Below are 56,695 nucleotides of genomic sequence, written 5' to 3'. Positions count from 1 at the left end.
GTCGAGGACGCCGATGAACTTTTGGCTTGTGGTTGTGATGTTGTGTTTGCAAATTGTCCGGCGATTCCGGACATGGTAGCTAGGCTACTGTTTTTTCACTTCCTGTACATTTACCCTGTCTGTCCATAGTGATTTTATGCAGCACCGCAAAACTTGCGGTGCTTTTTTTTTGCCTGACGGTTACTGGTTGCTTTCAACCATCTCTTTCACATCGGCGCGGTTGATCTGCTGCTCGACGCCATTGGCGTCTTTATAGCTGATCATGCCGGTATCGTTGTCCACTTTAGGCTTGCCGTCAGCGACAATGGTGCGTCCGTCATTGGTATGCATCACGTAGTTGCTGGAACAGGCGGCCAGGGTGAACGTAAGCATCAGGGCAGAGAGAACTGCGGCTGTTTTCTTCATTGAGGACTCCTTTTTAGTTTTAAATGCTGATAAATACCTTTTATGTGCATAGATGCGATTAATAAGCGCACATTTAATAGCATAACAAACTTTCCCAATTTTGCCAGGCGATAAGTCCTAATAGGCAGGATCGCTTGTCTCCGGCGGCAAAATAGGACAGGATCCCCCATCGACTCAAGCCAGTGACAATCAGGGTATGACGCCTTTTAACCCCAGCCTTTTTCGCCAACAGTTTCCCGCGCTCGCGCAGGACGGCATCTATCTGGACAGCGCCGCCACCGCGTTAAAACCGCAGGCGGTCATCGACGCCACGCAGCAATTTTATCGCGATGACGCCGCCACCGTGCACCGCAGCCAGCACCGGGCGGCGCAGGATCTGACCGCCCGCTTCGAGCAGGCGCGCGGCCAGGTGGCGCAGTTGATCAATGCGCCGTCGGCCGACGACGTCGTCTGGACGCGCGGCACCACCGAAGCGATCAACCTGGTGGCGCAGAGCTACCTGCGTCCGCGTCTGCAGCCGGGCGATGAAATTCTGGTGAGCGAAGCGGAACACCACGCCAACCTGATCCCCTGGCTGATGGTGGCGGAACAAACCGGCGCGCGGGTGGTGAAACTGCCGATCGGCGCCGATCGGTTGCCGGATTTGACGCAGCTGCCCACCCTGCTCAACGACAAAACCCACCTGTTGGCGCTGGGGCAAATGTCCAACGTCACCGGCGGCTGCCCGGATCTGGCGCCGGCGATCGCGATGGCGCATGCCGCCGGCGCACGCGTGATGATCGACGGCGCACAGGGCGTGGTTCACGGCCCGGCCGACGTACGGCTGCTCGACATCGACTTCTACGCCTTTTCCGGCCACAAGCTGTATGGGCCGACCGGCATCGGCGCGCTGTACGGCAAAGCCGAGCTGCTGGCGCAGATGGTACCCTGGCAAGGCGGCGGCAAGATGCTGACCCAGGCATCGTTCGACGGCTTTGCCCCGCAAAAGCCACCGCATCGCTTCGAAGCCGGCACGCCAAATATCGCCGGCGTGCTGGGGTTGGCCGCGGCGCTCACCTGGCTCAGCGAACAGGACATGGCGGCGGCGGAGCGCTACAGCCGCGAGCTGGCGGACCAGGCGGAACAGCGGCTGGCACAGTTGCCGGGCTTTCGCAGCTTCCGCAGCTCGGGCTCCAGCCTGCTGGCGTTCGACATCGCCGGCGTACACCACAGCGACATCGTCACCCTGCTGGCGGAGCAAGGCATTGCGCTGCGCGCCGGCCAACACTGCGCGCAGCCGCTGATGGCGGCGTTGGGCGTCAGCGGCACGCTGCGCGCGTCGTTCGCCCCCTACAATACGCAACAGGACGTCGATACGCTGGTCAGCGCGTTGACTCACGCCCTCGATCTGCTGGCCGACTGACTTGATTCCCGGAGACGCTATGCTCGCCCCCCATCCTTTTGGCCGAGAGGTCACCGCCGAGGCGTTGATCGCCACCTTCAGCACGCTGAAACAGTGGGAAGATCGCTACCGCCAGCTGATTATGCTCGCGAAACGGCTGCCGCCGCTGCCGGAGGCCTTGCGCAGTGAAGAAATGGCGCTGAGCGGGTGTGAAAACCGCGTCTGGTTGGGGCACCAGTTGCTGGAAGACGGCACGCTGCACTTCTATGGCGACAGCGAAGGCCGCATCGTGCGCGGCCTGCTGGCGGTGCTGCTGACCGAAGTGGAAGGGAAAACGCCGCAGCAGATCGCCGCATTGGATCCGCTGGCACTGTTCGACCGGTTAGCGCTGCGCGCCCAGCTGAGCGCCACCCGCGCCGGCGGCCTGGCGGCGTTGGCCGCCGCCGTCAAGGCGATCGCCGCCCGTTACGCCTGACGCGCCGCCTTCGCCACCATCTTTTTCAGCGCGTGCGACACGGCGACGAAGCCGAAAGTAGCGGTGACCATGGTCGCCGCGCCGAACCCCGCGCTGCAATCCATTCTTTTCGGCCCTTCCGCCGTGCTGCGTGAAGCGCACACCGAACCGTCCGGCTGCGGGTAAACCAACGGCTCGCTGGAGAAGACGCAGTCGATGCCCAGCTTGCCCTTGCCGTTTTTCACCACGTTGAAATCGTGCTTCAGCCGCTCGCGCAGCTTGGCGGCCAGCGGATCCTGGATGGTTTTCGCCAGATCGGCCACTTCGATCTTGGTCGGGTCAATCTGCCCGCCGGCGCCGCCGGTGGTCACCACCGGGATCTTGAAGCGGCGGCAGTATGACAGCAACGCCGCCTTCGGCCGCACGCTGTCGATCGCGTCGATGACGTAGCTGAAGTTATGATCCAGCAGCTCGGCGACGTTGTCCGGGGTGATGAAATCGTCGATGCAGGTCACCCGGCATTCCGGGTTAATCGCCAGGATACGCTCCGCCATCACCTCGGTTTTCGATTGCCCGACGTGTTGGCGCAACGCGTGGATTTGGCGGTTGGTATTGGTGACGCAAACATCATCCATGTCGATCAGGGTGATGGCGCCGATGCCGGTGCGCGCCAGCGCCTCAGCCGCCCAGGAACCCACGCCGCCGATGCCGATCACGCAGACGTGCGCCTGCGCGAACACCGCCAGCGCCTGCTGGCCGTACAACCGCGCCGTGCCGCCGAAACGCTGCAGATAGGCTTCCGAATAAGCTGTGCTCATAACGCTTTAATTACCTTCGTAATGCAAATGATAAGGGCCGGAAAATCCGGCCCTTGCGGGTCACTCTTTTCACGCCGTATGCGTTTAGCGGGTGGCCAGCAACGAACCGCCGCCGTTTGACTGATTGGCGCTGAACAGCTGACCGCCGCCGTTGTTCTTCAGCACCCAGACGCGGCCGTAGTGGTTGTAGTACCCCGCCGAGTGGCCGGCTTCCGGTCCGATGCCCTGATACATGTCAAAATGCTGGCCCTTGATGGCGCCGCCCACGTCGAGCGCGACCATCAGGCGCATCTCGTATTTTCCCGTGAATTTACCCTTGTTGTCCAGCAGCGGCACTTCGGCCAGCAGCGTGGTGCCCGCCGGGATCAGCGAACGGTCGGAAGCCACCGAGGCTTTGGCGATCAGCGGCACCGCGCTGGCACCTCTCACCGGCGCAAAAGCTTCCGGGCGGAAGAACACGAACGATGGGTTTTGCTCCAGCAGCTCACGCACCTCTGCGGCGCTGTGAGTATCCGCCCACTGACGGATCGCCTGCATCGACATGTCCGCCTTGGCCACTTCACCACGATCGATCAGCACCTTGCCGATGCTGCGATAGGCGTGGCCGTTCTTGCCGCCGTAGCCGAAGAACACCAGCGGCTGGCCGTTGCCGTAGTCGACATAGCCGCTGCCCTGGACTTCCATCATGAAGTTGTCCATCAGCGAGTTGGTGTAAGCGATGATATAGCGATCGTCGAGCGCGCCGGAATAGATGCCCGCGCGATCCGGCAAGCGGCCCCTGCCCTTCGGCGGCATGCGGTACAGCGGATAGCGGAACTCGCCCTGTTGGGTATAGCGCGCCTGCACCACCGGCGTGTAGTAGCCGGTAAACTGCACGTTGCCGTAATTGTCGACGCCTTCCATCTGGTAAGCGCTGAGGCCGTACTGGCTCAGCATGCGCGTGTCAGCGCCGGACGCCATCCAATTTTGTACCGCCTGATAGGTGCCGTTGTTGCGGTTAAACAGCGAAGGCGACGCGTACTTGATCTCCATCAGCTGATCCGAATAATCCTTGGCGTTGACCGGCGAACCTTTGGCGTTGGGCTGATTGACCAGCTCCAGCGACTGATCCAGACGGCCGTCTTTATATTGCTGACCCCGATCTGTCGGCTTGGACGAACAGCCCGCCAACACCGCCACCATCAACCCGCCAAGCAGGTATTTGCCCCAACGTCCTTTCATCGCGCACACTCTCAAACTGATATGATCTACCGGCTGAACGATAACAAACGCTCATTGATAAAGGAATCGCTGCAAATAAAAAAAGCCGCACGGAGGATGGTGATGAAAAAGAAGGCAAATTGCGGGCAAATTCAGCAGAAAAACGGGTTTAGGCCAATAAAATGCAAAAAGGGTTTGCAACAAAACGCATGGAGAGTATAGTGCGCATCCATCGGACGCGGGGTGGAGCAGCCTGGTAGCTCGTCGGGCTCATAACCCGAAGGTCGTCGGTTCAAATCCGGCCCCCGCAACCAACCGATGCCGCAGCGGCGGTATTTTGCGTTTGGCTTCGATAACAAAGTATTACACGGACGCGGGGTGGAGCAGCCTGGTAGCTCGTCGGGCTCATAACCCGAAGGTCGTCGGTTCAAATCCGGCCCCCGCAACCAACCGAATGTCGTACCAGCGGCATAACATGCACGGTGGTTCGTAGTAATACAGCACCAAGACGGACGCGGGGTGGAGCAGCCTGGTAGCTCGTCGGGCTCATAACCCGAAGGTCGTCGGTTCAAATCCGGCCCCCGCAACCAACTCTTGATGACAACAGACAAGCACCCTGACGGGTGTTTTTTTGTATCTGCAATCCGCGAAACTAGCCGGACTCGCGCCCGGCCCTGCTTCTATCGGCTCGCCAGCGCGCCGCCGTTGGCGAAATAAGCCTTGATGCCCGCCAGAATCGACTCCGCCACCTGCTGCTGGAAATGGCTGGTGCGCAGCTTGCGCTCCTCTTCGATATTGCTGATAAACGCCGTCTCCACCAGGATCGACGGGATATCCGGCGCCTTTAACACCGCAAAACCGGCCTGATCGACGCGATTCTTGTGCAGCCGGTTGATTTTCCCCATCCGATTCAACACTTCCTTGCCGAACTTCAGGCTGTCGTTGATGGTCGCGGTCTGGATCAGATCGAACATGGTGTGGTCGAGATAACGGTCGCCGCTCTTGCTGACGCCGCCGATTTGGTCCGAGGCGTTCTGCGTCTGCGCCAGGAACTTGGCCGCCGAGCTGGTGGCGCCCTTGGTGGACAGCGCGAACACCGACGAACCGCGCGCGGCGCGGCTGGTGAAGGCGTCGGCGTGAATAGAAACGAACAGATCCGCGCGCTGCTTGCGCGCCTTGGCGACGCGCACCTTGAGCGGGATAAACACGTCTTCGTTGCGCGTCATGAACACTTTCATGTTCGGCTCGCGCTTGATCATGGCGCTCAGCTTGCGGGCAATCTGCAACACAATGTCTTTCTCGCGCGTCTTGTACTTGCCGATAGCGCCGGGATCTTCGCCGCCGTGGCCGGGATCCAGCATGATGACGATCGGCCGATCGCGCCCCGCCTTGCCGGCCTGCGGCGCTTCCGGCGGCAGCGTGCGCTCCAGATCGCCCTTGTTGTAATCTTCCAGTAACGCCAGCAGCGGATCATACTCCTCGCCGCCGCTGCTGCCCTTGGTCGGATAGAGATCCATCACCAGGCGATTGCGATACTCCGGCACCGGCGCCAGCGTGAAAATATGCGGGCTAACGCTCTGCTTGAGCTCCAGCACCAGCCGCACGGTATTCTGATCGAACTGGCCGACGCGCGCCTGCTTGAGATACGGATCGTCGGCGCGCACCTGCCCGGCGATACCTTTCAGCACGCTGTTGAGGTGGACGCCTTCGATATCCACCACCACGCGATCGGGATTGGTCAGGGCAAACTGCTTGTATTTCAGCTCGACGTTGGATTCCAGCGTGACGCGGGTATAGGTGGAGGATGGCCAGACGCGCACGGCGATCACGTGCGATGACGCGGCGAAGCCCGTGCGACTCACACTCAGCAACCAGCTGGCGGCAACGCCCTGTAATAAACGACGGCGGCCCAGATTGTGATTAGAGTTTGGCATGCGGCTCCGGCAGTAATAGCTGTTTACAACAGATGAAAAAAACATCAATAAAATGGGGATGCCGAAAACTTTAACCAATCATTCCAGCCCTGTCATCAGAAAATCTTTTTATGGTTTTTCAATTTATTAACGATTTAGCGCCCTTAGCGCACTCTTCATGATGATTTCTCGCTTGCCATCGGCGCCATAAAAGAATAAAAATACAAAAATACCGTATAAATATGCAAAAGAGGTTTGTCGTGAAGGAACGTAGTACAGAGCTGGTGCAAGGATTCCGTCACTCAGTCCCCTATATCAACGCCCACCGCGGCAAAACGTTTGTCATCATGCTCGGCGGGGAAGCCATCGAACACGAGAATTTCTCCAACATCGTCAACGATATCGGGCTGCTGCATAGTCTGGGCATTCGCCTGGTGGTGGTTTACGGCGCGCGGCCGCAGATCGACGCTAACCTGGCGCAGCATAACTTTGAGCCGATCTACCACAAGCACACGCGCGTGACCGACGCCCATACGCTCGAACTGGTCAAGCAAGCCGCCGGTTTGTTGCAGCTCGACATCACCGCCCGGCTGTCGATGAGCCTCAACAATACGCCGCTGCAGGGCGCGCATATCAACGTGGTCAGCGGCAACTTCATCATCGCGCAACCGCTGGGCATCGATGACGGTATCGACTACTGTCACAGCGGCCGCATTCGCCGCATCGATGAAGACGCGATCCACCGCCAGCTCGACAGCAACGCCATCGTGCTGATCGGCCCGGTCGCGGTTTCCGTTACCGGCGAGAGCTTCAACCTGACCTCGGAAGAAGTGGCCACCCAGCTGGCAATCAAGCTGAAAGCGGAAAAAATGATCGGCTTCTGCTCCTCGCAGGGCGTAACCGATGCGGAAGGCAACATCCTTTCCGAGCTGTTCCCCAACGACGCGCAAAAGCGCCTTGAAGAGCTGGAAGAAGGCGGCGATTACCATTCCGGCACCGTGCGCTTCCTGCGCGGCGCGGTGAAAGGCTGCCGCAGCGGCGTGCGCCGCAGCCACCTGATCAGCTATCAAGAGGACGGCGCGCTGGTGCAGGAGCTGTTCTCGCGCGACGGCATCGGCACCCAAATCGTGATGGAGAGTGCCGAACAGGTGCGTCGGGCGACGATCAACGACATCGGCGGCATCCTGGAGCTGATTCGGCCACTCGAGCAGCAGGGTATTCTGGTGCGCCGTTCGCGTGAACAGCTGGAGATGGAAATCGACAAGTTCACCATTATCGAACGCGACAACCTGACCATCGCCTGCGCGGCGCTGTACCCGTTCTTGGAGGAAAAAATCGGTGAGATGGCCTGTGTGGCGGTACACCCCGATTACCGCAGCTCATCGCGCGGCGAGATGCTGCTGCAGCGGGTAGAAAATCAGGCGCGGCAGATGGGGCTGAAGAAGCTGTTCGTGCTGACCACCCGCAGCATCCACTGGTTCCAGGAGCGTGGCTTTACCCCGGCGGAGGTCGACGTGCTGCCGATGCAGAAACAGGCGTTGTACAACTACCAGCGCCGCTCCAAAATTCTGCTGGCGGATCTGTAATCCCTGCGGGCGCGGCCGTTGCCGCGCCCCTCAGCGCTTATTCCGTCGCCTGCAGCCGTTCAGCCAATCCGCTGCGGCGCTGGGTCGGCGTGCGAATGGCCCGCAGCAGCACCGCCTCCGTAGCGTACAGCGAAAGCAGCTTACGCGCGCGAGTGATCGCGGTATAGACCAGCTCACGCGTCAACACCGGCAGGAAGTGATTCGGCAACACCAGCACCGTATGGTCAAACTCCGATCCTTGAGATTTGTGCACCGTCATCGCATAAGCGGTTTCATGCGCCGGCAAACGGCTTGGCTGTACCGACTTGATGCTGCCGTCGGGCAGTTGGAAATGCACGCGCAGATCGCCGTGCTCATCCGGCAGCGTAATGCCGATATCCCCATTGAACAGCCCCAGCGCGCTGTCATTGCGGCCGATCATCACCGGCCGCCCCCGGTACCAGCGGCCGAGCACGCCCGGCTTGCGGTCAATTAAACCGGCACGCTGCAGCCCGAGCTCAATGCGCTCGTTCAGGCCGGCGACGCCGAACGGCCCTTCACGCAGCGCGCATAGAACCTGGAAACGGCCAAAGGCCGCCAGCACCGTCGCCGCGTCCGCCCCTTCTGCGGTCAGCCGCAAATAGTCGCGGTAGCCCGCCACGCAGGCATCCAACAGCGCCTGATACTCTTCGCTCGTCGCCAGCGCATAGCCCGCAACATCACTGAAACTGCCGTTTAATGCCGCCAGCGCGCGATCCCCCGCTCCGGCGTTGACCGCCAACGCCAGCTGACCGATGCCGGAACGGGCGTCGAAGCGATAGCTCTTGCGCAGCAGGCACAGGCTGTCGCGCACCGCCGCTTCCGCGTCGGCCTGCTGCCCCGTGAGCGAACAACCGGTCAGGCGGCTCAGCTCAGCGGCGCGCGCATCGCTGTATCCCTGCTCGGCAAAACGGCAAATATCGCCCAGCACCGCGCCGGCCTCCACCGAAGCCAGCTGATCGCGGTCGCCGAGGAAAATCACCCGCGCCCGATCGGGCAGTGCGGCAATCAGGCGCGCCATCATCGGCAGATCGACCATCGAGGCCTCATCCACCACCAGCACATCCAAATGCAGCCGGTTGCCACGGTGATAACGCATGCGCTGACTGCTCGGTTGCGCCCCCAACAGACGGTGCAACGTCGCCGCCTCCGTCGGGAACAGCGCCTGCTGCACCGGGGTCAACGCCAGCTGGCGGCTGGCGCTGCCAAGCGACTCCGTCAGGCGCGCCGCCGCCTTGCCGGTCGGCGCCGCCAGCTGGATGCGCAAGCGCGCGCTTTCATCCAACTGCACCAGCGCCGCCAACAGTTTGGCGACGGTGGTGGTTTTACCGGTGCCCGGCCCGCCGGAAATGACCGCAATGCGCCGCGTGGCGGCCACCGCGGCGGCGATTTTCTGCCAGTCGGGCTCGTCGCTCGCGGCGCCGAACAAGCGGTCGAGAATGGTGCGCAGCTCAGCCTCCGGCACCGCCAGCGACTCGCCTTCGCCGCCGATAAACGCCGCCACTTCGCCTTCGTTTTGCCACATGCGCTGCAGATACAGGCGCGGCCCGCGCAGCACCAGCGGCGTAGCGCCGCTGCCGTCCCCAACCGCCGCGCTGGCCGCCAAACGCTGCTGCCAACGCGCGCTATCCGGCCGCCCGGCCGCCTCCCACACCGCCAGCGCCAACGCCGGCTGGCGCCCTTCAAACAGCGTGTCCGCCTGCAGCTGCTCCAGCATCAGGCAGACGTGACCGGCCCCCGCCTCTGCGCTCAGGCAGGCGGCTGCCAGCAAAATATCGGGCTCGTCTTCGCTCGCCACCACGCGGGCGAACTGCACGTCCAGCGGGCGCAGCACGCCAAGCGCCACCGCCTGCTCCAGCAGTGCGATCATGATCCTTCCTCCGTCGCCGCAGCTTCGCCGCTGAACAAGCGATCCATCCCCTCCACCAGCTCAAGCTCGGGGAGACAAGTGAAAATGCCGTTGCCCGGGTGCGCCGCATCCACGCCGCGCAGAAACAGATAAATCACCCCGCCAAAATGGCGCCGATAATCGTAATCCGTCAACCGATGACGCAGATAACGATGCAGCGCCAGCGTATACAGCTGGTATTGCAGATCGTAACGATGCTCCGCCATCGCCTGCTCCATCGCCGGCCGGGTATAGGCGCTACTGTCTTCCCCCAGCCAGTTGGACTTGTAGTCCAGCAGGTAGTATTTGCCCTGCCAGCAGAACACCAGGTCGATAAAGCCTTTCAGCATGCCCTGCACCTGATGAAAATCTAGCGCCGGGCAGCGGGCGGAAAGCGGATCGTAACGCTTCACCAGGGCATCGAGCGCCTTCGCCTGCAACAACCGGTTAATCGGCAAATAGAACTGCAGCTCGGCCTGCTTGTGCTGCGGCGTCAGCGCCGACAACGTCACGCCGCTGGCGGCGAGCGGCGTGTTGAGCAACACCTGCATCCACGCCAGCAAAATTGGCTGCCAGTGCTCGGCAAATCCTTGCTGTTGCAGCTGTGCCAGCAGCCACTGTTCGTCCAGTGGCTGGGTGAAGTCCAGCGTTTCAAACAGGCTGTGCAGGAAGGTGCCGGGCGTTGCGCCGCGCGGGAAGGTATGCGGTGTGAGCGCTGGCTCACTCTCCTCACCCCGCTCGCCCGCGGCGTCGACATCCAGACGCGGCAGCAGATCCTGCATCAGGCTCGAACCGTGCTGTTGCAAACCGGTATAGCTGGTCACCCGCCAAAAATCCTGGATCCGTCGGGTAAAGCTTTTCGCCGCCAGCGTAGCGGCCAGCGATGCCTGGGGCTGCCAGGGCGCCTCGTCCGGCGGTTCCACCAGCGACAGCGCGATGCCGCCGCCCGCCAATTGCTGCAGGCGCTCCTGCAGATACGCGGCGTCGCCGGCCTGCCCGCCCTGCACCAGATAACCCAATGCGCTGCGGTGCAGATCGGTATCGCCCTGTTTCTTGCGCGTGCCCTGGAACAGCGGCGCGATGCCGATGCTGCAGTGGTACACCGAGCGGGTCAGCGCCACGTACAACAGGCGCAGGTCTTCTGCCAACCGCTCTTCCTCCGCCCAGGCCTGGCTCTCTTCATTGGCGTCGAGATCCAGCAACGCCTGGAAACTGTGGCGATCGTGATACAGCGCCTGCTGCTGCTGGCGGAAATTGCCGACGAACGGCAGCCACACCAGATCGAACTCCAGCCCCTTGGATTTATGAATCGTGATCACCTGCACCAGATGCCGGTCGCTCTCCAGCCGCAGTTGCTGATTATCGGACTGGCGATTAGGCTGGGCGATCTGCTGTGCCAGCCAGCGCACCAGCGCATGTTCGCTGTCGAGTTGCGCCGCCGCCTCTTGCAACAACTCCCCCAGATGCAGCACGTCGGTCAAACGACGCTCGCCACCGGCGCTGGCCAGCAGGTTCTCCGCCAGCTGGCGCGCTTTCATCACCTCGCTCAGCATCGGCAACACGCCGCGGCGCAGCCAGAGCGTGCGGTAATTGTCGAATTCGTTAACCAGCTCGTCCCAGGCACGCTCATCGCGGCTCAGGCCGTCCAGCGTCGGCGCGTCCAGCCCCATCAGCCCGGTGGCCATGGCGCTGCGCAGCGTGCGCTCCTGTTCCGGCGCCAACACCGCCTGCAGCAACCACAGCAGGTCTTTGGCCTCCGGGGTGTCGAACACGCTGTCGCGGTTGGACAGGTAGACCGACGGAATGGACAGCGCGCTCAGCGCATCGCGCACCAACGCCGCCTCATTGCGGCTGCGCACCAGCACCGTGATATCGGAAGCTTGTACCGGCCTTGGCTCCTTGCCGCCCTGCAGCCACGCCTGGCCCTGCTGCCCGGCGCTGAGCCAGTCGCGAATTTGCGTGGCGCACAGGCGCGCCATCAACTGTTGGTAATCACTTACACCGGCGCCTTCCCCCTGCTGCAGCCAGAACTGCATCGCCGGTTGCGGCTTGCCGTGCAGGTCAAACGCCAACCCTTGGTTCTTTTCCGCCGCGCTGACCTCGATAAAGGGGATTTGGCCGAACAGGAAAGGCTTTTCTACCTGAGAAAACAGGTGATTGACGCTGGCGACCATCGACGGCGACGAGCGCCAGTTGGTCTCCAGCGTATAGTGGGCGCTCACCTCTGAGCGCGCCCGCATGTAGGTAAAGATGTCGGCACCGCGGAAGGCGTAAATCGCCTGCTTGGGATCGCCGATCAACAGCAGGCCGCAATCGGGCCGGCCGACGTAAAGCTTTTGGAAAATGCGGTATTGCTGCGGATCGGTGTCCTGGAATTCATCGATCATCGCCACCGGGTAACGCTGGCGGATCGCCTGCGCCAGCTGTTCGCCGCCGCCGCTTTGCAGGGCGCCGTCCAGCCGGCTGAGCAGGTCGTCAAACCCCAGCTCGGCGCGCTGGCGCTTTTCTTGTTGAATGGAAGTGCGGATCTCGCTGAGCGCGCGCGCCATGATCAGGTCGCGCAGCGTCAAGGGCTCATCGAACAGTTCGTCGATCGCCGTGAACAGCGCATGCCGCGGCGGCTCGCCTTTCTTGGTCTTCTCCAGCAGCACCGACTGGCGAAATTTATCCAGTTCCTTCGGCAACTGGTAGTCCTGAGTCTCCTGCCCGCTCCATTCGCCGACCTTGTTCAGCCAGTTCGGCAGGTGCTTGCTGCTGTAGCTGCGCTTATCGACGCCGGACTGGGCGATCAACGCCTCCAGATCGCCCGCCGCCGCACGCCATTGCGCCTTGATGGCATCGATGCGCGCGACGATCTGCTCGTGGCGCATCAGGACGGTTTCTTCCTCTTTCGGCGGCCGGCGCAGCGCCGGCGCCTCACCGTGCAGATAGCCGGAAAGGTCGGCCAGCAACGCTTCCGGGCCGCTCCACTCCTGGCTGACCGCACGCGCCACGCCCAGCGGCAACGGATAGCAGTGGCGACGCCAGAAATCGGCACAGGCCTGCCGCCGCAGCGGCAACTCGTCCTGCACCAGCGTTTGTTCAAACAGCATGCCGGATTCGAAGGCGTTGTGCGTCAGCATTCGTTGGCAAAAGCCGTGAATGGTGTAGATCGCCGCTTCATCCATCTGCCGCTCCGCCGCCAGCAGCTGCGAGGCGGCGTCGGTCAAGTCGTCAATTTCAGCCATCAGCGCCAAAAACAGCGGGTTGGCGCTGACGCCCCGCACGCAGGCGATGCGCAGCCCGTGGATATTGTCGCGGATACGCCCGCGCAGCTCCTCGGTGGCGGCCTCGGTAAAGGTCACCACCAGGATTTCTTCAACCGTCAGCGGCCGGGGAAACGCCGCTTCACCGCCCAACCCCAACAGCAAACGCAGATACAGCGCGCCGATGGTAAAGGTTTTGCCGGTGCCCGCCGACGCCTCAATCAGGCGTTCGCCGAACAGCGGCAGCGTCAGCGGCTCCAGCCTCTGCGGGGCAGTTTCCGTCATGGCGTCGCCACTTTGCGCGGCAGGATCTGCTGCAATGCAGACGCGTTCGGATAGGTGACCCAGCCCTTAGGCGCCGCGTAATCCGCCTTGTCTTGCCCGCTGCCGCTCACCTGCGACAGCACAGCCAGCCCCTGTGGCTGGATCACCGCCTGGTGGAAATAATCCGCCAGTTTGGCCGGCGTCAGCTGTTGCACCTGCGCGATCAGCTTCTGACGAGTATCGAAGGCGAAATTGCCGCGATCGAAATCGTTGGCGAACCGGCTGGCCTCTTCGCTCAGGGTTTGCGGCCGCTGCTTCAGCTCATTGATGAGCGCCTGTTTGTACTGCTCAAAGTCCGCTTCGCTCATGTCGCGCAAGCGTTTCTCGGTTTTCGGGTAGAAATCCTGATAGCGCTGGTACAGGTATGCCGGCTGTTTGCTGTTGCTCTGCAACAGGAAGCCCACGCCCCATTGGCGCCCCACCGACATTGGGAAGGCGAAGACCGCATATCCCAATTGCTCCTGAGTGCGCAGTTGGCTATAGAACCACGGCTGAATAATCTGCCCCAGCAATGAGCTGTAGGCCATGCCGGCCACTTCGTCGTAACCAGTCGGCACATAGACCGCCGCCAGCGCCGAATCGGTGCTGCTGCCCACCTGTTGCAGATTGGCCAGATGATTTTTGTCCACCACCACGTCTTCGCCGTGCCACCATTCGATGCCGGTACAGCCCAGGCGATGTTTCAGCGTCGACGCCAGCGTGTCGACCTGCTGCTTGCTCATGTTGCCCACCACTAGCAGCTCCGGCGTGGCCTCGGCCAGCAGGCTGTCGCGATAGGCCAGCACGTCTTTCAGCGTCAGCGTCTTCAGCACTTCGCGGCGTTCGCTGCGTTCGGAATACGGCACGCGGGAAACCATCTGCACCGGCTGAATGGCCAATTCAAACGCCTTGCCCTTCTCGGCGGCGTCCAACTGCTCCAGATACCAGGACTTGGCCTGCGCCAGCTGATCTTCCGTCGGCGTGAAGCTGGAATAGCCTTCGATCAGCGCCGTCAGCAACTGCGGCAGGCGCTGGGTAAAGCCGTTGGCGTTAAACATCAGGCCGTTGTTCGGCGAGGTCGAGAAGCTCAACCCGCCAACCGATGCCTGATAGCTCAGCTGATCCAGCGCGAGGCCGGCCAGATAATCCGTCAGCGAGAACAGCACCTGGTTGCGCGCGGAATCCATGGTCTTGGCGTTGCGGAAAGCGACGGTGACGTCGGCCTTCGGCTCATCGGCGAAGTAACGGCTCGGCATGTACAGCACGCGCAGGCCGGGGTTATCCACCACCATTTCCGGCTTTTTGAACTCGTGCGACGGCTTGGTCAGGGTAAAGTCATCCGGGATGTACGGATTGAGCGTCGGTAACGACAGGGAAATCCCACTCCCCAACTGCTGCCACTGCGTAAAGCGCTGCGGCGTGATTTTGTCGACCTGGTAAGGCGCGTTGACGAAATAGGCCGTCTTGTTGTGCGGCTCATCCGGGCTGACGAACCAGATGCGGGCGTTTTGCGGCGTCATGGCGTCCAGGCGTTCGGCGATCGCCTTCGGATCATAGCGATCGGCCAGGTAAGGCGCGTCCAGCGCATGTTCAACCGGCACGCGCAGCATGGTGTCCACCAGCCATTCGATGTAGTCCATGTCGCGCGTGATCGACGGATAACGGAAATCCAGGTTGAGAACATGCGAGATTTCGTCGAAGTAACTTTGCTTGATGCCTTCGCTGCGCAGCATTTTCAGGTAGTTGAAAATGGCGGCGACGACCTCGTCGCGCTTGGCCAGGCCTTTGTCGGTCAGTGAAACGCTGATGGCGAAGACGCCGCCGTTGCGATCCACCATCGGATCGGCGCCGGCATTGATGGCGTCCGCCAGCCCCTGCTTCTGCAACCAGTCAGACAGGGTGTTCTTGCTGCGGTTGCCGATCAGGTAGCTGATGTAGGTATCGGTTTTGCTGCGAAACGCGGCGCTGTTGTTATCGATGCGAAACTCGACCTTCAACTGTTTGCGCGGCTGTGCTGGCACATAGTGAATGATGATGCCCTGCTGTTCCGGCGTCACCGCCGGCACGGTGATCGGCGGCACGCTGGCGTCGTGATTTGGCACGCGGCCAAAGGTTTTCGCCGCAATATCAGCCAGCTGCGGCAGCGGCTGATTGCCGTACAAAACGCCCATCATCAAATTGGCGGAATAGTAACGCTTATAGAAGCCGGTCAGCTCATCGTGCAGCTTGCTGTCCGGCTTGTCTTTCAGCGTATCGAGATTGCCGCCGGAGAAGCGCGCGCTCGGGTGCGCCGGGTTAAGGGTTTCCGCGCCCACCTGCGCCATACGCATACCGTCGCGCGAACGCGCCATCGTCAACTCGGCGTTAACCGCGTTGCGCTCACGGTCGGCATTGCCCGGATCCAGCAGCGGCTCGGCAATGGCGTCGGCCATGCGATCGACCGCCGGCTCCAGCGCGTCATTTTCCACTTCCAGATAGAAGGCGGTGCGATAAGAAGCCGTGCTGGCGTTGTGGCTGCCGCCATGCTTTTTCAGGAATTCGGACAGGTTTTCCGGCTCTGGATAGCGCTTGGAGCCCATCAGCACCATATGTTCCAGATAGTGCGCCAAACCCAGTTGGCTGTTCGGATCTTCAAGCGAGCCGACCGGCAATGCCAGCGCCGCCAGCGATTTCGGCGCCTGGGCATCGGACACCAGCAACACCGTCATGCCGTTAGTCAATTTGATCGCCTCATACTGACGCGGATCGTGTTCGCTTTTGTTGATCTTCTCCGCCAGCGGTTGCCATCCTTGCGCGGCCCAACTCAACGGCGCCCAACACATAGCCAATAATACCAGCCCGGTGATACGGGCCAACTGTCTGCGCATATCCAAAATAAACCCCTATTCTGACGTCGCTGCGCCCACTCCCTGACGGTGGCGACGTTCATCAAAACCACATAACCAAATCTGTACTCACCGGGTTCTTCGCCAATATGGCGACCCGAACTCGGCGGGTATATGCCTGTACGTTATGTAAGACCGGGAATGACCCCAATGGTTGAATATAACCTTCGTTATTTTTACCACCTACCGCCGCACAGCACCACCGGGTGATTGTTACCCCAGGTTATGCCGCGCCACCGGCAGCAGATAACGCTCTGTTTCGGCCAGTATTTGCGCTAAGTATTCATTATCCAATTGGCGAAACACTCGCTGCACGTAGGGATCTTCCCCTTCTCCGGGAATGCGCTGATCGCCCTGCCAGGCCTGCAGCAATTTGGCGCGCGCCTTGATTTGCGCGTCTTCCTCCCAGTCGATTTGCTGCGTTTCCGGCAGATAGCACTGACTCAGCCACGCCCAGCCGCTCTTGTTCAGCAACAGCAGCGGCTGACTCAGACCGCGCTGATAGCCCGTCAGCAGTTCCGCCAGCTGCGCCTGTGCCTCTTCAGGCGCCAGCGCGGCAAAGCGCCAGGCGGAGTTCTTGCGGCCATACATGCGGCTCTCGCCGGTGCCGCCGGCGCAGCAGTACACCAGGTGCTCCAGCCACAGCAATATGCCATCCACCGCCGACAGCGTCGCGGGCCGCCAGCGCAACAGGCCGTCATCCTGCACCTGATGCAGCCAGCCGCTGAGGCGCACGCCGGCGATATCGATATCCAGCTCCAGGCTATGGCTCTCTGCGCGTTCCGCACGCACCTGCTCGGCCAGTTCGCTCATCTCTTCCTGCTGCTTTTGCCAATAAATTTCGCCGAAGGCGCCATAGGGCAAGCCGCCGGCGGCGCGCACCCGCTGGAACAGCCGTTCGGGATCGTCACCGTCGATCAGCGTATTCAACAGTTGGCTGTTGAACTGGTAGCGGCTGAGGTTATCCAGCGTGAAGGGTTCTTCGTCCGGCAGCTCGGTCTCTTCCAGGATAAAACTGACGCCCAGCCGCAGTTGGAAAAACGCGCGAATCGGATGGCGGTAAAACCGCAGCAGTTCATCCAGCGATATTTGCTGCAGCGCTTCGGCGGGCAGCGGCTGGTTGAACGCCGGATGCGCCGCACCGCGCCCATCGGCGGCGGGCAGCCACTCGGCGGCATAGCTTTGCTCCTCCGAGCCCGGCAAGAAGTTCTCGGCGGCGAACGGCATGCGCGCGTGCCACTTCAGCAAGTGCTCACCAACCCGCCGGGCGCTGTCGTCTGCGCTAAGCTCTTCATCTCCCGGCAGGCAATAGCTTTGTTCCAGGTACTCCAGCAGCTCGGTGACCAGTACCGAAGGGTAGCGCGGGCTGTTGTCCTGAATGGAACGGCCGATGAAGCTGATATACAGCCGCTGTTGCGCGGACAAAATCGCTTCCAGGAACAGATAACGGTCGTCATCGCGTCGGCTGCGGTCGCCGCGTTTGACCTGCTGCGCCATCAGATCGAAACCCAGCGGCGGCAGCGTGCGCGGATACACGCCGTCGTTCATGCCCAGCAGGCACACCACCTTGAACGGAATGGAACGCATAGGCATCAGCGTACAGAAGTTGATTTGCCCGGCGAGGAAGCGCTGGCTGATGCGCTCCTGATCGAGACGCGCCGCCAGATCGTCCCGCAGAATGGTCAACGGCACCTCATCGGGATAGCGCGCCGCCAGGCCAAAATTAATGGCCTGCTGCCACTGCTGTTCGATCAGCGCCAGCACCACCTCGGTGTCGCTGTCCGCAGCGAAGAAAGCATCCAGCAGTTGCCGGCAGAGCGGCAGCCACGCCTCGAGCGGGCGCGCTTCGCTCAAGATTTGCCGCCAGTGGCTGAGCTGCGCCAGCAGGTCTGCCAGCTGCCCCGCCAGTTCGGCGACCAATCCGCTCGATTCGTCGTAAGGCAAAATGCCCTGCCAATCGCCGGCATTGCTGTCCATTGCGTAGCCAAGCAACATGCGCGTGATGCCAAAGCGCCAGGTATGTTGGCCGGTAGCGGGCAGATCCAGTTCGCGCACGTTATCGTCGTCCAGGCCCCAGCGCACGCCGGATTCACCGACCCAATGACGCAACAGGCGCAGCCCCTCTTCGCCAATGGCGAAACGGGCGGCCAGGGCCGGCACCTCAAGCAGCGCCAGCACCTGTTCCGAGGTAAAACGGCTTTGCGGCAGATCGAGCAGTGAAATGAACGCCTGCAGCGCAGGATGCGCCTGGCGCGCTTTACGGTCGGAAATGGCGAACGGCAGGTAGCGCTCGGCAGGGGCATTGCCGAACACTGCCTGAATATAAGGCGTGTAGCTGTCGATATCCGCCACCATTACGATGATGTCGCGCGGCGTCAACGACGGATCCTGCGCCAGCATGGTCAGCAGTTGATCGTGCAGCACCTCCACTTCCCGCTGCGGGCTGTGGCAGGCATGCAGGCTGAGGGAACGGTCGTTCTCATCCAGCGGACGTTTGCTGAAGCTGCTTTCCAGCGTTTCCGCGGTAATACCGATCACCGCATGGTCTTCCAGCTCCAGCATGTCGCGCTGAACGGCGTGCAGCATGGTATCGGCCGGGATATCGACAAAGGCGTCAACCTCTTGCGCCCCTTCCATCTGCGACAGCAGATAGAGGTGATCGCGCCCCAGCTTGCCCCAAGAGGCCAGCAGTGGGTTGCTGAGCTGCTGCTGGCCTTCGGCGTCAAACAGGCGCGCCGCGTCATCCGGCTGGCGGAACAGCCCGTGCTCGCGTGCCTGATGGTAGTGACGGCGCTTGCGGCTCTGCAAACGGGCCAGGAAAGCGTAATCCTGAATATCGCCCCAATAGTAGCGACAGGGGTTGGTGAACATCAGGTGGATATCGATATGCCGCCCCAGCGCCTGCAGCGCTTCCAGATAGACCGGCGGCAACGCCGAGATGCCGCAGATAAACACCCGCGGCGGCAAACCGGGCGGGCAGGTTTTTGCCTGCTCCAGCGCGTGGATAAATCGGCTGTACAGATTGGCGCGGTGCCATTCCGGCTGCCCCAGCTCGCGCGTGTACTCCACCAGCCGCGCCCAGAGCGGCGCCTGCCATTGCTGAGCCTCCGCCAGGCCGTCGATGCGCTCACCGCGCTGCCAGCTCTCCAGCCACTGCGGGCGATAAACCAAATATTGGTCGAACAGGTCGGCGACCCGGCCGGCCAACTGGTGAATCTTGCGCTTGTCACCGTCATCGGTCAGATAGTGCTGCAGTGGCGCAAACGCCGGCTGAGTCAGCATCTCCGGCAGCAACCACATCAGCTTCCAGGTCATGGCGTCCTTGCTGAAGGCGCTCTCTTTCGGGATATCCGGCAACACCCGGGTGAACATGTCCCAAATAAAGGTCGCCGGCAGCGGAAACGCAATATTGGCGGCGATGCCGAACTGTTCCGCCAACTGCATCTGCAGCCATTGCGCCATACCGGGGCTCTGCACCAGCACCACTTCCGGTTGAAAAGGATCGGCCAACGGATCTCTGGCTATCAGCGCGCTGGTCAGCGTTTTCAACAAATCCAGCTGATTGGAATGATAAACCGTGAACATCAAGGCTCCTTTAAAACAAAAGACTTACCGGCTTAAAAGCGGGTGCAATACCAGCGGCTCAGCGTCGCCCACTGCCGCTGCGGCGTTTGGACTCTAACCGTCAATCGGCGGCAATCACTCTCCGCATCGTCAAGCGCCGTCTCGCGTCGCCAACCTTCCGGCGGAGATTCGGCCTCGAGCCGCCCGGTGACGGCGAACGCTTCTAACTGCTGATGCGCCAGCGCCCAGGCTTGCCGGTAGTGCCACTGGCGCTGAAACGACTGCAACAGCACCTGATGATACTGTAACAAGCCAAGCAGCGACACCGAGAACAGCAAGGCCGCCACCAACACTTCCGGCAGGCTGAAGCCGTTGCGGGATAGCCGCCCTGCCCGAGCGTTAGCCGTCACAGTCGGTCAGCCTTTTCTCTGGGCAAAAATCCAGCCGACCGCCCGGCTGAGCTTGCACCTTGCCAGCGGTCTCTGCGCCGTTAAAGGTGCCCCACTGATACAGCCAAAGCGGTTCACCGCCGCGCATCTCACCAAGGCCGCGTATCGTCACAACGCCCGCTCTGGCAGACAGCCGGGCGCAGGCCGTCAGTTCCGCGCGCTGCCTGCATAACCAGGCCGCCGCACTCAGCTCGGCGTGTGGCCAGCGCTGGCTCATACCCCAACTCAGCGCCGAAGCGGCCTGAGTATAAGCCTGAAGGTAACGCTGCTGATCGGCGGCCAGTAACAGCGCGTTATCCAACTGCCGATGCTGAGCGTTAAGCAACATCAGCCCCAGCGCCAACAGCAACATCACCGCCGCCAGAGTGCTACCGCCCCGCTGGGTTCGCCAATTCATGGCAGCGCCGCCATTTCGACGCTCGCACTCAGGCTGCGCCTGATACGCGTATCGCTGGCGGAGCGCCCCGCCAGCGTCAGGCGAGCCAAGGTCGCGCCGTGATCGCCCCGCTCGATCGCCACATGAAACCGCTCAATGCGCACTTCGTCATAATCGAGCAACCGCTCCCAGCCACCGCCATCGCATTGGCTCACGCCGCGCTGCCCTTCCAAGCCGCCATTGCGCAGCCGGTAACCGAAATAGCCCGCATCCTCGCCCGAAGCGAGCCATTGCCCGCTGCGAGCGATGTCGTAGGCAACGATAACGCAACTGCCCGCCGCTTCTCCCGATGCCTGACCGATCAGCAACGGACGGCCGGCGCACTGCCCGGCGCAAAAACCGGCGCGGCGCAGATCTTTCTCAATGCCGAACGCCAGTTGCCGCAGCGTTGACTCCAGCCGAAAGTGCTGGCTGACGACCACGCTTTGCTGGCGCAACAACGGATAGGTTTTCGCCGCGCCGAGCGCGATCACGCTGCCGAAGACCAACGCCAACATCACCTCCGGCAAGGTAAAACCGCGTTCTAAAGTCAACATAGCGCAATGCCTCTGACCCGCTGCCCTTCGCTGCACAAACGCAGCCGCCCACGGGCGGACAGCACCAGCCGCAGGCTGCCTGCGTCGTTGCTGAGAAGGATGTGCCCCGCCTGCGCAGTATTGCGCAAACCGTAAAACCCAATCTCTTTGCCGGTGTAGCCGCTCAAAGCGACGTCACGATAAAACGGCGAGAAAACGGCGCCTTCGGCGGAAGCGCAATCCGTCGGCGGCACGCCACCGCCCAGACACCAGGGCGTGCCGTTCTTGAACCACAGCAGCGTCGCGCGGTTACGCCAGTTGGCGTCCGCCTGCAATCGCAGCAAAAACGCCAGCAGCTGCTGAGCCGTGTGTTCCAGCCGCAGCGCTTGCTGATGATAACGCCATTGCCCGACGCCCCAGCCGGTGAGCATGCCGGCGATCAATATCGCCGCCAACAGCTCAATCAGCGTCATGCCACGCTGGCGATCATCGATATTCGAGAGAGTATTGTCTTTCATGCCGCCAGTGTAAGGATCGCCACAACGCGGTAAAGCCGCATGCGTAATCGCTGCGGCAAGCTGCGCAATGTTTTATTTACGACGGCAGAGGACGACAAAAAAATGCGGCGCGGTGCGCAATGCGGATAAAAAAAGGGGTGCAATCTCTGCCCCCCTGGTGTGATGCGGTTAAGGTTAGATCGCGACCGGCGCCTTGATGGCCGGGTGCGGATCGTAACCTTCGATCTCGAAGTCTTCGAAACGGTAATCGAACAGCGAAGCCGGCTTGCGTTTGATCACCAGTTTCGGCAACGGACGCGGTTCACGCGTCAGCTGCAGCTGAGTTTGTTCCATGTGGTTGCTGTACAGGTGGGTATCGCCGCCGGTCCAGACGAAATCGCCCACTTCCAGATCGCACTGCTGCGCCATCATATGCACCAGTAGCGCGTAGCTGGCGATGTTGAACGGCAGGCCGAGGAACACGTCGCAGGAACGCTGGTACAGCTGGCAAGAGAGCTTGCCGTCCGCGACGTAGAACTGGAAGAACGCGTGGCACGGCGCCAACGCCATCTGATCCAGCTCGCCGACGTTCCAGGCGGAAACGATGATGCGGCGCGAATCCGGATCCTGCTTCAGCTGTTGGAGCACGTTGCTCAGTTGATCGATCTGACGGCCGTCCGCCGCGCCCCAGGCGCGCCACTGTTTGCCGTACACCGGGCCGAGATCGCCGTTTTCATCAGCCCACTCGTCCCAAATGGTGACCTTGTTGTCACGCAGGTAGGCGATGTTGGTATCGCCGTTCAGGAACCACAACAGCTCATGAATGATCGAACGAAGATGACATTTCTTGGTGGTCACCAACGGGAAACCTTCCTGCAAGTTGAAACGCATCTGATGGCCGAAAATCGACAGCGTGCCAGTGCCGGTACGGTCGGCTTTAGGGGTGCCCTCGGCGAGCACCTTGTTCATCAAATCCAGATACTGTTTCATTTGTCCCTCACGACATTTGTTGCTGCGGGCGACGACGGTACGCCCAAATCATCATAATAATACCGGCCACCACCATCGGGATGGACAGGATCTGCCCCATGCTGATCACGCCGTCGAACAGGCCGAGCTGGGCATCCGGCTGGCGGAACGCTTCAACGATGATGCGGAATGCGCCATAACCGATCAGGAACAGGCCCGAGACGGCGCCCATCGGCCGCGGCTTGCGAATAAACAGGTTCAGAATGATAAACAGCACCACGCCTTCCAGCAGCAGTTCATACAGCTGCGACGGGTGGCGCGGCAGTACGCCGTACTGATTCAATAACGGCAGCAAAGAAGGATCGGTGGCGGCGAGGGCCACGTCTTCGCTGCGCGAACTTGGGAACAGCATCGCCCAAGGGGTATCGGTGGTCACGCGGCCCCACAGTTCACCGTTGATGAAGTTGCCGAGGCGGCCGGCGCCCAGGCCGAATGGGATCAATGGCGCGATAAAATCGGAAACTTGGAAGAAGGTGCGTTTGGTGCGGCGAGCGAACCAGAACATCACCAGAATCACCCCCATCAAGCCGCCGTGGAACGACATGCCGCCATCCCAGACCTTGAACAGATAGAGCGGGTTATCCAGGAACAGCGGCAGGTTATAGAACAGCACATAGCCTACGCGGCCGCCGACGAATACGCCCAGGAAACCGGCGTAGAGCAGGTTTTCAACTTCGTCTTTGGTCCAGCCGCTGCCCGGCTTGTTGGCGCGGCGCACCGCCAGCCACATGGCAAAAACGAAGCCGACCAGGTACATCAGGCCGTACCAATGCAGAGAAACCGGGCCAATGGAGAAAATGACCGGATCAAATTTAGGAAACGCCAGATAGCTATTGCTCATCTATCACCACAACATGTCTGTTATTTTTCCCCATGCGGGGGCGGCAGGTGCCAAGCGGCGGCGGAGATTGTCCCGCGTCTTGCAAGCAGCAGCATTGGCCGCTGCGGTGTGCAAGGCGACGAGCCTGCGCCGCACTGAGGTTGCGCATCATAACATAGGCTTAGCGCGGTCCGGTCCGGCAGGCCGGGAAAAGTTCTGTAAAAAAATCACAACGCGCGGCGGCTACCGGCCCCCGCGGATCAACCCGCCCATGCCGCGCCGCTCCATAAACGCCGCCACCAGATGGCGCACTTCGGTAGTCATCTGGGTGTTCAACACCCGGTGAGCCAGCATTTCGGCGTCGGCAAGGTCGATATGCCGCAGCAGGTATTTGATGCGCGCCACGCTGCGGCCGTTCATGCTCAGATTGCGATAGCCCATGCCCACCAGCAACAGCGCGCCCATGGGATCGCCGGCCAGCTCACCGCAGAGACTAAGCTGCAACCCGGCCGCGTTCCCCTGCTCGGCGATCAGTTTCAGCACCTGCAGCATCGCGGGGTGCAAACTGTCATACAGCGAGGCGACTCGGGTATTGTTGCGATCCACCGCCAACAGGTACTGGGTCAAATCGTTGGTGCCGACCGAGATGAAATCAACGCGCCCGGCCAGATGCGGGATCAGGAAAATCATCGACGGCACTTCCAGCATCACGCCGATTTTCGGTTTCGGGATCGCATAGCCAAGCACCTCTTCCACCTCGCGCCCGGCGCGGTCAATCAGGCGTTTGGCCTCATCGACCTCTTCCAGGCTGGTGACCATCGGCAACAAAATGCCCAGATTGCCGGTGCCGGCGTTGGCGCGCAGCATCGCGCGCACCTGAATCAAAAAGATCTCCGGCTGATCCAGGGTGATGCGGATGCCGCGCCAGCCCAGGCAGGGGTTCTCTTCGCTGATCGGCATATAAGGCAGCTGCTTGTCGGCGCCGATATCCAGAGTGCGCAGCGTAACCGGCTTGCTCGGGTAAAGCTGCAGCATGCCCTGGTACTGCGCGACCTGTTCCTCTTCGGAGGGGAAGCCGCTTTGCAACATGAACGGGATTTCGGTGCGGTATAACCCCACGCCATCTACCCGGCCGCCCAACAGCTGTTCATGTTCCGGGCTGAGGCCGGCATTCAGCATCACCTGAATGCGCTCGCCGCTTTTCAACTGCGCCGGCTGCTCGACGTCGTCTTCCGCCAGCTTGCTCAGTTCCAGCTCTTCGCTGATCAGCCGTTGATATTCCTGCACCAGCACCGGTTCAGGATCGACCAGCAGTTCACCGCGATAACCGTCGACGATCAGCAGCCGCTGGCTGAGCAGAGAAGGCTGGATGTCGGCGCCCATCACCGTCGGCACCCCCATCGCCCGCACCAGAATCGCCGCATGCGAGTTGGCGGCACCGTCGCGCACCACCACGCCGACCAGGCGATCCTGCGGCACTTCGGCCAGCAATGTCGCGGTCAGCTCATCCGCCACCAGCACAAAACGCGCCGGCCACTGGGTAGCGCCCTGAGTGGTGTCGTCGAGGTGGAACAGCAGACGCTGGCCCAGCGCGCGCAGATCGCTGCCGCGCTCGCGCATGTAGGTGTCCTGCAGTTTGGCAAACTGCTCGGCAAAGGTCTCTATCACCTGTTTCACCGCCCACTCCGCCACCGAACCGTTGTCGATTTCGGCGAACAGTTCGCGCTTGAGGCGGGCGTCGTTTAGCAGGTGAGAGTAAAGATCGAAGATCGCCGCGCTCTCCTTTTGCGAACTGGCGGCAAAACGCTTGCTGAAGCGGCGAAATTCCGCGCCGGCCTCTTCCAGCGCCAGCGTCAGGCGCTCGCGCTCGCTGGCGGTGTCCAGCGTCGAAGCGCGGTAAACCTGATCGAGTGAAGGCTGGCTGCTGTCCTGCCACCCTTCCGCCACCGCCACGCCGGGCGAGGCCGCCAGCGCGCGCACGCGCGTTTGGCGATACTGGCCGAAAATGGCGTTAAGCTGCGATTGTGACAGGATCCCGGCCATCTGCGTGGCCAGGGTGACCATGAAAGACTCTTCGCTTTCGTCGAACTGGCGCAGTTCGCGCTGCTGCACCACCAGCACGCCCAGCAGCTGGCGCCGATGAATGATCGGCACCCCGAGGAAGGATCGGAAACGATCCTCTTTCACCTGCGGGACGTATTTGAAACTGGGGTGGCTTTGGGCATCGGCCAGGTTGATAGGCTCGGCTCTGCGGCCGACCAACCCGACGACGCCCTCGTCAAACGCCAATGCGATAGTGCGCCCGCGCGGCTTTTTCAGCCCGCGCGTGGCCATCAGGTAGTAGCAGCGGCGATCGTTGTCCGCCAGATAGATGGAACACACTTCGGTGTCCATCGCCAGACAGGTTTCATTGACCAGCAGATCCAGCGCATCCGTCAGACTGGCCGCCGCAGCCACCTTCTCTACAATTTCTCGCAAGCGCGTGAGCATAGTCGGCTTAACTTAACCTCTCTTTCGGCGATAAGCAGGAGCCTGCCGTGGCGCCGCCTGCTCTTGCATCGGCATCACGGTCACGGCGAATTCTTTCATCACCCGGCGGTAGACGTCGCGTTTGAACGACACCACCTGGCGTACCGGATACCAGAAGCTCACCCAGCGCCAACCGTCGAACTCCGGCGTGCTGCTGCGCTGCATATTGATATCAGCGTCATTGCACAGTAGCTGCAACAAAAACCATTTTTGCTTTTGGCCGATACAAACCGGCTTTGTGTCCCAACGCACCAAACGTTTCGGCAATTTATAGCGCAACCAGTTGCGGGTCGAAGCCAGGATGCGCACATCCTTTTTACTCAGCCCCACTTCTTCGAACAGCTCACGGTACATCGCCTGCTCCGCAGTTTCGCCAGGGTTAATCCCACCTTGGGGAAACTGCCAGGAGTGCTGACCGTAACGGCGGGCCCATAAGACCTGCCCCTGACGATTACAGATTACGATACCAACATTCGGGCGGTAGCCATCATCATCGATCACCGGACTACCTCGATAAGCTTAAATTCGCATAGATGTCCTGATTGTTTCACACAAGCTACAGGCGGTAAACCACTGCTTTACGGCGCTGCGGGCCGAATAACATTGGGATAACTCACAGATATAAGCAAAGTTATAAACATACCCTAGCCTTTCAGACCGGTTTTATTCACTTTTTCTGTGGATAGGTGTGTGCAGAACTCGAGGAATAAGCCGGTAAAACTCTTACCCCCCAAAATCCCCCCTCAACACTAAAAACGAATATTTATTTTAAAAACATGCAATTATGCATTAACGCATCGTTATATACAGGGCAAAAATGTGATCTGTGCACGGTAAGGATCTTACCCTGGCGAAAGATCCACCAACGTCGTTTTTATCCACAGATTATCCGGGCAAGTTACGCACAAAACGGACAAATTCGTAAAAAACCGCCCGAGTCAAGGCTGTAAATTGAACCAGTGATCGGCAAAAATTTGGGTTATCCCAAAAATCTGTGGATAAATAGGTGTAAGATCCTGTTTATTGTCGGTGGCTTCAGGTGAACAAGCCCCGCCAGTGCATTGTCCACCACGCCAAGAAAGGAAAAAAGTCATGTAAAATCATGCTACTATTATTCTTTTCCCCAAGCGATGGCGGTTATCGCTCACCGTGCATAATTGCAGTACGTTTTTCAACCAAATTAGACAGGCTTGATTTATGGCGTTTTTATCCCCTTTGCCGCCCCCGCCGGAAAATGAACGGCAGCTGTTCGAGCGCGCTCAGGCGCTGGCCGGCGCCAGCTTTGGCGAACTGGCCGCTCGCGCGCAGTTGCCGATCCCCAAGGATCTGAAACGCGATAAAGGTTGGGTAGGCATGCTGCTGGAGCTGTATCTCGGCGCCATGGCCGGCAGCAAACCGGAGCAGGACTTTCCCGAGCTGGGCATCGAGCTGAAAACCATTCCTGTCGACGCCGCCGGCAAACCGCTGGAAACCACTTTTGTCTGCGTCGCTCCGCTCACCGGCAACAGCGGCGTCACCTGGGCCAACAGCCACGTTCGCTACAAGCTGGCGCGCGTGTTGTGGATACCGGTAGAAGGCGAACGCCAGATCCCGCTGGCCGAACGCCGCGTCGGTGCGCCGCTGCTGTGGAGCCCAAGCGCGGCAGAAGACGAAATGCTGCGCCGCGATTGGGAAGAATTGATGGATCTGATCGTGCTCGGCCACGTAGAGCGCATCACCGCACGCCACGGCGAAGTGCTGCAGCTGCGGCCCAAAGCGGCTAACAGCAAGGCGCTCACCGAAGCCATCGGCGAACAAGGGCAACCGATCATGACGCTGCCGCGCGGCTTCTATCTGAAAAAGAGTTTTACCGGCGCGCTGCTGGCAAGACATTTCTCAATCTAAGCGATTTCGTTTAACTCTGGTTTAGCTGCCCCTATCAGCGCCATGATAAACGCGTATAATTCACGCTTTGCATTTATTAAGTATTAATAAGGTGTGTCGAGCAATGTTCGAATGGATTATGGATCCCAATGCCTGGTTAGCGTTAGGCACGCTAACCATTCTTGAGATCGTACTGGGTATTGATAACATCATTTTTCTGTCGCTGGTGGTGGCCAAGCTGCCCAAAGCGCAACAGAACAAAGCTCGCCGGATCGGGCTGGCCGCCGCCATGCTTATGCGCCTGGCGCTGCTGGCTTCCATCGCCTGGGTGATCCGCCTGACCCATCCGCTGTTTACCGTGATGGAGCACAGCGTATCCGCTCGCGATCTGATCCTGCTGCTGGGCGGGCTATTCCTGATCTGGAAAGCCAGCAAAGAGATCCACGAAACCATCGAAGGGTCGGAAGAAGAGCACCACACCAAGGTGCACAGCTTCTTCGGCGCGATCGTGCAGATCATGCTGTTGGATATTATCTTCAGCCTGGATTCGGTGATTACCGCCGTGGGCCTTTCCGACCATCTGTTCATCATGATGGCGGCAGTGGTGATCGCCGTCGGCGTGATGATGTTCGCCGCCCGACCGATCGGCGAATTCGTCAACCGCCATCCGTCGGTGAAAATGCTGGCGCTGGCGTTCCTGATCCTGGTGGGCTTCACGCTGATGCTGGAAAGTTTCCAGGTGCACGTGCCGAAAGGCTACATCTACTTCGCCATGTTCTTCTCGATGTCGGTAGAAGTGCTCAATCTGATGCGCAGCAAAAAAAATCGCGCGCCGGAATAGCGCTATCTATATGAAAGCCGCCATTGGCGGCTTTCATCACTTTGTTGACCTCTCATTTCACTTTTTCTTATCAGATAAAGACTTATCTGAGACGCGCTTCGCCGAGAGTTTGCTAATCTTGAAAGAACATTATTTTCTGCATAATCGAGGATCCGCAGGATGAAAAAGTGGGTAATGGCAGTGTCTGCGCTGGTGATGGTGGCTGGCCTGGCGGGGTGTTCCAGCGACTACGTGATGGCGACCAAAGACGGCAACATGATCCTGACGCAAGGCAAACCGGAGATCGATGAAGATACCGGCCTCATCAGCTATAAAGACGAGAAAGGCAACCAGCGCCAGATCAACGGCGATCAAGTTTCTCAGGTTATCGAACGCTAATCACCGCCCGCCGGCTATCGCCCGTTCAAGCGCGGTAGCCCCCATTCGCGTCCGCACGGAATCCGCTTCCCCCATCTTCACCGCTTGGTTATAGTCAGGAAAGGCGACATCGCCGCCCGACGGACTCTGCGCCGTCTTCTGACATTGGGCTCCTGTTTCACCGGGCCGCGCGGCCCGTAAGCGCTAACAAGAAAGGAAGGCCGTTAATGCAATACCACCGTATTCCCCACAGTTCTTTAGAAGTGAGCGTGCTGGGACTGGGCACCATGACCTTTGGCGAACAGAACAGCGAAGCCGACGCCCATGCGCAACTGGACTATGCATTGGCCGCAGGCGTGAACCTGATAGACACCGCCGAACTGTACCCTGTGCCGCCCCGTCCGGAAACCCAGGGCCTGACCGAAAGCTATATCGGCAGTTGGCTCAAGGCGCGCGGCAATCGCGAAAAAATCGTCCTGGCCAGCAAAGTCTCGGGCCCGGTGCGCGGCACCGACAGCAGCATTCGCCCGCAGCAGGCGCTCGATCGCAAAAACATCCGCGCCGCGCTGGACGCCAGCCTCAAGCGGCTGAATACCGATTATCTCGATCTCTACCAATTGCACTGGCCGCAGCGCGCCACCAACTGTTTTGGCAAACTCAACTATCAATACACCGACGACAAAGCCACGGTCACGCTGCTGGAAACGCTGGAGGCGCTGACCGAGCAGGTGCGCGCCGGCAAGATCCGCTATATCGGGGTTTCCAATGAAACGCCCTGGGGCGTGATGCGCTACCTGCAGCTGGCGGAGAAACACGAGCTGCCGCGCATCGTGTCGATTCAAAACCCGTACAGCCTGCTGAACCGCAGCTTTGAGATTGGCCTGGCCGAGATCAGCCAGCACGAAGGGGTGGAACTGCTGGCCTATTCCAGCCTGGCGTTCGGTACCCTGAGCGGTAAATACCTCAATGGCGCAAAACCGGCCGGTGCGCGCAATACGCTGTTCACCCGCTTCAACCGTTATTCAGGGCAGCAAACCCAGCTGGCGATCGCCGAGTACGTGGCGCTGGCCAAAAAACACGGGCTGGATCCTTCGCAGATGGCGTTGGCCTTCGTGCGTCAACAGCCGTTCGTCGCCAGCACCCTGCTGGGCGCCACCACGGTGGATCAGTTGAAAATCAACATCGACAGCCTCGATGTGGTATTGGATGAAGGCGTGCTGCAGGCGCTCGAAGAAATCCATACCCGGTTTACCATTCCGGCGCCTTAATACAGCAAGGGCGCAGCCTGGCTGCGCCCCGTTTCACCGCCGCTGCGACCACCATAGCGCGCTAATCGCCAGCGCAAACACCACGCCAAACCCTACGCCGACGCCCACCACCGGCACGCCCAGCTTCACCACCAGCGAATACAGCGCCAGCATCAGCAACATGGCGGCGTTTTCACCCAGGTTTTGCACCGCGATAGCATTGCCGGCGCCGACCGAATGCTTGCCCCGCTCCTGCAGCAACGCATTGAGCGGCACCACGAAGAAGCCCCCCAGCATGCCGATGATCGCCAACAAGACATAGGCATTGAGCATGGTGGTTTGCAGCGCGAATACCGCGACCGCGACGCCGATCAGGATCCCGGCCGGCATGCAGCGTTTTACCGTCTTCAGCGTGACGAAGCGCGCGGCAGCGCCGGCCCCCACCACGATACCGACGGCCACCATGGCGTTCAGCAGCGTCGGCGTGGCGTTATCGGCGATGCCGAGCGCCACCGGCACCCACAGCACCAGCAGAAAACGCAGCGTCACGCCTGCCCCCCAGAACAGGCTGGTGCCGATCAAGGAGAAACGCGTCTGCCCATCGCGCCATAACGTGACGCAAGCGGTAAAGAAGCTGTTCGTCATGGCCCGCGGGCGCCAGGAAGCCCCCGGGCGCGCCGCCGCGAGGCGCGGAATATACAGGTTGGCGACCACCGCCCCCGCGTAAACCAAGGCGCAGACCGCCAGCGCCGCCACCACATGCCAGTCCGCCAGAATGCCACCGGCCACCGAACCGGTCAGAATGGCGGCGATAGTCGAGGCCTCCATCAGGCCGTTAGCCTTGACCAGCTTCTCGCCGCTGGTGATCTCGCCCAGAATGCCGTATTTGGCCGGCGAATACGCGGCGGCTCCCACCCCGACCAGGCTGTAGCCGAGGAACGGGTTTCCCCCAAAACAGATCACCAACGCCCCCGCCAATTTTAAGGCGTTGGCGAACATCATCACCCGCCCTTTGGCAAAGCTGTCGGCCACCTGGCCGACAAACGGCGCCAGGATGATGTAGGTGGCGACGAAGGCCATCTGCAGGATTGGCTGGCTCCAGTCCGGATACAGCTGCTGCTTGATCAACGCCAGCGTGGCGAACAGCAACGCATTGTCGCCGAACGCCGAGAGGAACTGCGCGCTGATGACGGCGATCATGCCGCGTGACAGCAAAGGGGACTCGGTCGAAGGATTCATCGGGCACTCTCCGGCTGTTCAGCCATATGACGCAGGGTGACGAAATCGGGTTTGCCGCTGCCGAGCACCGGCAGCGTTTTCAACAGGCGAATATCGCGCGGCACCGCCAGCTCCGGGCTGCCCAGCTCACGCGCCACCCGCAGCAATGCTTCACGAGTGATGGCGGGATCGGTGGTGAACAGCACCAGCGCCTCGCCTTTGCTGCTGTCACCTTTGGCCGTGGCGGCATGCATTTTTTCCGGCGACAGCCGTTGCGCCAGCAATTCGACGCTCTCCAGCGACACCATCTCGCCCGCCAGCTTGGCGAAGCGTTTCACGCGGCCGCGAATGGTGCAATAGCCTTGCTCATCCAGGCTGACGATATCGCCGGTGTCGTACCAGCCCGGCTGCAGCACGCCGTTCGCATCTTCCGCCGCCGGCGGTTCCAGCTCGCCGGGGCGCTCAACCCGCAGATAGCCTTTCATGATGTTCGGCCCCTTCAGCTGCAGGCGGCCGCCGTTATCGATGCCCGGCACCGCAATCAGGCGCGCCTCCATCTGCGGCATGATGCGGCCGACGGTGCCCACCTTGGTCGCCAACGGCACGTTAATGGACACCACCGGCGCGCACTCGGTCACGCCATAGCCTTCCAGAATGCGGATGCCGTATTTGTCCTGGTAGATCTGTTTGGTGCTGTCCGCCAGTTTCTCCGCGCCGGCCACCACGTAGCGCAGGCGGGCGAAATCATACGGATGCGCGAAGCGCGCATAGTTGTTGAGGAAGGTCGCCGTGCCGAACAACACCGTGCAGTTGCGGTCATACACCAGCTCCGGCACCACGCGATAGTGCAGCGGGCTGGGGTAGAGGAAAATGCGGCTGCCGGTGATCAGCGGCGTAAGCAGCCCCACCGTCAGGCCGAACGAGTGGAACAGCGGCAGCGACGACATGAAACGGTCGCGCGGCGTGAAGTCGGCGATGGTGCGAATTTGTTCTACGTTAGCCAGCAGGCTGGCATGCGAATGCACCACGCCCTTGGGGTGGCCTTCGGAACCGGAAGTGAACAGGATCAGCGCCGCGTCCTCCGGGCGTTGCGGCAACGCCGCGCGCTGCGGCTGCAGCAAGTGCCGCAAAATCCACAGCTTGTCCGCCAGCGTAACGGTGTCTTTCAGATCTTCCAGATACACCCAGTTGGCCTGCGTCACCTGCTCCGGCAGGTGGGTCAGCTTGCCCTTCTCCAGAAACTGGCGCGAGGTGACGATGGTCTTGATGCCGGCGGCGAGCATCGCGCTGTTCAGGCCGTTGGCGCCGGCGGTGTAGTTGAGCATCGCCGGAATGCGGTTACGCAGCGAAGCGCCGAAGATCGCCGCCGCGGTGATGGTGGCGTTCGGCAACAGCAGCCCGACGTGTTCCCCTTCGGCGGTAAAGCGCTGCAGAATGCGGCTGACGCCCAGCGATTTCTTGATCAGCGTCTGGTAACTGTCTTCTTTGAAAGCGATGTCTTCGATACAGGGCTTGCGGCGCCCGTAGCGGTGCTGCGCCGCCAGCAAGGCATGGAACAGCGTCTGCGGTTCGCGCGTATCCATTCGCGCCCGCATCATGATCTGCATCAGCCGATCGCCCGCCAGCGCCCGGCGTTCACGCGCGCGCGGCGCTTCCGGCATCGGCAGCGTGGTCGGCGGCAAGATGCGGATGCTGATTCGCGGGAACCAGCGGATCTTGAATACCCCGGCCATGCGGCCGAACGGGCTGAACTCGGGGCCGTCGATCCGCACCGGCACCACGGTGGCGCCCGATTTGGCAGCGATAAACGCCGCGCCGTCGTAGATTTTCATCAGCGCGCCGGTCACGGTGATGCGCCCTTCAGGGAACACCACGATCGGCCGCCCCTGCTCGACCATGCGCACCAGTTGCTTGATGGCCATCGGCTTGGTGGGATCGAGCGAGACGAAATCAATGTAGGGCCGCAGCCAGCGCATAAACCAGCTCTCGCCGATGCTGGCGTAAACCGCAAACACCGGTTTAATCGGCAGGAACAGCGCCAGCAACACGCCGTCGAGGAAAGAGACGTGGTTCGGCGTAATCAGCAGTTTTTGCCGCTCGAAGTGCTGAACGTCCCCTTCGACCCGTACCCGAAACAGCAGGCGAAACAGCGCGCGCAGCAGTGAAAAGATCATGCCCTTCTCCCTTGGCCATGGAGGCGTAAATCGTTGTAGGGAAAAGAATACTATATGGCAGGCAAAAAAAAACCTACGCATCCGCGTAGGTTGGTGCAATTGAAAATGGCTTCAACATACAGAGTATGCTGATTTCTCACCAATCAATACCTCTGGGATCACCTACTCTAGAGAGATGGCGTGCAGGAAACTACCGGCGAATCGCAAGAGTTCTGCTCCAAATGCAACCAGCTGTAAATTTCCCGCGATCTGCTGTAATAACTCAATGAAACTTAAACCTTCCCGCAGCGGCGAAAAAATAAATACAGCCGCGACGGCGAGCCGGTTATCCCGACGTGAAACCTTCACTCATCGCGCGCTGACCTCCACCAGGCAACTCATGGCGTTCGGCCCCTGCGTCAGCGGCGAGGTGCCGATATCCAGCGTCAGCACGTTCGGGTTGCCCGCCTGCTCGACCGGCCGGCGCTGCGCGTCGTAACCCGGCTCGAACCAGGCGCCGGTCGCCATCAGCACCACGCCGCGCGTCACGCCGTCGGTGAGGGAGACCCCCGCCAAACAGCTGCCGCGCGCATTGCTGACCAGCACTTCGGCGCCGTCCGCCACGCCGCGCTGCGCCGCGTCCTCCGGATGCATATACAGGGTTTCGTGCCCGGCGGTCTTATTGCCCTGCGCCAGCGGCGCCGGATCCATCTGGCTGTGCAGACGATCGCTCGGTTGAATGGAGATCAGATGCAGCGGCCAGGTTTTGGCCTGCGGCGCCCCCAACCACTCGATCGGCGGCCGCCACTGCGGATGCGGAGCGAAATCCTCGTAGCGATAACCGGCGATCCGCTCGCTGAACAGTTCGATCTTGCCGCTGGGCGTCTGCAGCGGGTTAGCCTGCGGATCGGCGCGGAACGCGTCAAAAAACACGAACTCCTTGGCCGGCGCGGGCAGTTCGACATAGCCTCGGCGCCAAAAATCCTCAAACTCGGGCCAGGCGACGCCGGCGCGCCGCTGCGCCGCGCCGCATTGCCGATAGATATCTTCGATCCAGGCCCGCTCGCCGCGGTTTTCGGTAAAGCGCTCGCGATAGCCTAGGCGCTCCGCCAGATCGGCGAAGATATCGAAATCGTTGCGCGCCTGATGCTGCGGCGCAATCGCCTGATGCATCGCCAGCACGTAGCGATCGCGCGAGGAGCCGCCGATGTCGTTGCGCTCCAGCGAACTGGTGACCGGCAACACGATATCCGCCATTTTGGCCGCCGCCGTCCACCAGATATCTTGTACGATCACCGTATCCGGCTTCTGCCAGCCCTCCACCAGCCGATTCAACTGCTGATGGTGATGGAACGGGTTGCCGCCGGCCCAGTGCACCAGGTGGATATCCGGATACTGCCGCGTCTCGCCGCAAAATTGATAGGTTTCGCCGGGGTGCAGCAGCATGTCGCAGATGCGCGCCACCGGGATCGCCAGCCCGGCCGGGTTTTCCCCTACCGGCATGGTCGGCGCGGGGGTGTCCACGCGCGGGTTGCCGACGCCGTTCATCGAGCCGTGGCCGAACGAGAAGCCGCCGCCCGGCAGGCCCACCTGGCCCAACATCGACGACAGCGCGATCATCATCCAATAGGGTTGCTCGCCGCGGTGCGCGCGCTGTACGGAGTAGGAACAGGTGATAAAACTGCGCACGCCGATCAGCTGCCGCGCCAGCAGAGCGATGCGCGCCGCCGGAATGCCGGTAATGGCGCTGGCCCAGGCAGGCGTTTTCGCCACGCCGTCGCTCACGCCGTTCAGGTAATCCGCCAACTGTTGATAGCCCACGCAGTGGCTGTGCAGGAAGGCTTCGTCCTGCGCGCCCAGCCGTTGAATTTCGTAAGCCAGCGCCAGCATCAGCGCCACGTCGGTATTCGGCCGGATCGGGATCCACTCCGCGTTGACGAACCCGGGGCAGTCGTCGCGCATCGGGCTGATGTTGACAACCGGCGTGCCCTTGTGCGCCAGCTTTTGCAGCCAGGGTTTGAGCGCATGCTCCGCCGCGCCGCCGGAAGAGACCTGGGCATTTTTCAGCGCCAGCCCGCCAAACGCCACAAACAGCTCGCAATGCTCCACCACGCTTGGCCAACTGGTGACGCGCCCGGTCAACGGCGAGAAAGTGCCGATCACATACGGCAGGAAAAACTGCGCCGCGCCCCAGCTGTAGTTGCCCTGCTGATCGACCCCGCCGCCGCCGCTGAAATAGAACCGTCGCACCAGCGAGCGCGCATGATGCAAGCGCCCGGCCGACGACCAGCCATAAGAGCCGGTAAACAGCCCGGAGGCGCCGTAGCGATCGCGCACCCGGCGATTCTCCTGCGCCACCAAATCGAGAGCCAGTTCCCAGTCCACTTCGACGAAATCTTCCCTGCCGCGCAGCGTGCGGTCGCTGCCCTCGCGCTTTTGCAGCCACGAGCGGCGCACCGCCGGCTTGCGGATACGTTTGTCGGAGTAAACCATCGGTACGATGGAATCGAGCAACGGCGAAGGGTCGGGATCGTCGGCGAAGGGTTCACAGCGGATAAGCCGGCCGTCTTCAACCACGGCGGTATAGGCGCCCCAATGGGCGAGCTGCGGATAGCGTTTAATGGACATGGCATTCTCGGCGCAAATCGGAATGCACAGACGTTACCTCAGCCCGTCGCCAGTGCCAACGTACAAATTGCGCTATCGTTCGGCGGCCGACGGTTATGCGCGCAGCCGCGAAAAGATTCTGCAACGGCCGCCACAAGTTGCGCACAACACCGCTTGCAGCCCCGGTTTTTTTCCGCAAAACTGGGGGATGTAAGCGATTACCCAGGATGTGTTGACTGATATGGCTACGATAAAGGATGTTGCCAGGCTGGCGGGTGTTTCCGTGGCCACGGTATCCCGCGTGATAAACAATTCCCCCAAGGCCAGCGAAGGGTCGCGCACCGCGGTGCTGGCCGCCATGGAACAGCTGCAGTATCACCCCAATGCCAACGCACGGGCGCTGGCGCAGCAGTCCACCGAAACGCTGGGCCTGATCGTCTCCGACGTTTCCGACCCCTTCTTCGGGGCGATGGTCAAAGCGGTCGAGCAGGTGGCCTACGCCACCCACAATTTTCTGCTGATTGGCAACGGTTACCACGACGCCGAAAAAGAGCGTCAGGCGATTGAACAACTGGTGCGACATCGCTGCGAGGCGCTGGTGGTGCACGCCAAAAGTCTGAGCGATCGGGAACTTGGCGGCTGGATGCAGCAGATCCCGGGCATGGTGCTGATCAACCGCACGCTGCCGGGTTTTGAAACGCGCTGCGTGGCGCTCGACGATCGCTACGGCGCCTGGCTGGCGACCCGTCATCTGATCCAGCAAGGGCATCAGCGCATCGCCATCATCTGCTCCACCCACCAGATTTCCGACGCCACCGATCGCCTGCAAGGCTATCTCGACGCGCTGCAGGAGCACGGCATTGCGGTGGATGAAAAGCTGATCGCCTACGGCGAACCGGACGAGATCGGCGGCGAACAGGCGATGACCGAATTGCTCGGCCGCGGCCGCTCTTTCTCCGCCGTTACCTGCTACAACGATCCGATGGCCGCCGGCGCGCTTTCGGTGCTGAGCGACAACAGCGTCGACGTACCGGGGCAAATTTCGCTGATCGGTTTCGACGACGTACTGATTTCGCGCTACCTGCGGCCGCGCCTGACCACCGTTCGCTACCCGATCGTGGCGATGGCGACCCAGGCGGCGGAACTGGCCCTGGCCTTGGCCAATCGTCAACCGCTGCCGGAAATCACCAACATGTTCAGCCCGACGCTGGTGCGCCGCCACTCGGTCGCCACCCTCAACAACGCGCACGAACAGCCGTAATCATGCCGCCGCATGGGTGAGCCATCACCCGTGCGTTCATATTGCGCAGCCCGCCGCATTTCCCGCTTTTGGATTTTTTCCGCTCCCAGCGTTCGTGCATATTGTTGGCACAATAACCTTTACACTATATAGCATAAACGCTATATTCGGAGCGCGTCATGTGGCAAGTGGTGACCGTCGAACGGTTCGACGACTGGTTTTTAGCGCTGAACAACGCCCAGCAAACAAGTATCCTGGCGGCGATCTACAAATTGCAGACGTTCGGCCCGCAGTTGACGCGGCCGCATGCCGATACGCTGTATTTTTCCGACGCGGTCCGGCAGTTGAAGGAGCTGCGCGTTCAACACCGCGGGCGCCCTTTCAGGGTGTTTTTCGCCTTTGACCCACAGCGGCAAGCGGTATTGCTGTGCGGTGGCGATAAAACCGGCGACAAACGCTTTTACCAGCGCATGTTGCCCATCGCCGCCATGGAGTTTTCACATTATCTGGCAACCCGGAGGTAGTGCAGATGGCCAAACCTTTATCCCAACTGATCGATAAACTCGATCCCGCCGTCGTTGCCGCCGCCAGGCAAAAAGCGGACCAGGAAATTTTCGAGCTGCGGCTGGCGATGCTGAGGGAAGAGCTGGCGGTCTCTCAGGTTGAATTGGCGAAGCGGCTCGGCATCAGCCAACCCTCCGTCGCCAATTTGGAAAAGCGCGGCAGCGAAATAAAGCTGTCATCGCTCAAACGCTATATCGAGGCCATGGGCGGCACGCTGTCGCTGGATGTGCAATTGCCCAATGGCCAACACCGCCGCATGACGCTGTGAAGCGAGCGCAAGGCGCCCGCCCGCTTATCAGATAAGCTCCAGCGCGATCAGCTCTTCGATGGTCTGGCGGCGGCGGATCAGCCGCGGTTCGCCGTTTTCGAACAGCACTTCGGGCAACAGCGGGCGACTGTTGTAGTTGGAGGACATCGATGCGCCGTAGGCGCCGGTGTCGTGGAACACCAGATAATCGCCGATCTGCACCGGCGGCAGTTCGCGGGTTTCCACGCCGCCGCCCGCCTGCTGGGTGAACACGTCGCCGGATTCGCACAGCGGCCCGGCAATTACCGTCTCGCACAGCGCTTGCCGCGAGGTGTCGCGCCCATCGGCCGGCAACAGCGAAATATGGTGATAGCTGCCGTACATTGCCGGGCGCATCAGATCGTTAAAACCGGCGTCCACCAGCACGAAGTGGCGGCTGCCCATGTCTTTTACCGCCCGCACCTCGGCCACCAAGACGCCCGCTTCCGCCATCAGGAAACGCCCCGGTTCGATCTCCAGCTGCACCGGATGCCCCAGATGCGCAGCGATGCGTTCACGCGCCCGGTTCCACAACCCGAAATAGTGTTCGGTATCGATCGCCTCTTCGCCGTACTGGTACGGGATAGACAGGCCACCGCCGGCGGAAATGGCGCTGATATCATGACCGAGATCGATCACCTGCTGCACCATCGCATCGCAGACACGCTCCAGATGCTGGTAATCGACGCCGGAACCGATGTGCATATGCACGCCGATCAGTCTCAGGCCGTAGCGGCGAATTTTCTCCACCGCCTGCGGCAGATCGGCATACCAGATACCGTGCTTGCTGTTCTCGCCGCCGGTGTTGGTTTTCTGGCTGTGGCCGTGGCCAAAACCCGGGTTAATGCGCAGCCACACCGGGTGCCCTGCGGAAACCTGGCCGAGCTGCTCCAGCATGTCGATGGAACCGGCGTTGACCGGGATCTTCAATTCGCTGACGCGCGCCAGCGTGGCATGATCCAACACGTCCGCGGTAAACACGATTTCGCTCGGTTCGCCGCCCGGCTGAAAACCGGCCTGCAGCGCCCGCTCGATCTCGCCCAGCGACACCGAATCCACCTTCACGCCCTGCTCGCGCATCAAGCGCAAAATATGAATGTTCGAACAGGCCTTCTGTGCGAAACGGATAGTGTCGAAGTGGCGCAGCTGAGCGATGCGCTGGCTGATGATGTCCGCATCATAGGCCCAAACCGGGCAGCCGAAACGCTGCGGCAAGGCCAACAGGTTAGCGGCGTTCAACGCAGTGGAGGTGTCGTGCAACGGGCGTGGCATGGCGATATTCCCAATTCAAAAATGACGGCAGATAACGCCATAGTGCCGCACGCTGAATCGGGTGGAAAATATCTATTTAGCCGTAGTCTATTCATTTATGATATGGCTTTCCCCTTAATCGAGCGCCCTCGCCATGCACAGCATCTCTTTGCGGCAGATCGAAATCTTTCGGGCGGTGATGACCACCGGCAACCTGACCGAGGCGGCGGCCCTGCTGCAGACCTCGCAACCGACCGTCAGCCGCGAGCTGGCGCGTTTTGAAAAGCTGATCCGGCTGCAGCTGTTCGACCGGGTGCGCGGTCGCTTGTCCCCCACGATGCAGGGCCTACGGTTGTTCGAAGAGGTGCAGCGCTCCTATTACGGCCTCGATCGCATCGTCAACGCCGCCGCCGGCATCCGCCAGTTTCAGCAGGCGCAGCTGTCGATCGTGTGCCTGCCGGTATTTTCCCAATCGCTGCTGCCGGCGGTGTGCCGGCCCTTTATCGAACGTTACCCGGAAGTCAGCTTCAGCGTTATCCCGCAAGAGTCGCCGCTGCTGGAAGAGTGGTTGTCGGCCCAGCGCCACGATCTCGGGCTGACGGAAACCACCCTGACGCCGGCGGGCACCGAGCGGGTGACGCTGATGACGTTGAACGAAGTGTGCGTGCTACCGACGGGCCACCCGCTACTGTTGAAAGATCGGCTGACGCCGCAGGACTTCGCCGGGCAGAACTTTATCAGCCTGTCGAGCACCGACAGCTATCGCCACCTGTTGGATACGCTGTTCGGCGAGCAGCGCGTCGAGCGCCGCATGGTGATGGAAACGCACAGCGCGGCGTCGGTATGCGCCATGGTGAGGGCCGGCGTGGGGGTGTCGATCGTCAACCCGCTGACGGCGCTCGACTATGCCGGTAACGGTGTGCACGTGCGGCCGTTCAGCATCGACGTGCCGTTCACCGTCAGCCTGATTCGGCCGCTACACCGCCCCTCGTCGGCGCTGGTGACGGCCTTTATCGACCACCTTCATCAGCAGGCCGCCACCTTTGTCACCCGGCTGGCCGCCGCCGTCAGGCGCTGAAAGCGGCGTGGGAATGTTGCCGCAGCATCAGCGCAGCGTCGCCTGCCACTGCGGATCGGTGGCGAACCACTCCACCAGAAAGTCCAGCATGGTGCGCAAGGTGGCGGGCATCTGGCGGCGCGAGGTGTAGATGCCGTAGATGCCCATCGACTGTGGCCGGTAATCCGGCAACAGTTCGACCAGTTCGCCGCTGGCCAGCAGCGGCGCCGCCGAATAATAGGGCTGCATGGAAATGCCCGCGCCCTGCACCGTGCCGGCCATCAGCACCACCGACTCGTTGGCGCTCAGGTTGCCGCTGACCGCCACCGCAGATTTCACCCCCTGCGCGTCAAAATGCCACAGGCTTTTGCCGAAATAGGAATAAGTCAGGCAGTTGTGCAACGCCAAATCCTGCGGCTGGCGCGGGGTGCCGTGCGCCGCCAGATAAGCGGGCGCGGCGCACACCACCGATGCGCAGGTGGACAACGGGCGGGCGATCAGGTTGGGATCCAGCTCGTTGGTGATGCGCAGCGCCAGATCGATGCGCTCTTCCACCAGGTTCACCGCCCGATTGTTCATCTGCAGATCGACCGCCACCTGCGGGTGGCGCTTCAGATACTGAGCGACCGCCCCCACCAGCGCCGTTTGCCCGAGCGACTGCGAACAGGTGATGCGCAGCAGGCCGCGCAACTCGTCGCTTTGCCCTTCCTCCACCAGGTCGATCTCCCCCGCCAGCGCCAGCATTTGCCGGCAGCGTTCCAGAGTGCGCTCCCCGGCGTCGGTCAGACTAAGCTTACGGGTAGTGCGGTGCAGTAAACGCGCCCCGGCCCATTGCTCCATCTGCGCCAGGTAGCGCGTCACCATCGCGCGCGACATCTCCAGCGTTTCCGCGGCGGCGATCATGCTGCCGCGATCGACGATGGTGACAAAAACCTCAGCGGCGGTAATGCGATCCATAATTAGTCCGATTTATGCAACGAATAATTGCTTATTATCCGGTTTTTCTATCGCTTTATGCAACCTAACATCATTACAACATTAACCGATACCTAAGGACCTCTGCCCATGTTTAAGAAATCACTGTTAACTCTGGCCTTCACCGGCGTCGCCACCCTCAGCACCTACGCCACCGCGGCCGATACCCTGACCATGGAAGTGTATAACCCGGGCGAGAAAAGCGTGTTCCCGGTGTCTTCCGAAATCATCAGCGGCAAACACGAAGTGGCGCTGATCGACGCTCAGTTCCAGCGTAACGACGCCGAAGCGCTGGTGAAAAAGATCAAGGCGACCGGCAAGAAACTGACCACCGTTTACATCAGCCACTCAGACCCGGATTTCTATTTCGGTCTGGACGTGATTAAAGCGGCCTTCCCGGAGGCGAAAATCATCGCTTCGCCAGGCACCATCAAGGACATCAACGCCACCAAAGACGGTAAAGTCGCCTATTGGGGCCCGATCCTGAAAGATAACGCGCCGAAAACCGTGATCGTGCCGCAGCCGCTGCAGGGCGACAGCTTCACCATCGACGGCCAGAAAGTGGAAGTGAAAGGCCTGAATGGCCCGACCCCCGATCGCACCTTCGTGTGGATCCCGGCGCTGAAGGCGGTCGTTGGCGGTGTCGCCGTCGCCGGTGACAACATCCACCCGTGGATCGCCGACAACCAGAGCGTGGAATCGCGCCAGCACTGGCAGCAGACGCTGAAAAACATCGAAGCGCTGAAGCCGCAGGTCGTGGTGCCGGGCCACTTCCTGCCGGGCGCAGCGCAAACGCTGGCATCGGTGCACTTTACCCAGAAATACCTGACCACGCTGGAAGCCGAGCTGCCGAAGGCCAAGGATTCCGCCGCGCTGATTGAGGCGATGAAAAAGCACTACCCGACGCTGAAAGACGAGTCGAGCCTGGAACTGAGCGCGAAAGTGCTGAAAGGCGAGATGAAGTGGCCGCAATAAGCGCCCGTGCGTGATTGAACCAGCCCTGGCGCCGCGGTGAGCTGCCGCGCGCCAGGCGAGGAGTAAAGATGACCGAAACCACTCTGCATTACATTTTCGATCCGCTGTGCGGCTGGTGCTACGGCGCCGCGCCACTGGTGAAAGCTGCTCAGAGCCTCCCAGGGCTGAAGGTTGTGCCGCACGCCGGCGGCATGATGACCGGTAACAACCGCCGCCAAATCACCGACGAATGGCGCAACTACGTCATTCCGCACGACAAACGCATCGCCGAGATGACGGGCCAGCCTTTTGGCGAAGCCTATTTCAACGGCCTGCTGCGCGACACCACGGCAGTGATGGATTCCGAGCCGCCGATCACCGCTATCCTGGCGGCGGAAAAGCTGGCGGGGCGCGGGCTGGACATGCTGCACCGCATTCAGCAGGCGCACTATCAAGAAGGCCGGCGCATCGCCGATACGCCGGTGCTGGAAGCATTGGCGAAAGAGCTGGGGTTGCCTTCGGCGGCGTTTATCGCCGAAATGCGTTTCAACACCGGCGCGCCAACCGCGCAGCACATCGCGGAAAGCCGGGCGCTACTGGCCAAAGTGCAAGGCCAGGGCTTCCCGACCTTTGCGCTGCAGGACAGCGAAGGCCGTCTGCATCTGCTGCCGGCCGGCAACTATCTGGGTAACGTGGAAGCCTGGAAAAACCTGCTGGGCGCCGCCGCGCTGGCGTAATCTACCTTTCCCGTCCCGGCTGCCGGGGCGGGTCATTCGACCCGCACGAACCGCCCTTCCGCGCGCACGTTGTGACCGAACCCGCAATCCCCCCGCGTGTGCATCTCCAGCGCTTGCTCGCCAAATTCCAGCGTGACGTCGCAGACCTGCGCGCTTTCCGAGTCATGCTGATGGTAGACCGCTTTGCCGTGCTCGATTGGCAGCTCGGCGGTGAAGTCACCCATGTTCGGCCCGTAATACAGCCCCATCTGCGGCATGGCGTAGCCGGAAAAATCGATCAGCCAGCGCTCGCCATGCGGCTTCACCGCCACTTCGCTCCACACGCCGCGCCCGGCGTATTGCCAATACACGCCGCCCGGCCCCTGCGGCTGCGGCCGCTGCGCCAGGCGTTGGCGCAACAGGCTCATGTTGTGCTGCGATTTGTCATCGTGCGGCGCCAGCGCCAGGTAGGCCTGTGCCTTGAGCAATTCCCCGGCGCGCATCAGCGACAGCGCCACGTTGTTGTAGGCCGTGGCGATGGCCTGCTCGCTCAGGCCGCAAAACTCGCTCCAGGCCGCCTGATCGCGAAAGATGTCGGCAGCTTTGGCGTAATCCTGCCGCTGATAGGCCTTTTTTCCCAGTTCGGCGTAGCTCGCCACCTTTTGGCAGTCGGCGGCGATGTCCGGCTCGTCAATGTGCGCCCAGGCCCGGGCGCCGGCGAAGACGCCGCAGGTCAGCAACAGGGGAAACCAAGCCTTCATCGTTTATCCTTTCTGCAAAAATTCGGCGCCAGTATAACCGCCCGGCGGTGGAGTGTATGCCGCAATTGCGCCCGTCGGCGTGCCGCTGTCGATTCAGCCGCCTTATTTCAAACGGTTAGCGGAGTTAAAACTGCTTACAGTCGCGGTTTGTTTGTTACCGGCCCGCAGCCCATGCTGAACGAAATACCGCAATTATCGAGCCGTTATGAACGCAACCCCCTTGCAGAAACACGCCGTTTGGCAGCTGATCAAACCCTTTTGGGTGTCGGAGGAGCGATGGCGCGCCTGGATGATGCTGATCGCCATCGTCGTCCTGTCGCTCGGTCTGGTCTATATCAGCGTGCAGATCAACCAGTGGAACCAAGTGTTCTACGATGCGCTGCAGAACAAAAACTACCCGGTATTCAAGGCGCAGCTGTGGCGTTTTACCTATCTGGCGCTGATCTTCATCGTGCTGGCGGTCTACAAGATCTACCTGACTCAGGGGCTGCAGATGCGCTGGCGGCGCTGGATGACGGAAAAGTTCATGGAAAAATGGCTGGCGCACCAGGCGTATTACCACACCGAGCAGCAGCAGATCGTCGATAACCCCGATCAGCGTATCGCCGAAGATCTCAACGTCTTGACCCAATATACCCTGTCGCTGTCGCTCGGGCTGCTCTCCAGCCTGGTGACGCTGTTTTCCTTTATCGACATCCTATGGCACGTCAGCGGGCCGATGACCTTCGCGCTCGGCCAGCACGCCATCACGCTGCCCGGTTATATGGTGTGGTTCGCGCTGCTGTATGCGGTGCTGGGATCGCTGCTGATCTGGTGGGTCGGCAAACCGCTGGTCATGCTGGGCTTCAACCAGGAACGGTATGAGGCAAACTTCCGTTTCGGCCTGATCCGCATCCGCGAAAACAACGACGCCATCGCGCTGTACCACGGCGAACCGCGCGAGGCGCAGCAGCTGGGCGACCGTTTTGACACCATTCGCAGCAACTGGTGGGCTATTATGCGCATCACCCGGCGGCTGAACATCGCCACCAACTTCTACGGCCAGTTCGCCATTGTATTTCCCCTGCTGGTGGCGGCACCGCGCTACTTCTCCGGCGCCATTCAGATGGGCGGCCTGATGCAGATCGCCTCGGCCTTCGGCCAGGTACAGGGTGCGCTGTCGTGGTTCATCGACGCATTTAACGATTTGGCGACCTGGAAAGCCTGCGTCAACCGTCTGGCCGGCTTCAACGCCGCCGTCGATCAGGTGCATCATCAGCCGCGCGGCATTCAGCTGCGGGAAGAGACCGCCCATCCGTTGACGCTGAGCAACCTCAGCCTGCACTTGCCCGACGGCCAGCCGCTGCTGGCCGGCGCCGAAATGACGCTGCAACGCGGCGATCGCCTGCTGATCGTCGGCCCTTCCGGCTGCGGCAAGTCGACGCTGCTGCGGGCCATCGCCGGTATCTGGCCTTACGGCGCGGGCGCCATCGGGGTAGCGGCCAATGCCAACACGTTGTTCCTGCCGCAGCGCAGCTACATTCCGATCGGCACGCTGCGCGAAGCGTTGAGCTACCCGAGCCTGGCGTCGGAATACAGCGATCCGCAGCTGATGCGGGTGCTGGAAAACTGCCGCCTGAAACACCTGCAGCGCTGGCTGGATACCTCCGCCAACTGGAGCCACCGCCTGTCGCCGGGCGAGCAACAGCGGCTGGCGTTCGCCCGCGCCCTGTTGATTCGCCCGAACATCCTGTTCCTCGACGAGGCCACCAGCGCGCTGGACGACGAAACCGAACAACTGATGTACTGCCTGCTGGTGGATGAACTGCCGGACGTGACGCTGATCAGCGTGGCGCACCGCAACAGCGTGGCGAAGTACCACCAGACCTGCTGGCGCTTCAGCCGCAGCGAAGATCAAGCGGCGCGCCTGGCGCTGAGCCCGCTGCCGGCATAACCCGCAGAGCCGGGCGCGGCGGCGCCCGGTGTTCGTTCAGATGCCGTCGGCCGGCACGTCTTCACATTTCACCCGGCGGCGCTCATGCCACAGGCTGGTCAGGCCGCGTTTGCCGCACGCCAGCGCCACCTCGCGAAACTCATCCAGGCTCAACCCGTCGCGCTCCAGCATCATTTCCGCCGCCAGCTGCATGTTGACGCCGGTCAGCACTTCGCAATCGCCCTGCGCATCCGCCAGTTCGCAGGCGCTGCGAAACGGCGAACCGCCGAGCATGTCGGTGAGAAACACCACACCGTCCGGCTGCGCCACCGCCGCCAGCGCCGAGCGCAAGGCGTCGTTGAGCTGCGCGGTGCTCATCTGTTCAGGGAAATCGACCGCCGCGCAGTGCCGCTGCGGCCCCACCACCTGCTCCACCGCCTGCAACAGCCCGGTGGCGAAGCCGCCGTGGCCGGTAATCACAATGCCTGGCATAGCCCACACCTCACAAAATGCCGATAAATTTGCCCGCCACGCCGATCGCTACGGTGACGCCAATCAGCTTCACCGGCGAGAAACCGCGCTTCATCAGGAAGAAAATGAGCAGCGTGAAGCACAGCGGCAACAAGTTGGGCATCAACTTGTCCAGCACGTCTGTCTGCAGCGCCACCCTGGCCTTGCCGGCATGCATCACCAGCGGCGTGGACAGATGCACATACGAGGCCACCAGCGCGCCGATCACCGTCATGCCGACGATCGACGCGGCGTGAGAAATGCGCCGGGTGTGGGTCTTCAACAGCGCCAGCGCGCTGGTGCCGGCCTGATAGCCGTAGTGCGCCAGCCCGAAGCGCAGGCCGAAGTGGAACAGGTTGAACAGCAGCAGGAAGACGATCGGCCCGAACAGGCTGCCCTCCAATGCCAGCGAAGCGCCTATCCCGGCGCAGATCGGCAACAGCGTCAGCCAAAACAGCGCGTCGCCGATGCCGCCGAGCGGCCCCATCAGCGCCACTTTCACCGCGCGAATGGTGGAGATCTTCTCCTTGTTCTGCTCCATCGCCAGCACCAGGCCGGACAGGAAGGTGACGTCGAACGGGTGCACGTTGATAAATTCCATGTGCATCTTCATCGAGTTGGCCAGATCCTGCGGGTTGCGGTGGATCTTGCGCAGCCCGGGTATCAGTTGGTACAGCCAGCCGCCGGCCTGCATGCGTTCATAGTTGAACGACGCCTGCAGCAGCAGCGAACGCCAGGCCATACGGTTGATGTCACCGCGCGTCAGCGCGTCGGCGGGCTGGCTGTCCAGATAGTCGTCCTGCTCCACCTGGCTGGTGGCCAGCGCCTGCGCCATGCGTTGCTCGGCCTTTTGCGCCAGCAGATCGTCGGAATCGTTAAATGCCATCTTCGGCGTCCTCCTGCGGAGCGGGCCGGGCCGTCGCCTCTGCCGCGCCGCGTTGCGTGTTGAAGAAATCGATCAGGGCGATCGCCAGGGCGCCCAGCGCCACCGCCAGGATCGGCAGCTTGAGGAACGTGACCGAGATAAAGCCGAGGATAAAATAGGCCACGTAGGTTTTTTTCATCATCACCTTCATCAGCAGCGAGAAGCCGATCGCCGGCATCATGCCGCCCGCCACCGCCAGCCCGTCCAGCAGCCAACCCGGCGCCTTCTGCACCATGGCGCTGGCCGCATCGGCGCCGAAGTAAATCGGCAGGAACGCCACCACGAAATAGAAGATGAACAGGATGCCGATGCCGAGATAGTTCACCCGTTCGACGCCGCGCCAGTTCAGCTCTTTCACCATGCGATCGCAGCGGTGCATCATCGGCGAGAACAGCGTAAACAGCAGCGTGATGCAGCCCTGCACCGCAATCGAGAATGGCACTGCCACGCCGATCGCCACTTTAGGATCGGCCTTGGTCAGAATGGCGAACGCGGTGCCGATCACCCCGCCGATCACCACGTTCGGCGGTTGGGCGCCCGCCAGCGGCACCATCCCCATCCACACCAGCTCCAGCGTGCCGCCCACCAGCAAGCCGGTGTAGACATCGCCCAAAATCAGCCCCACCAGCGGCCCCATCACCACCGGCCGGTGGAAGTGGGTCAGGCCGTCGAACAGATCCACCCCCGCCAGCCCGGCCAACAACGCAATCAATAACGCATCCGTCAACATGCTTTCCCCCTGGCTCAAAAGAGCAATTTGCCGATCGCCTCGCCCGCCTCATCCGGCACCCGGCGCACTTCGCACTCCACGCCCAGCGCCGCTAACGCGCGAAACGCGGCCACGTCGCCGTCGTCCAGCGACACCGTTTTGTGCACCTGCCGCTTCCCCTCGGCGAAGTGCATGTTGCCGACGTTGACGAAACGGATCGGCACCCCGCCGCGCACCAGCGTCAACACATCCTGCGGCGTTTTGCACACCAGAAAAATCTTCTGCCGATCCGCCGCCTTGTGGATCACGTCGATGGTTTTCTGCAGCGTGAAGTAGCGGGTCTGCACCCCTTCCGCCACCACCATGTCCATCAGGTTCTGCTGCACCGGATCGGCGGCGGCCTCGTCGTTGGCCACCACCACCAGGTTGGCGCCGAGGGTGTTGGTCCAGGTCACGCCCACCTGGCCGTGCACCAGGCGATTGTCGATGCGGGTCATTAAAATGTTCGGCATGTCAGCGGCCCTCCGGGTAGCAGGCGGCGTGGTAATCGTCGAGCACCTGCGTCACTTTATGCAGCACCCACTCTTGCGGATCGGCGCTCAATTCGCCGGCGTTCAGCGCCCGCGCCTGATCCGGCAGGTACTGGCTGAGCAGCGCCAGCGGCGCCGGGCTGCGGCGCAGGTTGTCCAGCAGCCCGTCGACCGCCTGCTGCACCTGCGGCTGCGGCCAGTAGTAACGCACCCGATCGCTCAGGCTGTAGTGGCGATCGAGGTACTGTTGGTGCGGCGTGCCGTGGTAGTAGCGGCTCCACTGCTGCGGCTGCTCGCGCATCACCTGCTCCAGCGTGGCGCACAGCTGCGCCGACTGGCGCTCCCCCAGCCATTCACGCTCGATGCGATCGAGGGCGAACAGCGCTTCGCGCAGCGCGAAGGTCAGCGCCGGCCCCACCTTCAGGATGGCGAAGTGATCGCGCACCAGTTGGCGGTAGGCCTGCGGCGGCTGATAGTCCGTGGAGTGCGCTTCATAGATCATGCCCGGCTGGCGTTCGATGAAATGGCTCAAGGCGTCGGCGCGCTGCGGCTGATAGCGTTCGACGCTGTGGTGATCGAACTCGACGCCCGGCTGCACCACCAGCGCGATGGTTCTCTGCCAGGCATCGTTCAGCTCGGCCTGTTGCCAGGCGATACGGTGCGTTTCCAGCGTTTGCGCCACCGCCTGCGGCGTGGTGACCTGCAGACTCGCCAGCGCCTCCTGCGCGCCGCCCGGCACCGGCACTTCGGTGCCAATCACATAGACCGGCGCTTCGCCGCCGCTCTGCATCCAGACCCGCTCCGCCACCGCGCACAAGCGCGCCGCACGCTCGGCGACCGTGGCATCCCCCAGGGGCGAGGGATCGCCGGCGCACGACATGGAACAATCGAGGTGAATCTTGCGAAATCCGGCGCGAACGTAATCGTCGATCAAGGTTTCCGCCAGCGCCATCGCCTCCTGAGCCGGGCGATCTTGCCAGGCGTTGGGCCCCAGGTGATCGCCGCCCAGCCACACGCGATCGCGCGCCAGGCCAACCTCATCCGCCAGATGCCACAGCGCATCGCGGAACTGGGCCGCCGTTTGGCCGGTATAGCCGCCGAACTGATTGACCTGGTTGGACGTCGCCTCCACCAATACCGGCGTGCCGCGCGCTTTGGCCTGCCGCAGCGCGGCCTTCAGAACCCAGGGATGGGCGGAACAGACGGAAAAGATCCCGACCGGCATACCGGCCTTGTGCTGCTCGACAAGCTGTAACAACTGCTGCATGAAGCCCCCATGCAGGCGCCCTGCTACCGATCGGCGATGATGACCTCTACGCCCAGCTCGGTTAACGCCCGCTCGTAATCGTCCGGAAGACGGCTGTCGGTGATCAGCCGATGGATTTGTCCGGCTTCGCGAATCATGCAAAAGCTCTTGCGACCGAATTTGCTGGCATCCGCCACCGCGATAATCTCGCGCGCCACCTCGCACATCACGCGATTGAGGTGCGCCTCACCGGGGTGAGGCGTGGTAATGCCGGCGCTCAGATCGAACCCGTCGACGCCCAAAAACAGCTTGTCGAAGCGGTACTGACGCAATTGCTGCTCGGCGGCCGGACCGTAGAGCGAGTAAGAGTTGCGGCGCACGCTGCCCCCCAGCACCATGACCTCCACCCCGTCGTTTCCCGAAAGCTCGTAGGCAATGTTCAGCGCATTGGTCATCACCACCAGATCGCGCCGCCCCTTCAGGAACGGCACGATCTGCGTGGTGGTGGAGCCGGAATCGAGGATCAGCGCATCGCCGTCGCGCACATAGCCGGCCGCCGCGTTGGCGATCAGCGTTTTGACGTCGCGATTCAACCGCCCCTTGTCCCGCAGCGGCCGATCGAAAGCGAATTGCTGATTGAGCATCGCGCCGCCGTAAGCGCGCAGCGCACACCCTTTTCGTTCCAAAAAGCGCAGATCGTTGCGGATCGTCACCGTGGATACCGCAAACTGTTTGCTGAGCTGCTCCACGCGCACGCTGCCGTGCTCGCATAACAGATCGATAATGTGTTCACGTCGCTTTGCGGTATTCACTGGCATGAGCTGCGGTCCTCAGGTTTCCGGCATCGCCGGGGAGAAGATGGCTTTCGCTCTACTGCGCAGGCATTACAGCAAAGCGAAAGCAATGAAATTGTGATCGGGCTTACAGCCCGGTTTTAGCAAAAAAACCGCCAAAAAACCTTTCGAATCGAAACGGATCGAAAAGCCCAAAAGCGGAAGGGAGAAAAAGTGAAATGCCATGATGGGCGAGAAGCCCGGAGCGCCGAGGTGCGGGCTGCGAGGAAAGCGAAAGCGGCGCCTGGCGCGCCCCGCGCCCTGACTTTTAGTTCACTCAGTGACCAGGATCACATAATGGCAATTATCCTGCGGCCGGCGAGGGTTAACCGCCGCCATCCCGCCGGGCCATCCCCTTGTCAGCGCGCGCCATCTTCCCTACACTTGCGATCGGATACCGTCGATTTGTCGGTACGTAAGCGTTAACGTCAATCAACGCATCATGCCATGCAGCACTGATTGACTGCATGCCCTGGTGCGAGGAACCCATGCCGCAACCCGCTTCACCCCCAGCGTCCACCGCGACCCCGCGTCGCCGATTACACCGCCCCGTTCTGCTGATCGTCGGCATTATGCTGATCGCGGCCAACCTGCGCGCCGCCCTGACCAGCGTCGGCCCGCTGCTGGAACAGATCCAGCAGCAGCTGGCGTTGTCCGCCACCGCCGCCGGCCTGATCAACTCGCTGCCGCTGATCCTGTTCGCCATCCTCTCGCCATTGACTCCGGCGCTGGCGAAACGCATCGGCATCGAGCGCACCCTGGGTCTCGCCCTCGCGCTGCTGGTCTGCGGCATCGCGCTGCGTTCCCTGCCGCAAGACGCCATGCTATGGCCGGGCAGCATCCTGATCGGCGCCGCCATCGCCTTCGCCAACGTAGTGCTGCCGACGCTGGTGAAAAGAGATTTCCCGCATCGCGCCGCCGCGATGATCGCCGCCTATGCGGCGGTGATGTCGCTGGTTGCCGCCATCGCCTCCGGCCTGGCGGTGCCGCTGGCTGCCCTGGCCGACCTCGGCTGGCGTTTCTCCTTGCTGTGCTGGGGGTTGCCCGCGTTGCTGGCGCTGCTGGTGTGGCTGCCGCAGCTGCGACGCTCAGCCACTCCCGCCGCCAAAGCGCCGCAGCCGACGGAGCCACAGCGCTATCGCTCTCCCTGGGGCAGCGCGCTGGGTTGGCAAGTGGCGATGTTCATGGGGCTGCAATCGATCGCCTTCTACACCATCATCGGCTGGTTCAGCGCCTTTGCCGCCAGCTACGGCACCTCAGCTCAGCAGGCAGGTTTCGAGCTGTTCGTTTACCAGGTGGTGGCCATCGTCGCCAACTTTGTCATGGTGGTGATTTTGCCGCGCGCACACGATCAACGGGCGATAGCGCTGGGCAGCTCGCTGCTGATCTTTATCGGCGTCGGGGGATTGTTGGTGCAACCCGCCAGTTCACTGGTGTGGCTGACGTTTGCCGGATTGGGGGCGGGGAGTTCGCTGGTGCTGGCGCTGTCGTTCTTTGGATTGCGCAGCCAACATCATCATCAGGCGACGCTGCTGTCGGGTATGGCGCAATCCGTCGGTTATCTGTTGGCGGCGCTGGGGCCCACCCTATTCGGCCTGCTGCACGATCTGACGGCAGGTTGGCGTTTGCCGTTGATCGCCCTGCTGTGCCTGACCGTCTTGCAAATGCTGTTCGGCGCGCTGGCCGGCCGCCGCCGCGTGATCAGCTAACGCGGCTGCGCGATGGGGGCCGCGGCGGCTCAGAGTCGGTATCCTGCCATAAGTCTTCAATAAAGGCGCGCTGCTCATCGCTCAGCACCCATGACGGCGGAATTTTGGACTGTGCGCGACGCTCAGCGCCCTCACGGTTTTTAGCCTGCTTCTTGTTCACGAATCGCCTTCCTGCTTAACCTGCTAACTCAGTAACCAGTAAATCACGGCGGCGGTTAACAGCCAGAACAGCCCGCTACCGATAAATACACACAGCCATGCTCTATGTTTGATATCTGATCCATCCTTGCTCACCACAGCGCCCTCAACCAATAGATTAAACCATTCAAACCGTGATTATCGATCTATTTTAACGATCGATAAAGTAGCTTTTTCCTATGGAAATTTAAAAAACAGCTGCCAGCCATAGGCCTGCATCACCGCCTCAGTAAGAACGACACCGTGGATATCACTGTTATCGGCAGGCGATAACTTGTATTGATAGGCGAACGAAGGTGCAGTGTGCCATACCTTGGAAGGTCGAAATTAAACCACTGGTAAATAATTCAACTATCAATTATTTGACTGGCCGTAAGCCAAATCGGCAACAGGCAGCGCTGGAGACGGGGGAGAAAATGAAGCGATGTACTGGGATCATGCGGAGAGAAGCACCGGCCCGTTTTGGTCTCGCTCGGGCCGGCGTGAGTTAACCGATTCTGCTGACGGAATCCCGGCTGGCGTGTTCACGTTCGCTGCCGGTCAGCTCACGTAAATGGCCTGAGCGCATCTCAAGCAACCGATCGGCGTGTTCGAAATAGTGATCGTCATGGCTGATGGCAAACACCGTTTTGCCCATCGCGCGCAGCTCCGGCAATAGTTCACGATAGAAAGTGCGCCGAAATTGCGGATCCTGATCCGCGGCCCATTCATCCAACAGCAAGATATCGCGCTGTTCCGCCACCGCCAGCAGCAAAGCCAGACGTTTGCGTTGCCCCTGCGACAGTTGCGGATTGGTCACCCTGGTGCCGTCAAACTGCAGTTTGCTTTTCATATTCAACCGCTCGAGCCAGATGGCGACCAGATCCGCATCGGGTTCGCCACCTTCCGGCCCTTGCAAGCGATCGAACTGATGAAAATCGGTGAAAATCGCCGAAAACAGCCGCCGGTAGCCCGGCATATCCGCTGCGCTCTGTGCGACGCCATCCAGAACGATATGGCCGCTCACCGGCCGGTACAACCCGGTCAACAACATCGCCAGCGTTGACTTGCCGCTGCCGTTGCCGCCGATCAGAAAGACCAGCTCACCACGCCGCAGCGTCAGATTGAGCGGCCCGACGGCAAAACCGGGCTGCTGTTCGGTATCTGCATAGTGAAAAACCACGTCGCGCAGCTCCAGCGTCTGCCAGGGGCGACCAACGGCGGCAGGAAACGCCGGTTGATACTCGGCCAGGCGCAGCGTCTTCAGCTTGTTAAAGGCTACTTCGGCGCTGACCAGCGTCGGAAACGCTCCGACCGCTTGCAGTAATGGCGTGCGCAAAAACAGCAGCGTCAGTGAATAGGTGGCGGCCACCGCCGAGTCCGCCCATCCCAGACTGTTGGCCATAAAGAACACCAGCCCAATCGCGCCCAACATCATGATGTTTGACCAGTTGAGCGCGCTCAAATGGAAGGTATCGGCGCGAATGATGTGGTGGCGATAAGCTTGCGCATCGGGCTGATAGGCCTGTTCGTACAGCGCCTGCGCCCGCTTGCGGTTCAACGTCAGTTCCTTGCGGCCGTCAATCACCGACTCATAACGATGATAGAGACGCTCTTCAGACTCACGCAAACTGGCCATATGACGATAAACCCGTGATACCAGGCAGCCGCTGCCCACGACGGTCACCGCCACCCAGACAGCCGTGACCGCCAGCATTTTCGGCGATAGCCACCCCAGATAGGCCGCTGCCCCCAGGGTTAAAATCACCCCTTGTACCAGTTCAGGCAGGCGCACGAAGGCAACGGTGATATTGCGGATATCGCTGGACAGGCTGGCCAACAATGAGGCGCTGCCCAATTGTTCGAGGCGTTCAATATCGGTATCCAAAATGCGCTTCACTAACTGCCCACGCAGGCGATAGACGAAGTAATGGCCCAATGTCGTCAGCGCCAATTGCGAACCCAAGGTGACCGCTATCAACAATGCCAACAGGGCGAGAAACACCGGCAGCACGGCCAAGGCATCGCCGCCGGCGTCCATCAGGTATTGATTGATAAAAGCAATGATACCGATACCTAAGCCGGCGCTGGCCATGGTCAATGCCATGACAGCCAGAAATGGCCAACGATACTGGTGATAAACCACCCGTAGCAGTTCCATGAAAAAACCTCTGAAGTCGCGATCTGGCAGGCATTGTAAGCGGCGTGAGAATGAGATCAAGACGAATTCTCAACACAGTTTATCAAGCACCGTTCTGAGAGAGGCGGTATCCCCGTGGCCATCTGACGGTGGCAAAATTTCCATACGGCTCTTACAGGACGCTCAATATTCGCTGATTAAATAGCTTCCCGAAATAAATTAAATAAACATATATTAATCAAAAAGCCATTCACTTAAAAAATAAAACAATAAAAACCCATGCATTCACAAATGAAATTATTTATTTTCTTTGCCGCCTATTATGTTCCAATGCTTTAATAAAGCGTCATAATAGAAATCGCCAACATCTAAGACGCAGGAAAGGAAAATGAAAAAAAGGAAGTTTCTTAGTCAGGTTGAAATTGAGCAACTGATAGCCGCTGTGCATGAAGGAAAAAATAGCATTCGAGATCGTTGTTTACTATTAATGTGCTTTATTCACGGCTTGCGGGTTAGCGAACTGCGTGCATTGCGCCTTCAGGATATTGACCTTACCTCCAATAGGATCCATATATCCCGGTTGAAAAACGGGTTTTCCGTTCAGCACCCCATTCAACCGCGAGAACGGCAAGCGCTGTTAAACTGGCTGGCCCAACGGACGAACTATCCTGACGCTGAAGCGCCATGGCTATTCCTGTCGCGCCACGGCGGGCAGATATCACGTCAGCAGCTCTATCGGTTGATGAGAATGTATGGCGAGATGGCCGGCATTAGCGTTCAGGTCCATCCTCACATGTTGCGACATTCCTGCGGTTACGCCCTTGCGGATAAAGGGATCGATACGCGTTTGATTCAGGATTATTTAGGGCACAAAAATATCCAGAATACGGTGATTTACACCGCGACCAACGTTGAGCGATTCCGCACGATCAACATTTAACCTCACGACGAAAATAATTACGCAGCCCCGTCCTCCGTTAAACAACACATCGAGTGCAATGCAATATTCAGATGGGAGAGGCAGCCCGGCACGTCATCAACGGCTTACTCAGCAATATTTTAACGCCGAGCTGCTTTTCATGCATCAGCGCCAGGGATAGGCCACGCTGGGTAAGCTTTTAACGGCAAGCCTGCCGATAAATCATAGCCCATACCGTTTCATTAAAGGTTAGGTGCCTTTTGACCATTTCCCCCCCAATTGCCGCGCAATATTGCCGTGCAGAGAAAACAGTTCGCTGTCATTCTTCACCTGCAGTTTACGCATGGCGCTGCATTTATGCGCGCTGATCGTCTTGATGCTGCGCCGTTGCAACTCGGCGATTTGCCGCAGGCTCATTCCGTTGAACAAAAAGGCCAAGACGTCGCTCTCACAGCGGGTCAACTTTCGCGTTGCCGCCTCCTCTCCGCTAACGGAGGGCGCCAGAAAAGCGCCTATCTGCGGGCTCAACACGCGTTCCCCAAGCAGCACGCGATTAAAAAACTCCGCCACCAGCGGCAAAGCGTCATCTCTGGCTACGATGCTGATATTGGGCTGGTTCAACAGACGCCCCACCTCTTCTGCATTCTGGCAGCGGGTATAGACGATCACCCGCAATTCGGGCAACTGCGTGCACAAGGCAAGCAACGTTTCCCTGCCCTGAGCGACCGTTTCATCTTCACCATCCATCTCGCTAATCAGCACGTCAGCCTGCTGATAGACCACGCTATCCGCCACCGCGCGGACGCTGGTTTCCTTTACGACGACTTTTGCCTGGGTTGGCAGCGTTTTTAAAAAACTCGCCAACCCCTCCAGCGTTAATGGGCATCTGTCCATTAACGCTATGTTCAGCGGCTGCTGACGCCATGAATGCATAATCTGCTCCTATGCTTGCTTACCCCAGAGGCATCGCACGCTTGCCTAGCGAACAAAAGACGAACCTTGCGCAGCCATCCATTTCCCCTGAAGATACAATTCCCCATCGCTGTGAAATCCCAACTTC

General features: G+C 60.9%; 48 protein-coding genes and 3 tRNA genes (1 of these 51 only partly in view). 19 read left to right on the top strand and 32 right to left on the bottom strand.

The annotated features are described in order from the left end of the window. Positions 1-180: 180 nt before the first annotated feature. Positions 181-405 carry a YgdI/YgdR family lipoprotein gene (locus ACJ8HN_RS21885; RefSeq protein WP_025304050.1) on the bottom strand — a complete coding sequence of 75 codons (225 nt, stop codon included), beginning with the start codon at positions 403-405 and terminating at the stop codon, positions 181-183. A 196-nt stretch (positions 406-601) separates the two neighbouring features. Here ACJ8HN_RS21885 and csdA point away from each other — a divergent pair, with 196 nt between their 5' ends. After that, positions 602-1,807: a cysteine desulfurase CsdA gene (gene csdA / locus ACJ8HN_RS21880; protein WP_442523941.1), complete on the top strand. Its 1,206-nt coding sequence runs from the start codon at positions 602-604 to the stop codon at positions 1,805-1,807. A 19-nt stretch (positions 1,808-1,826) separates the two neighbouring features. Continuing rightward, positions 1,827-2,261 carry a cysteine desulfurase sulfur acceptor subunit CsdE gene (gene csdE, locus ACJ8HN_RS21875; protein ID WP_033649797.1) on the top strand — a complete coding sequence of 145 codons (435 nt, stop codon included), beginning with the start codon at positions 1,827-1,829 and terminating at the stop codon, positions 2,259-2,261. Here csdE and tcdA read toward each other — a convergent pair. Further along, positions 2,252-3,058, bottom strand: coding sequence for a tRNA cyclic N6-threonylcarbamoyladenosine(37) synthase TcdA (tcdA, locus tag ACJ8HN_RS21870; RefSeq protein ID WP_004931886.1), 807 nt, complete (start codon positions 3,056-3,058; stop codon positions 2,252-2,254). The two genes, csdE and tcdA, sit on opposite strands and share 10 nt — an antisense overlap. 84 nt (positions 3,059-3,142) lie before the next feature. After that, complete coding sequence (gene mltA, locus ACJ8HN_RS21865; protein ID WP_033635751.1) at positions 3,143-4,279, bottom strand: murein transglycosylase A; 1,137 nt, start codon at positions 4,277-4,279, stop codon at positions 3,143-3,145. A gap of 216 nt (positions 4,280-4,495) precedes the next feature. On the opposite strand from mltA, the gene ACJ8HN_RS21860 reads away from it, so the two are divergent. From ACJ8HN_RS21860 to ACJ8HN_RS21850, 3 genes are all read left to right on the top strand, one after another. Continuing rightward, positions 4,496-4,572: transfer RNA gene (locus tag ACJ8HN_RS21860), tRNA-Met, on the top strand. A gap of 58 nt (positions 4,573-4,630) precedes the next feature. Next, positions 4,631-4,707: transfer RNA gene (locus ACJ8HN_RS21855), tRNA-Met, on the top strand. A 64-nt stretch (positions 4,708-4,771) separates the two neighbouring features. Continuing rightward, positions 4,772-4,848, top strand: a tRNA-Met gene (locus ACJ8HN_RS21850). A 90-nt stretch (positions 4,849-4,938) separates the two neighbouring features. Here the strand turns inward: ACJ8HN_RS21850 and amiC are convergent. Next, positions 4,939-6,192, bottom strand: a complete 1,254-nt coding sequence (gene amiC / locus ACJ8HN_RS21845; RefSeq protein ID WP_033635752.1) for an N-acetylmuramoyl-L-alanine amidase AmiC — start codon at positions 6,190-6,192, stop codon at positions 4,939-4,941. Positions 6,193-6,413: 221 nt separating this feature from the next. Here amiC and argA point away from each other — a divergent pair, with 221 nt between their 5' ends. Beyond that, positions 6,414-7,757: an amino-acid N-acetyltransferase gene (argA, locus tag ACJ8HN_RS21840; RefSeq protein ID WP_049232224.1), complete on the top strand. Its 1,344-nt coding sequence runs from the start codon at positions 6,414-6,416 to the stop codon at positions 7,755-7,757. 37 nt (positions 7,758-7,794) lie between these two features. Here argA and recD read toward each other — a convergent pair whose 3' ends face one another. The 12 genes from recD to rppH form a co-directional block, all read right to left on the bottom strand. Further along, positions 7,795-9,645 (bottom strand): exodeoxyribonuclease V subunit alpha, encoded by a 1,851-nt coding sequence (gene recD / locus ACJ8HN_RS21835; protein ID WP_442523940.1) that lies wholly within the window; start codon positions 9,643-9,645, stop codon positions 7,795-7,797. Continuing rightward, on the bottom strand, positions 9,642-13,193 hold the full coding sequence (recB, locus tag ACJ8HN_RS21830; RefSeq protein WP_442523939.1) for an exodeoxyribonuclease V subunit beta: 3,552 nt from the start codon (positions 13,191-13,193) through the stop codon (positions 9,642-9,644). Before recB ends, recD begins: the two co-directional genes overlap by 4 nt. Next, on the bottom strand, positions 13,190-16,078 hold the full coding sequence (ptrA, locus tag ACJ8HN_RS21825; RefSeq protein ID WP_308886252.1) for a pitrilysin: 2,889 nt from the start codon (positions 16,076-16,078) through the stop codon (positions 13,190-13,192). The genes recB and ptrA overlap by 4 nt, the downstream gene beginning before the upstream one ends. A 231-nt stretch (positions 16,079-16,309) precedes the next feature. After that, complete coding sequence (recC, locus tag ACJ8HN_RS21820; protein WP_442523938.1) at positions 16,310-19,681, bottom strand: exodeoxyribonuclease V subunit gamma; 3,372 nt, start codon at positions 19,679-19,681, stop codon at positions 16,310-16,312. A gap of 32 nt (positions 19,682-19,713) precedes the next feature. Next, entirely contained in the window at positions 19,714-20,070 is a 357-nt protein-coding gene (locus ACJ8HN_RS21815; protein WP_033649504.1) for a prepilin-type N-terminal cleavage/methylation domain-containing protein, read from the bottom strand. Beyond that, positions 20,060-20,506 carry a YgdB family protein gene (locus ACJ8HN_RS21810; protein ID WP_060429298.1) on the bottom strand — a complete coding sequence of 149 codons (447 nt, stop codon included), beginning with the start codon at positions 20,504-20,506 and terminating at the stop codon, positions 20,060-20,062. Before ACJ8HN_RS21810 ends, ACJ8HN_RS21815 begins: the two co-directional genes overlap by 11 nt. Further along, positions 20,503-21,081 (bottom strand): prepilin peptidase-dependent protein, encoded by a 579-nt coding sequence (locus ACJ8HN_RS21805; protein WP_041036506.1) that lies wholly within the window; start codon positions 21,079-21,081, stop codon positions 20,503-20,505. Before ACJ8HN_RS21805 ends, ACJ8HN_RS21810 begins: the two co-directional genes overlap by 4 nt. Next, the gene (locus tag ACJ8HN_RS21800) at positions 21,075-21,578 is read right to left on the bottom strand and encodes a prepilin peptidase-dependent protein (RefSeq protein WP_049212619.1); all 504 of its coding nucleotides are present in this window, start codon (positions 21,576-21,578) and stop codon (positions 21,075-21,077) included. The genes ACJ8HN_RS21805 and ACJ8HN_RS21800 overlap by 7 nt, the downstream gene beginning before the upstream one ends. Before the next feature lie 174 nt (positions 21,579-21,752). Further along, the gene (gene thyA, locus ACJ8HN_RS21795) at positions 21,753-22,547 is read right to left on the bottom strand and encodes a thymidylate synthase (RefSeq protein ID WP_016929918.1); all 795 of its coding nucleotides are present in this window, start codon (positions 22,545-22,547) and stop codon (positions 21,753-21,755) included. A gap of 7 nt (positions 22,548-22,554) precedes the next feature. After that, on the bottom strand, positions 22,555-23,427 hold the full coding sequence (gene lgt / locus ACJ8HN_RS21790) for a prolipoprotein diacylglyceryl transferase (protein ID WP_033635761.1): 873 nt from the start codon (positions 23,425-23,427) through the stop codon (positions 22,555-22,557). Between the two features lie 222 nt (positions 23,428-23,649). Next, positions 23,650-25,896, bottom strand: coding sequence for a phosphoenolpyruvate--protein phosphotransferase (gene ptsP, locus ACJ8HN_RS21785; protein ID WP_079656744.1), 2,247 nt, complete (start codon positions 25,894-25,896; stop codon positions 23,650-23,652). A 12-nt stretch (positions 25,897-25,908) separates the two neighbouring features. Continuing rightward, entirely contained in the window at positions 25,909-26,436 is a 528-nt protein-coding gene (gene rppH / locus ACJ8HN_RS21780) for an RNA pyrophosphohydrolase (protein ID WP_004931849.1), read from the bottom strand. Between the two features lie 696 nt (positions 26,437-27,132). On the opposite strand from rppH, the gene mutH reads away from it, so the two are divergent. The 4 genes from mutH (at position 27,133) to ACJ8HN_RS21760 (ending at position 30,264) form a co-directional block, all read left to right on the top strand. Beyond that, entirely contained in the window at positions 27,133-27,819 is a 687-nt protein-coding gene (mutH, locus tag ACJ8HN_RS21775) for a DNA mismatch repair endonuclease MutH (protein WP_060422183.1), read from the top strand. A gap of 103 nt (positions 27,820-27,922) precedes the next feature. Then, positions 27,923-28,639 (top strand): TerC family protein, encoded by a 717-nt coding sequence (locus ACJ8HN_RS21770; protein ID WP_442523937.1) that lies wholly within the window; start codon positions 27,923-27,925, stop codon positions 28,637-28,639. Between the two features lie 159 nt (positions 28,640-28,798). Beyond that, positions 28,799-29,017 carry a YgdI/YgdR family lipoprotein gene (locus tag ACJ8HN_RS21765; RefSeq protein WP_033635766.1) on the top strand — a complete coding sequence of 73 codons (219 nt, stop codon included), beginning with the start codon at positions 28,799-28,801 and terminating at the stop codon, positions 29,015-29,017. A 206-nt stretch (positions 29,018-29,223) separates the two neighbouring features. Then, positions 29,224-30,264, top strand: a complete 1,041-nt coding sequence (locus ACJ8HN_RS21760; protein WP_442523936.1) for an NADP(H)-dependent aldo-keto reductase — start codon at positions 29,224-29,226, stop codon at positions 30,262-30,264. Positions 30,265-30,297: 33 nt separating this feature from the next. Here the strand turns inward: ACJ8HN_RS21760 and lplT are convergent, their stop codons facing one another. The 3 genes from lplT to ACJ8HN_RS21745 form a co-directional block, all read right to left on the bottom strand. After that, positions 30,298-31,482, bottom strand: a complete 1,185-nt coding sequence (gene lplT, locus ACJ8HN_RS21755; protein WP_033635770.1) for a lysophospholipid transporter LplT — start codon at positions 31,480-31,482, stop codon at positions 30,298-30,300. Continuing rightward, the gene (gene aas / locus ACJ8HN_RS21750) at positions 31,479-33,635 is read right to left on the bottom strand and encodes a bifunctional acyl-ACP--phospholipid O-acyltransferase/long-chain-fatty-acid--ACP ligase (protein ID WP_039567360.1); all 2,157 of its coding nucleotides are present in this window, start codon (positions 33,633-33,635) and stop codon (positions 31,479-31,481) included. The genes lplT and aas overlap by 4 nt, the downstream gene beginning before the upstream one ends. A 348-nt stretch (positions 33,636-33,983) precedes the next feature. After that, positions 33,984-36,242 carry a molybdopterin guanine dinucleotide-containing S/N-oxide reductase gene (locus tag ACJ8HN_RS21745; protein WP_442523935.1) on the bottom strand — a complete coding sequence of 753 codons (2,259 nt, stop codon included), beginning with the start codon at positions 36,240-36,242 and terminating at the stop codon, positions 33,984-33,986. A 220-nt stretch (positions 36,243-36,462) separates the two neighbouring features. Here ACJ8HN_RS21745 and galR point away from each other — a divergent pair, with 220 nt between their 5' ends. The 3 genes from galR (at position 36,463) to ACJ8HN_RS21730 (ending at position 38,293) form a co-directional block, all read left to right on the top strand. Beyond that, on the top strand, positions 36,463-37,482 hold the full coding sequence (galR, locus tag ACJ8HN_RS21740; RefSeq protein WP_033649496.1) for an HTH-type transcriptional regulator GalR: 1,020 nt from the start codon (positions 36,463-36,465) through the stop codon (positions 37,480-37,482). A gap of 158 nt (positions 37,483-37,640) precedes the next feature. Then, positions 37,641-37,985 carry a type II toxin-antitoxin system RelE/ParE family toxin gene (locus ACJ8HN_RS21735; protein ID WP_041036518.1) on the top strand — a complete coding sequence of 115 codons (345 nt, stop codon included), beginning with the start codon at positions 37,641-37,643 and terminating at the stop codon, positions 37,983-37,985. 5 nt (positions 37,986-37,990) lie between these two features. After that, positions 37,991-38,293 (top strand): helix-turn-helix domain-containing protein, encoded by a 303-nt coding sequence (locus ACJ8HN_RS21730; RefSeq protein WP_004931828.1) that lies wholly within the window; start codon positions 37,991-37,993, stop codon positions 38,291-38,293. A 27-nt stretch (positions 38,294-38,320) separates the two neighbouring features. On the opposite strand, the gene lysA is transcribed toward ACJ8HN_RS21730, so the two are convergent. Then, positions 38,321-39,583, bottom strand: a complete 1,263-nt coding sequence (gene lysA / locus ACJ8HN_RS21725) for a diaminopimelate decarboxylase (protein ID WP_049232248.1) — start codon at positions 39,581-39,583, stop codon at positions 38,321-38,323. Positions 39,584-39,716: 133 nt separating this feature from the next. On the opposite strand from lysA, the gene ACJ8HN_RS21720 reads away from it, so the two are divergent. Further along, positions 39,717-40,640, top strand: coding sequence for a LysR family transcriptional regulator (locus tag ACJ8HN_RS21720; protein ID WP_442523934.1), 924 nt, complete (start codon positions 39,717-39,719; stop codon positions 40,638-40,640). A gap of 27 nt (positions 40,641-40,667) precedes the next feature. On the opposite strand, the gene ACJ8HN_RS21715 is transcribed toward ACJ8HN_RS21720, so the two are convergent. Then, a complete protein-coding gene (locus ACJ8HN_RS21715; RefSeq protein WP_015378928.1) occupies positions 40,668-41,576 on the bottom strand; it encodes a LysR family transcriptional regulator in 909 nt (302 codons plus the stop codon). Between the two features lie 108 nt (positions 41,577-41,684). Here ACJ8HN_RS21715 and ACJ8HN_RS21710 point away from each other — a divergent pair, with 108 nt between their 5' ends. Together ACJ8HN_RS21710 and ACJ8HN_RS21705 are read left to right on the top strand one after the other, a co-directional pair. Beyond that, complete coding sequence (locus ACJ8HN_RS21710; RefSeq protein WP_033635778.1) at positions 41,685-42,569, top strand: MBL fold metallo-hydrolase; 885 nt, start codon at positions 41,685-41,687, stop codon at positions 42,567-42,569. Positions 42,570-42,637: 68 nt separating this feature from the next. Next, positions 42,638-43,285: a DsbA family protein gene (locus ACJ8HN_RS21705; RefSeq protein ID WP_033649493.1), complete on the top strand. Its 648-nt coding sequence runs from the start codon at positions 42,638-42,640 to the stop codon at positions 43,283-43,285. Between the two features lie 32 nt (positions 43,286-43,317). On the opposite strand, the gene ACJ8HN_RS21700 is transcribed toward ACJ8HN_RS21705, so the two are convergent. Further along, on the bottom strand, positions 43,318-44,025 hold the full coding sequence (locus ACJ8HN_RS21700; RefSeq protein ID WP_101427301.1) for a tetratricopeptide repeat protein: 708 nt from the start codon (positions 44,023-44,025) through the stop codon (positions 43,318-43,320). A 205-nt stretch (positions 44,026-44,230) separates the two neighbouring features. Here ACJ8HN_RS21700 and ACJ8HN_RS21695 point away from each other — a divergent pair, with 205 nt between their 5' ends. After that, positions 44,231-45,958 (top strand): ABC transporter ATP-binding protein/permease, encoded by a 1,728-nt coding sequence (locus ACJ8HN_RS21695; protein WP_033654097.1) that lies wholly within the window; start codon positions 44,231-44,233, stop codon positions 45,956-45,958. 36 nt (positions 45,959-45,994) lie between these two features. Here the strand turns inward: ACJ8HN_RS21695 and agaF are convergent, their stop codons facing one another. From agaF to agaR, 6 genes are read right to left on the bottom strand one after another with little or no spacing between them, the layout of a single operon-like run. Further along, the gene (gene agaF, locus ACJ8HN_RS21690) at positions 45,995-46,429 is read right to left on the bottom strand and encodes a PTS galactosamine/N-acetylgalactosamine transporter subunit IIA (protein ID WP_033654096.1); all 435 of its coding nucleotides are present in this window, start codon (positions 46,427-46,429) and stop codon (positions 45,995-45,997) included. A gap of 10 nt (positions 46,430-46,439) precedes the next feature. Then, complete coding sequence (locus ACJ8HN_RS21685; protein ID WP_033635783.1) at positions 46,440-47,333, bottom strand: PTS system mannose/fructose/sorbose family transporter subunit IID; 894 nt, start codon at positions 47,331-47,333, stop codon at positions 46,440-46,442. Continuing rightward, positions 47,323-48,102, bottom strand: a complete 780-nt coding sequence (gene agaW / locus ACJ8HN_RS21680; protein WP_033635784.1) for a PTS N-acetylgalactosamine transporter subunit IIC — start codon at positions 48,100-48,102, stop codon at positions 47,323-47,325. Before agaW ends, ACJ8HN_RS21685 begins: the two co-directional genes overlap by 11 nt. A gap of 14 nt (positions 48,103-48,116) precedes the next feature. Next, positions 48,117-48,593: a PTS N-acetylgalactosamine transporter subunit IIB gene (gene agaV, locus ACJ8HN_RS21675; RefSeq protein WP_019455696.1), complete on the bottom strand. Its 477-nt coding sequence runs from the start codon at positions 48,591-48,593 to the stop codon at positions 48,117-48,119. A 1-nt stretch (position 48,594) separates the two neighbouring features. Further along, positions 48,595-49,878, bottom strand: coding sequence for a D-tagatose-bisphosphate aldolase, class II, non-catalytic subunit (locus tag ACJ8HN_RS21670; protein ID WP_442523932.1), 1,284 nt, complete (start codon positions 49,876-49,878; stop codon positions 48,595-48,597). A gap of 23 nt (positions 49,879-49,901) precedes the next feature. Further along, positions 49,902-50,675, bottom strand: coding sequence for a transcriptional repressor AgaR (gene agaR, locus ACJ8HN_RS21665; protein WP_033649488.1), 774 nt, complete (start codon positions 50,673-50,675; stop codon positions 49,902-49,904). 503 nt (positions 50,676-51,178) lie between these two features. Here agaR and ACJ8HN_RS21660 point away from each other — a divergent pair. Continuing rightward, positions 51,179-52,399 carry a CynX/NimT family MFS transporter gene (locus tag ACJ8HN_RS21660; RefSeq protein ID WP_049194773.1) on the top strand — a complete coding sequence of 407 codons (1,221 nt, stop codon included), beginning with the start codon at positions 51,179-51,181 and terminating at the stop codon, positions 52,397-52,399. Between the two features lie 183 nt (positions 52,400-52,582). Here ACJ8HN_RS21660 and ACJ8HN_RS21655 read toward each other — a convergent pair whose 3' ends face one another. Together ACJ8HN_RS21655 and ACJ8HN_RS21650 are read right to left on the bottom strand one after the other, a co-directional pair. Next, on the bottom strand, positions 52,583-52,693 hold the full coding sequence (locus tag ACJ8HN_RS21655; RefSeq protein ID WP_442523931.1) for a YmiA family putative membrane protein: 111 nt from the start codon (positions 52,691-52,693) through the stop codon (positions 52,583-52,585). Positions 52,694-53,084: 391 nt separating this feature from the next. Further along, positions 53,085-54,737 carry a multidrug ABC transporter permease/ATP-binding protein gene (locus tag ACJ8HN_RS21650; protein ID WP_101455645.1) on the bottom strand — a complete coding sequence of 551 codons (1,653 nt, stop codon included), beginning with the start codon at positions 54,735-54,737 and terminating at the stop codon, positions 53,085-53,087. 367 nt (positions 54,738-55,104) lie between these two features. On the opposite strand from ACJ8HN_RS21650, the gene ACJ8HN_RS21645 reads away from it, so the two are divergent. Then, positions 55,105-55,656: a tyrosine-type DNA invertase gene (locus ACJ8HN_RS21645; RefSeq protein ID WP_161764798.1), complete on the top strand. Its 552-nt coding sequence runs from the start codon at positions 55,105-55,107 to the stop codon at positions 55,654-55,656. A gap of 228 nt (positions 55,657-55,884) precedes the next feature. Here the strand turns inward: ACJ8HN_RS21645 and ACJ8HN_RS21640 are convergent, their stop codons facing one another. Then, on the bottom strand, positions 55,885-56,568 hold the full coding sequence (locus tag ACJ8HN_RS21640; RefSeq protein ID WP_049232261.1) for a response regulator transcription factor: 684 nt from the start codon (positions 56,566-56,568) through the stop codon (positions 55,885-55,887). Between the two features lie 45 nt (positions 56,569-56,613). Further along, positions 56,614-56,695, bottom strand: partial view of a response regulator transcription factor gene (locus tag ACJ8HN_RS21635; protein WP_033649483.1) — the final stretch only. Its footprint extends 614 nt past the window's final position; only the last 82 of its 696 coding nucleotides appear in the window; its start codon lies beyond the right edge, outside the window; it ends in the stop codon at positions 56,614-56,616.

It is taken from the genome of Serratia sp. CY29653 (genome assembly GCF_052169255.1).
In the GTDB taxonomy this organism is placed as follows: Bacteria; Pseudomonadota; Gammaproteobacteria; order Enterobacterales; family Enterobacteriaceae; genus Serratia; species Serratia sarumanii.
This window is presented reverse-complemented; position numbering and strand designations above follow the sequence as displayed.

Excerpts from the sequence above, each read along its gene's own strand:
- ACJ8HN_RS21885 (WP_025304050.1), bottom strand. The coding sequence starts at position 405 with ATGAAGAAAACAGCCGCAGTTCTCTCTGCCCTGATGCTTACGTTCACC.
- csdA (WP_442523941.1), top strand. The coding sequence starts at position 602 with ATGACGCCTTTTAACCCCAGCCTTTTTCGCCAACAGTTTCCCGCGCTC.
- csdE (WP_033649797.1), top strand. The coding sequence starts at position 1,827 with ATGCTCGCCCCCCATCCTTTTGGCCGAGAGGTCACCGCCGAGGCGTTG.
- tcdA (WP_004931886.1), bottom strand. The coding sequence starts at position 3,058 with ATGAGCACAGCTTATTCGGAAGCCTATCTGCAGCGTTTCGGCGGCACG.
- mltA (WP_033635751.1), bottom strand. The coding sequence starts at position 4,279 with ATGAAAGGACGTTGGGGCAAATACCTGCTTGGCGGGTTGATGGTGGCG.
- amiC (WP_033635752.1), bottom strand. The coding sequence starts at position 6,192 with ATGCCAAACTCTAATCACAATCTGGGCCGCCGTCGTTTATTACAGGGC.
- argA (WP_049232224.1), top strand. The coding sequence starts at position 6,414 with ATGCAAAAGAGGTTTGTCGTGAAGGAACGTAGTACAGAGCTGGTGCAA.
- recD (WP_442523940.1), bottom strand. The coding sequence starts at position 9,645 with ATGATCGCACTGCTGGAGCAGGCGGTGGCGCTTGGCGTGCTGCGCCCG.
- recB (WP_442523939.1), bottom strand. The coding sequence starts at position 13,193 with ATGACGGAAACTGCCCCGCAGAGGCTGGAGCCGCTGACGCTGCCGCTG.
- ptrA (WP_308886252.1), bottom strand. The coding sequence starts at position 16,078 with ATGCGCAGACAGTTGGCCCGTATCACCGGGCTGGTATTATTGGCTATG.
- recC (WP_442523938.1), bottom strand. The coding sequence starts at position 19,681 with ATGTTCACGGTTTATCATTCCAATCAGCTGGATTTGTTGAAAACGCTG.
- ACJ8HN_RS21810 (WP_060429298.1), bottom strand. The coding sequence starts at position 20,506 with ATGAATTGGCGAACCCAGCGGGGCGGTAGCACTCTGGCGGCGGTGATG.
- ACJ8HN_RS21805 (WP_041036506.1), bottom strand. The coding sequence starts at position 21,081 with ATGTTGACTTTAGAACGCGGTTTTACCTTGCCGGAGGTGATGTTGGCG.
- ACJ8HN_RS21800 (WP_049212619.1), bottom strand. The coding sequence starts at position 21,578 with ATGAAAGACAATACTCTCTCGAATATCGATGATCGCCAGCGTGGCATG.
- thyA (WP_016929918.1), bottom strand. The coding sequence starts at position 22,547 with ATGAAACAGTATCTGGATTTGATGAACAAGGTGCTCGCCGAGGGCACC.
- lgt (WP_033635761.1), bottom strand. The coding sequence starts at position 23,427 with ATGAGCAATAGCTATCTGGCGTTTCCTAAATTTGATCCGGTCATTTTC.
- ptsP (WP_079656744.1), bottom strand. The coding sequence starts at position 25,896 with ATGCTCACGCGCTTGCGAGAAATTGTAGAGAAGGTGGCTGCGGCGGCC.
- mutH (WP_060422183.1), top strand. The coding sequence starts at position 27,133 with ATGGCGTTTTTATCCCCTTTGCCGCCCCCGCCGGAAAATGAACGGCAG.
- ACJ8HN_RS21770 (WP_442523937.1), top strand. The coding sequence starts at position 27,923 with ATGTTCGAATGGATTATGGATCCCAATGCCTGGTTAGCGTTAGGCACG.
- ACJ8HN_RS21765 (WP_033635766.1), top strand. The coding sequence starts at position 28,799 with ATGAAAAAGTGGGTAATGGCAGTGTCTGCGCTGGTGATGGTGGCTGGC.
- ACJ8HN_RS21760 (WP_442523936.1), top strand. The coding sequence starts at position 29,224 with ATGCAATACCACCGTATTCCCCACAGTTCTTTAGAAGTGAGCGTGCTG.
- lplT (WP_033635770.1), bottom strand. The coding sequence starts at position 31,482 with ATGAATCCTTCGACCGAGTCCCCTTTGCTGTCACGCGGCATGATCGCC.
- aas (WP_039567360.1), bottom strand. The coding sequence starts at position 33,635 with ATGATCTTTTCACTGCTGCGCGCGCTGTTTCGCCTGCTGTTTCGGGTA.
- ACJ8HN_RS21745 (WP_442523935.1), bottom strand. The coding sequence starts at position 36,242 with ATGTCCATTAAACGCTATCCGCAGCTCGCCCATTGGGGCGCCTATACC.
- galR (WP_033649496.1), top strand. The coding sequence starts at position 36,463 with ATGGCTACGATAAAGGATGTTGCCAGGCTGGCGGGTGTTTCCGTGGCC.
- ACJ8HN_RS21735 (WP_041036518.1), top strand. The coding sequence starts at position 37,641 with ATGTGGCAAGTGGTGACCGTCGAACGGTTCGACGACTGGTTTTTAGCG.
- ACJ8HN_RS21730 (WP_004931828.1), top strand. The coding sequence starts at position 37,991 with ATGGCCAAACCTTTATCCCAACTGATCGATAAACTCGATCCCGCCGTC.
- lysA (WP_049232248.1), bottom strand. The coding sequence starts at position 39,583 with ATGCCACGCCCGTTGCACGACACCTCCACTGCGTTGAACGCCGCTAAC.
- ACJ8HN_RS21720 (WP_442523934.1), top strand. The coding sequence starts at position 39,717 with ATGCACAGCATCTCTTTGCGGCAGATCGAAATCTTTCGGGCGGTGATG.
- ACJ8HN_RS21715 (WP_015378928.1), bottom strand. The coding sequence starts at position 41,576 with ATGGATCGCATTACCGCCGCTGAGGTTTTTGTCACCATCGTCGATCGC.
- ACJ8HN_RS21710 (WP_033635778.1), top strand. The coding sequence starts at position 41,685 with ATGTTTAAGAAATCACTGTTAACTCTGGCCTTCACCGGCGTCGCCACC.
- ACJ8HN_RS21705 (WP_033649493.1), top strand. The coding sequence starts at position 42,638 with ATGACCGAAACCACTCTGCATTACATTTTCGATCCGCTGTGCGGCTGG.
- ACJ8HN_RS21700 (WP_101427301.1), bottom strand. The coding sequence starts at position 44,025 with ATGAAGGCTTGGTTTCCCCTGTTGCTGACCTGCGGCGTCTTCGCCGGC.
- ACJ8HN_RS21695 (WP_033654097.1), top strand. The coding sequence starts at position 44,231 with ATGAACGCAACCCCCTTGCAGAAACACGCCGTTTGGCAGCTGATCAAA.
- agaF (WP_033654096.1), bottom strand. The coding sequence starts at position 46,429 with ATGCCAGGCATTGTGATTACCGGCCACGGCGGCTTCGCCACCGGGCTG.
- ACJ8HN_RS21685 (WP_033635783.1), bottom strand. The coding sequence starts at position 47,333 with ATGGCATTTAACGATTCCGACGATCTGCTGGCGCAAAAGGCCGAGCAA.
- agaW (WP_033635784.1), bottom strand. The coding sequence starts at position 48,102 with ATGTTGACGGATGCGTTATTGATTGCGTTGTTGGCCGGGCTGGCGGGG.
- agaV (WP_019455696.1), bottom strand. The coding sequence starts at position 48,593 with ATGCCGAACATTTTAATGACCCGCATCGACAATCGCCTGGTGCACGGC.
- ACJ8HN_RS21670 (WP_442523932.1), bottom strand. The coding sequence starts at position 49,878 with ATGCAGCAGTTGTTACAGCTTGTCGAGCAGCACAAGGCCGGTATGCCG.
- agaR (WP_033649488.1), bottom strand. The coding sequence starts at position 50,675 with ATGCCAGTGAATACCGCAAAGCGACGTGAACACATTATCGATCTGTTA.
- ACJ8HN_RS21660 (WP_049194773.1), top strand. The coding sequence starts at position 51,179 with ATGCCGCAACCCGCTTCACCCCCAGCGTCCACCGCGACCCCGCGTCGC.
- ACJ8HN_RS21650 (WP_101455645.1), bottom strand. The coding sequence starts at position 54,737 with ATGGAACTGCTACGGGTGGTTTATCACCAGTATCGTTGGCCATTTCTG.
- ACJ8HN_RS21645 (WP_161764798.1), top strand. The coding sequence starts at position 55,105 with ATGAAAAAAAGGAAGTTTCTTAGTCAGGTTGAAATTGAGCAACTGATA.
- ACJ8HN_RS21640 (WP_049232261.1), bottom strand. The coding sequence starts at position 56,568 with ATGCATTCATGGCGTCAGCAGCCGCTGAACATAGCGTTAATGGACAGA.